At 66.0% G+C, this 56,650-nt stretch carries 48 protein-coding genes and 4 tRNA genes (2 of these 52 cut by a window edge); 39 read left to right on the top strand and 13 right to left on the bottom strand.

Going from position 1 to position 56,650, the window contains the following annotated elements; translation table 11 throughout:
* On the top strand, positions 1-374 hold the 3' portion of the coding sequence (locus AC1IQ6_RS27395) for a hypothetical protein (RefSeq protein ID WP_111826286.1). The gene continues 190 nt to the left of window position 1, outside the view; the window shows 374 of its 564 coding nt (coding positions 191-564); its start codon lies off the left edge, out of view; the stop codon is at positions 372-374.
* A gap of 5 nt (positions 375-379) precedes the next feature.
* On the opposite strand, the gene AC1IQ6_RS27390 is transcribed toward AC1IQ6_RS27395, so the two are convergent.
* Both AC1IQ6_RS27390 and AC1IQ6_RS27385 read right to left on the bottom strand, forming a co-directional pair.
* Positions 380-715, bottom strand: coding sequence for a hypothetical protein (locus AC1IQ6_RS27390; protein WP_111826287.1), 336 nt, complete (start codon positions 713-715; stop codon positions 380-382).
* A gap of 177 nt (positions 716-892) precedes the next feature.
* The gene (locus tag AC1IQ6_RS27385) at positions 893-2,275 is read right to left on the bottom strand and encodes a ClcB-like voltage-gated chloride channel protein (RefSeq protein ID WP_102774985.1); all 1,383 of its coding nucleotides are present in this window, start codon (positions 2,273-2,275) and stop codon (positions 893-895) included.
* 490 nt (positions 2,276-2,765) lie between these two features.
* Here AC1IQ6_RS27385 and AC1IQ6_RS27380 point away from each other — a divergent pair, with 490 nt between their 5' ends.
* The 5 genes from AC1IQ6_RS27380 (at position 2,766) to AC1IQ6_RS27360 (ending at position 8,091) form a co-directional block, all read left to right on the top strand.
* Positions 2,766-3,446, top strand: a complete 681-nt coding sequence (locus AC1IQ6_RS27380) for a response regulator (RefSeq protein WP_485865582.1) — start codon at positions 2,766-2,768, stop codon at positions 3,444-3,446.
* Positions 3,433-4,905: a sensor histidine kinase gene (locus tag AC1IQ6_RS27375; RefSeq protein WP_102774987.1), complete on the top strand. Its 1,473-nt coding sequence runs from the start codon at positions 3,433-3,435 to the stop codon at positions 4,903-4,905. The genes AC1IQ6_RS27380 and AC1IQ6_RS27375 overlap by 14 nt, the downstream gene beginning before the upstream one ends.
* A gap of 115 nt (positions 4,906-5,020) precedes the next feature.
* A complete protein-coding gene (locus AC1IQ6_RS27370) occupies positions 5,021-6,019 on the top strand; it encodes a Bug family tripartite tricarboxylate transporter substrate binding protein (RefSeq protein ID WP_102774988.1) in 999 nt (332 codons plus the stop codon).
* A gap of 111 nt (positions 6,020-6,130) precedes the next feature.
* On the top strand, positions 6,131-6,568 hold the full coding sequence (locus AC1IQ6_RS27365) for a tripartite tricarboxylate transporter TctB family protein (protein WP_102774989.1): 438 nt from the start codon (positions 6,131-6,133) through the stop codon (positions 6,566-6,568).
* Positions 6,565-8,091 (top strand): tripartite tricarboxylate transporter permease, encoded by a 1,527-nt coding sequence (locus AC1IQ6_RS27360; RefSeq protein WP_102774990.1) that lies wholly within the window; start codon positions 6,565-6,567, stop codon positions 8,089-8,091. Before AC1IQ6_RS27365 ends, AC1IQ6_RS27360 begins: the two co-directional genes overlap by 4 nt.
* 132 nt (positions 8,092-8,223) lie before the next feature.
* Here the strand turns inward: AC1IQ6_RS27360 and AC1IQ6_RS27355 are convergent, their stop codons facing one another.
* Positions 8,224-9,390 (bottom strand): pyridoxal phosphate-dependent aminotransferase, encoded by a 1,167-nt coding sequence (locus tag AC1IQ6_RS27355; protein WP_485865581.1) that lies wholly within the window; start codon positions 9,388-9,390, stop codon positions 8,224-8,226.
* 112 nt (positions 9,391-9,502) lie between these two features.
* Between AC1IQ6_RS27355 and AC1IQ6_RS27350 the strand changes: the two genes are divergently transcribed.
* Positions 9,503-10,537 carry an AbrB family transcriptional regulator gene (locus AC1IQ6_RS27350; protein ID WP_485865580.1) on the top strand — a complete coding sequence of 345 codons (1,035 nt, stop codon included), beginning with the start codon at positions 9,503-9,505 and terminating at the stop codon, positions 10,535-10,537.
* 233 nt (positions 10,538-10,770) lie between these two features.
* Positions 10,771-10,977, top strand: coding sequence for a cold-shock protein (locus AC1IQ6_RS27345; RefSeq protein WP_006216596.1), 207 nt, complete (start codon positions 10,771-10,773; stop codon positions 10,975-10,977).
* A gap of 879 nt (positions 10,978-11,856) precedes the next feature.
* Here the strand turns inward: AC1IQ6_RS27345 and AC1IQ6_RS27340 are convergent.
* Entirely contained in the window at positions 11,857-12,036 is a 180-nt protein-coding gene (locus AC1IQ6_RS27340) for a hypothetical protein (protein ID WP_485865579.1), read from the bottom strand.
* Between the two features lie 836 nt (positions 12,037-12,872).
* Here AC1IQ6_RS27340 and mnmG point away from each other — a divergent pair.
* The 6 genes from mnmG (at position 12,873) to AC1IQ6_RS27310 (ending at position 19,124) form a co-directional block, all read left to right on the top strand.
* A complete protein-coding gene (gene mnmG, locus AC1IQ6_RS27335) occupies positions 12,873-14,792 on the top strand; it encodes a tRNA uridine-5-carboxymethylaminomethyl(34) synthesis enzyme MnmG (protein ID WP_485865578.1) in 1,920 nt (639 codons plus the stop codon).
* Between the two features lie 83 nt (positions 14,793-14,875).
* The gene (gene rsmG / locus AC1IQ6_RS27330; protein WP_181391055.1) at positions 14,876-15,532 is read left to right on the top strand and encodes a 16S rRNA (guanine(527)-N(7))-methyltransferase RsmG; all 657 of its coding nucleotides are present in this window, start codon (positions 14,876-14,878) and stop codon (positions 15,530-15,532) included.
* Positions 15,529-16,329: a ParA family protein gene (locus AC1IQ6_RS27325; protein ID WP_102774995.1), complete on the top strand. Its 801-nt coding sequence runs from the start codon at positions 15,529-15,531 to the stop codon at positions 16,327-16,329. The genes rsmG and AC1IQ6_RS27325 overlap by 4 nt, the downstream gene beginning before the upstream one ends.
* Positions 16,330-16,338: 9 nt before the next feature.
* A complete protein-coding gene (locus tag AC1IQ6_RS27320) occupies positions 16,339-17,163 on the top strand; it encodes a GNAT family N-acetyltransferase (RefSeq protein ID WP_485865577.1) in 825 nt (274 codons plus the stop codon).
* 43 nt (positions 17,164-17,206) lie between these two features.
* Positions 17,207-18,127 carry a ParB/RepB/Spo0J family partition protein gene (locus tag AC1IQ6_RS27315; protein WP_102774997.1) on the top strand — a complete coding sequence of 307 codons (921 nt, stop codon included), beginning with the start codon at positions 17,207-17,209 and terminating at the stop codon, positions 18,125-18,127.
* Positions 18,120-19,124 (top strand): asparaginase, encoded by a 1,005-nt coding sequence (locus tag AC1IQ6_RS27310; protein ID WP_485865576.1) that lies wholly within the window; start codon positions 18,120-18,122, stop codon positions 19,122-19,124. Before AC1IQ6_RS27315 ends, AC1IQ6_RS27310 begins: the two co-directional genes overlap by 8 nt.
* Here the strand turns inward: AC1IQ6_RS27310 and AC1IQ6_RS27305 are convergent.
* Positions 19,118-20,005 carry a LysR substrate-binding domain-containing protein gene (locus AC1IQ6_RS27305; RefSeq protein WP_102774999.1) on the bottom strand — a complete coding sequence of 296 codons (888 nt, stop codon included), beginning with the start codon at positions 20,003-20,005 and terminating at the stop codon, positions 19,118-19,120. The genes AC1IQ6_RS27310 and AC1IQ6_RS27305 overlap by 7 nt on opposite strands.
* Positions 20,006-20,119: 114 nt before the next feature.
* Here AC1IQ6_RS27305 and AC1IQ6_RS27300 point away from each other — a divergent pair, with 114 nt between their 5' ends.
* From AC1IQ6_RS27300 to AC1IQ6_RS27285, 4 genes are all read left to right on the top strand, one after another.
* Positions 20,120-20,707 (top strand): cysteine dioxygenase family protein, encoded by a 588-nt coding sequence (locus AC1IQ6_RS27300; RefSeq protein WP_485865575.1) that lies wholly within the window; start codon positions 20,120-20,122, stop codon positions 20,705-20,707.
* A 2-nt stretch (positions 20,708-20,709) separates the two neighbouring features.
* Positions 20,710-21,894 carry a cystathionine beta-lyase gene (gene metC / locus AC1IQ6_RS27295; protein WP_111826295.1) on the top strand — a complete coding sequence of 395 codons (1,185 nt, stop codon included), beginning with the start codon at positions 20,710-20,712 and terminating at the stop codon, positions 21,892-21,894.
* Between the two features lie 5 nt (positions 21,895-21,899).
* On the top strand, positions 21,900-23,498 hold the full coding sequence (locus AC1IQ6_RS27290; protein ID WP_479730703.1) for a rhodanese-like domain-containing protein: 1,599 nt from the start codon (positions 21,900-21,902) through the stop codon (positions 23,496-23,498).
* 140 nt (positions 23,499-23,638) lie between these two features.
* A complete protein-coding gene (locus AC1IQ6_RS27285) occupies positions 23,639-24,634 on the top strand; it encodes a Bug family tripartite tricarboxylate transporter substrate binding protein (RefSeq protein ID WP_102775002.1) in 996 nt (331 codons plus the stop codon).
* A gap of 18 nt (positions 24,635-24,652) precedes the next feature.
* Here AC1IQ6_RS27285 and AC1IQ6_RS27280 read toward each other — a convergent pair whose 3' ends face one another.
* The 4 genes from AC1IQ6_RS27280 to AC1IQ6_RS27265 are packed head-to-tail and all read right to left on the bottom strand — an operon-like array spanning position 24,653 to position 29,204.
* On the bottom strand, positions 24,653-25,414 hold the full coding sequence (locus AC1IQ6_RS27280; protein ID WP_102775003.1) for a DeoR/GlpR family DNA-binding transcription regulator: 762 nt from the start codon (positions 25,412-25,414) through the stop codon (positions 24,653-24,655).
* 26 nt (positions 25,415-25,440) lie between these two features.
* Positions 25,441-27,123 (bottom strand): ABC transporter permease subunit, encoded by a 1,683-nt coding sequence (locus tag AC1IQ6_RS27275; protein WP_111826297.1) that lies wholly within the window; start codon positions 27,121-27,123, stop codon positions 25,441-25,443.
* Between the two features lie 10 nt (positions 27,124-27,133).
* Entirely contained in the window at positions 27,134-28,141 is a 1,008-nt protein-coding gene (locus AC1IQ6_RS27270; RefSeq protein WP_102775005.1) for an ABC transporter ATP-binding protein, read from the bottom strand.
* 49 nt (positions 28,142-28,190) lie between these two features.
* Positions 28,191-29,204 carry an ABC transporter substrate-binding protein gene (locus AC1IQ6_RS27265; RefSeq protein ID WP_479730702.1) on the bottom strand — a complete coding sequence of 338 codons (1,014 nt, stop codon included), beginning with the start codon at positions 29,202-29,204 and terminating at the stop codon, positions 28,191-28,193.
* A gap of 194 nt (positions 29,205-29,398) precedes the next feature.
* Here AC1IQ6_RS27265 and hisN point away from each other — a divergent pair, with 194 nt between their 5' ends.
* The 17 genes from hisN (at position 29,399) to rpoC (ending at position 48,198) form a co-directional block, all read left to right on the top strand.
* The gene (gene hisN, locus AC1IQ6_RS27260) at positions 29,399-30,205 is read left to right on the top strand and encodes a histidinol-phosphatase (RefSeq protein ID WP_102775007.1); all 807 of its coding nucleotides are present in this window, start codon (positions 29,399-29,401) and stop codon (positions 30,203-30,205) included.
* Between the two features lie 61 nt (positions 30,206-30,266).
* The gene (locus tag AC1IQ6_RS27255) at positions 30,267-31,652 is read left to right on the top strand and encodes a glutamine synthetase family protein (RefSeq protein ID WP_111826299.1); all 1,386 of its coding nucleotides are present in this window, start codon (positions 30,267-30,269) and stop codon (positions 31,650-31,652) included.
* 31 nt (positions 31,653-31,683) lie between these two features.
* Positions 31,684-33,072: an aldehyde dehydrogenase family protein gene (locus AC1IQ6_RS27250; protein WP_485865574.1), complete on the top strand. Its 1,389-nt coding sequence runs from the start codon at positions 31,684-31,686 to the stop codon at positions 33,070-33,072.
* A 24-nt stretch (positions 33,073-33,096) separates the two neighbouring features.
* Positions 33,097-34,257 (top strand): iron-containing alcohol dehydrogenase, encoded by a 1,161-nt coding sequence (locus AC1IQ6_RS27245; protein WP_102775010.1) that lies wholly within the window; start codon positions 33,097-33,099, stop codon positions 34,255-34,257.
* A gap of 114 nt (positions 34,258-34,371) precedes the next feature.
* A tRNA-Tyr gene (locus tag AC1IQ6_RS27240) sits at positions 34,372-34,458 on the top strand.
* Positions 34,459-34,622: 164 nt separating this feature from the next.
* Positions 34,623-34,696: transfer RNA gene (locus tag AC1IQ6_RS27235), tRNA-Gly, on the top strand.
* A 9-nt stretch (positions 34,697-34,705) separates the two neighbouring features.
* Positions 34,706-34,780, top strand: a tRNA-Thr gene (locus AC1IQ6_RS27230).
* Between the two features lie 69 nt (positions 34,781-34,849).
* Positions 34,850-36,040, top strand: coding sequence for an elongation factor Tu (tuf, locus tag AC1IQ6_RS27225; protein ID WP_102775022.1), 1,191 nt, complete (start codon positions 34,850-34,852; stop codon positions 36,038-36,040).
* Positions 36,041-36,182: 142 nt separating this feature from the next.
* Positions 36,183-36,258: transfer RNA gene (locus tag AC1IQ6_RS27220), tRNA-Trp, on the top strand.
* 64 nt (positions 36,259-36,322) lie between these two features.
* Positions 36,323-36,703 (top strand): preprotein translocase subunit SecE, encoded by a 381-nt coding sequence (gene secE / locus AC1IQ6_RS27215; RefSeq protein ID WP_102775011.1) that lies wholly within the window; start codon positions 36,323-36,325, stop codon positions 36,701-36,703.
* Positions 36,704-36,712: 9 nt separating this feature from the next.
* Positions 36,713-37,246 carry a transcription termination/antitermination protein NusG gene (gene nusG / locus AC1IQ6_RS27210; protein ID WP_006389586.1) on the top strand — a complete coding sequence of 178 codons (534 nt, stop codon included), beginning with the start codon at positions 36,713-36,715 and terminating at the stop codon, positions 37,244-37,246.
* Positions 37,247-37,311: 65 nt separating this feature from the next.
* A complete protein-coding gene (gene rplK / locus AC1IQ6_RS27205) occupies positions 37,312-37,743 on the top strand; it encodes a 50S ribosomal protein L11 (RefSeq protein ID WP_102775012.1) in 432 nt (143 codons plus the stop codon).
* 2 nt (positions 37,744-37,745) lie between these two features.
* On the top strand, positions 37,746-38,441 hold the full coding sequence (gene rplA, locus AC1IQ6_RS27200; protein WP_102775013.1) for a 50S ribosomal protein L1: 696 nt from the start codon (positions 37,746-37,748) through the stop codon (positions 38,439-38,441).
* 250 nt (positions 38,442-38,691) lie between these two features.
* Positions 38,692-39,216, top strand: coding sequence for a 50S ribosomal protein L10 (gene rplJ / locus AC1IQ6_RS27195; RefSeq protein ID WP_054459366.1), 525 nt, complete (start codon positions 38,692-38,694; stop codon positions 39,214-39,216).
* Positions 39,217-39,297: 81 nt separating this feature from the next.
* A complete protein-coding gene (gene rplL / locus AC1IQ6_RS27190) occupies positions 39,298-39,678 on the top strand; it encodes a 50S ribosomal protein L7/L12 (RefSeq protein ID WP_006389590.1) in 381 nt (126 codons plus the stop codon).
* A 163-nt stretch (positions 39,679-39,841) separates the two neighbouring features.
* Positions 39,842-43,954 (top strand): DNA-directed RNA polymerase subunit beta, encoded by a 4,113-nt coding sequence (gene rpoB / locus AC1IQ6_RS27185; RefSeq protein ID WP_111827320.1) that lies wholly within the window; start codon positions 39,842-39,844, stop codon positions 43,952-43,954.
* Complete coding sequence (gene rpoC, locus AC1IQ6_RS27180; protein ID WP_102775015.1) at positions 43,954-48,198, top strand: DNA-directed RNA polymerase subunit beta'; 4,245 nt, start codon at positions 43,954-43,956, stop codon at positions 48,196-48,198. The genes rpoB and rpoC overlap by 1 nt, the downstream gene beginning before the upstream one ends.
* Positions 48,199-48,286: 88 nt before the next feature.
* Here the strand turns inward: rpoC and AC1IQ6_RS27175 are convergent, their stop codons facing one another.
* Positions 48,287-48,682: a TssQ family T6SS-associated lipoprotein gene (locus AC1IQ6_RS27175; RefSeq protein WP_485865573.1), complete on the bottom strand. Its 396-nt coding sequence runs from the start codon at positions 48,680-48,682 to the stop codon at positions 48,287-48,289.
* A gap of 156 nt (positions 48,683-48,838) precedes the next feature.
* Between AC1IQ6_RS27175 and AC1IQ6_RS27170 the strand changes: the two genes are divergently transcribed.
* The gene (locus AC1IQ6_RS27170; protein ID WP_102775363.1) at positions 48,839-50,098 is read left to right on the top strand and encodes a serine/threonine-protein kinase; all 1,260 of its coding nucleotides are present in this window, start codon (positions 48,839-48,841) and stop codon (positions 50,096-50,098) included.
* A 3-nt stretch (positions 50,099-50,101) separates the two neighbouring features.
* Here AC1IQ6_RS27170 and AC1IQ6_RS27165 read toward each other — a convergent pair whose 3' ends face one another.
* From AC1IQ6_RS27165 to AC1IQ6_RS27155, 3 genes are read right to left on the bottom strand one after another with little or no spacing between them, the layout of a single operon-like run.
* Positions 50,102-52,402 (bottom strand): CHASE2 domain-containing protein, encoded by a 2,301-nt coding sequence (locus AC1IQ6_RS27165; protein WP_485865572.1) that lies wholly within the window; start codon positions 52,400-52,402, stop codon positions 50,102-50,104.
* A 16-nt stretch (positions 52,403-52,418) separates the two neighbouring features.
* Positions 52,419-53,531 carry a FecR family protein gene (locus AC1IQ6_RS27160; protein ID WP_485865571.1) on the bottom strand — a complete coding sequence of 371 codons (1,113 nt, stop codon included), beginning with the start codon at positions 53,529-53,531 and terminating at the stop codon, positions 52,419-52,421.
* A gap of 35 nt (positions 53,532-53,566) precedes the next feature.
* Positions 53,567-54,283 (bottom strand): response regulator transcription factor, encoded by a 717-nt coding sequence (locus AC1IQ6_RS27155; RefSeq protein WP_485865570.1) that lies wholly within the window; start codon positions 54,281-54,283, stop codon positions 53,567-53,569.
* Positions 54,284-54,539: 256 nt separating this feature from the next.
* Between AC1IQ6_RS27155 and AC1IQ6_RS27150 the strand changes: the two genes are divergently transcribed.
* From AC1IQ6_RS27150 to rpsG, 3 genes are all read left to right on the top strand, one after another.
* A complete protein-coding gene (locus tag AC1IQ6_RS27150) occupies positions 54,540-55,241 on the top strand; it encodes a response regulator transcription factor (RefSeq protein WP_102775020.1) in 702 nt (233 codons plus the stop codon).
* Between the two features lie 526 nt (positions 55,242-55,767).
* Positions 55,768-56,145 (top strand): 30S ribosomal protein S12, encoded by a 378-nt coding sequence (rpsL, locus tag AC1IQ6_RS27145; RefSeq protein ID WP_005017264.1) that lies wholly within the window; start codon positions 55,768-55,770, stop codon positions 56,143-56,145.
* Positions 56,146-56,310: 165 nt separating this feature from the next.
* A protein-coding gene (rpsG, locus tag AC1IQ6_RS27140) for a 30S ribosomal protein S7 (protein ID WP_006389600.1) crosses the window boundary here: on the top strand, positions 56,311-56,650 show its 5' portion. Its footprint extends 131 nt past the window's final position; the window shows 340 of its 471 coding nt (coding positions 1-340); the start codon lies at positions 56,311-56,313; the stop codon falls past the right edge of the window.

Raw genomic sequence — 56,650 nt, 5'->3', positions numbered from 1 at the left:
TGATCGGTTCCTGGACCGCCTACTTTTTCTACCATTTTCCGAACGACGTCGTGCAATCGGTGGCCGGTGGCATCATGGAAGCCGCGGCGCCCTATCTGGCCTATCTCTGGGCCCGGAGCGCGCTGCGGCTGCGGCCGGACCTGGGCAATCTGACCACCGGACGCCTGCTGGCCTGCGCGGTCAGCTACGCGCTGGTGAATTCCGCCATCCACCACGCCTGGTTTTTCCTGCATGGCGCACGCGAAACGCTGGCCACCGGGTTCGTGGCGATGTTCATCGGAGACCTGACGGGCGCCCTGTTCGTGCTGTATGCGCTCAAGGCGGCCACGGCCGTGCTGCGCCGGCTTGCGGCCGGCGCACGCACTGACCGATAGCGGTATCAGCCTGCCAGCACCGCCGGGTCCCGTTCGGGCGTTTCGCTGTCCAGGGCCGGCGCGACGGTTTGCTGGTTGCAGCCGGCCAGCGCCCGGTCCAGGCGCGCCGCGAGCTGGCGCATGTCGCGGGCGCGCTTGCCATGCAGCACGCGGCCCAGCGCGCCCAGGTTGAGCGCCATGATTCTCAGTTCCGCGCATTCGTTTTGCGCCAGCGGAATATGCGGGTCCGCGCGCTGCTCGATGCGGTCCAGAACGGCGACGCACGCCTCGTGGAATCTGGCGTACTGCTGCCAGAGATTGGGCGCGTCGCTACCTGCCGTGGCAGACTTGCCGGGTGCCATGGATGCTCCTGTGGGTACTGCTGATCATTCTTCTTGTGACTGCGCGCCCTCATGGGGCGCGCAGCGGTTTAGTTATAAATTCTATAACTAAATTGCCGGCAATGCCGGCGACCGCCTGCAAGGCCGCGGCCGGACTCGTATTTTTCGCCCGGCCAGAATACGAGTATTTACTCGCGATCAAGCGGCAGGCTTGCTTTCGGCCCTTTCTCCAGGGACCGCGAGCCGCGCCCGCCGGTTGTTGGCCAGCGACTTGGCGTACACGGAATCCGGCCTGATCCGGTGCGCGATCACGTAGGCCGTGACGCAGGCCAGCATGAGCGGCAGCATGACTTCGTAGCTCAACGTCATCTCGAAGATCATCAGGATGGACATCAAGGGCGCATAGGTGGTGGCCGCCAGCAGCGCGCCCATGCCGACGATGGCGTAGCTGGACACGGCCGAAAGATCGCCCGCGGGAAACAGGGCTTGCAGGCCGGTGCCGTACAAGGCGCCGAGCGCCGCCCCCACGAACAGGGTCGGGGTGAACACGCCGCCCACCGCGCCCGACCCCACGCTGGCGGCGGTGGCCAGCGTTTTCAGCAGCAGGATGGCGGCGACCGCCTGCCATGCCCATTGCGTGTGCAGCATGCTGTTGACCACGCTGTAGCCATTGCCCCAGACCTCGGGGTTGACCACCGAAAGCGCGCCCACGATCAGCCCGCCCGCGGCCATCCTGGCCCACAAGGGCCAGGGCAGCCGGCCGAAGGCGCGCCGCGCCACGTCCAGGAAGCGCAGGAACTGCGGCGCCGCCAGGCCGGCGATCAGGCCCAGGCCCAGATAATTGATGACTTCCCAGCCCGACACGAAATCGAAGCGCGGCATATGGAACACCGCGTCGTAGTGCAGGATCTGGCGCGTCACGATGTTGGCCACCACCGACGAGACCACCAGCGGCACCAGCGTGGCCGAGGAAATCGCGCCGTAGACGATTTCGGAAATGAACAACGCGCCGGCGATCGGCGCGTTATAGGCGGAGGTGATGCCCGCGGTGGCGCCGCAGGCCACCAACAGCCGCAGATGCCGGGGCGGCAGCACCAGGTAGCGCCCGCTCAGCGAGGACAGCATGGCCGCCAGTTGCACCATGGGGCCTTCGCGGCCGATCGAGGCGCCCGAACTGATGGAAAAGATCGACGACAGACTGCGCGCGATGGTCTGGCGGAAACCGATGACGCCGCGGCCCACCGAGATCGCTTCCATATAGTCGGCCGCGCCGCGCTTGGGCAGGCGGCTCGCGGCCAGCTGCAGGATGACGCCGGCCACCGCGCCGCCGGCGGCGGGCAGCAGAAACCGCTGCCAGGGGTCCAGCCCCCGCGCCAGCGACACCATGCCGTGGGGCGCGTCGCCCCCGCCGAGCAATACCTGCGTCCAGCCCAGCAGTTCCCGGAACACCACGGTGGCCAGCGCCCCCAGCAGGCCCATCAAGGCGGCCGCGCAGACGGTGGCGGGCAGGTTGTCGGCCAACAGACGGCCTCGCAGCCAGGTCGCCCAGCCCGAATGCTTGATTCTGATTTCTTTCGCCATGGCTCGGATTTTACGGCGAAAGCTGCTCACTTTTTGTTCAGTCCCTTGTAATGAAAGCGGGCGTTCCAGGCCCCGAATCCCGGTTTCCGATAGGCGCTTAGCGGGCCTTTAAACGCGTCTGGAAGGCCGAAAAAGCGGGGATGCACAAGCCGGTTTTTCGGGGTAAAAGTGCCCATTTCCCGGTCCGCACCCAGGAACAGGGCTGTGGATAACTCCTAGGGCGGCCGGTTGTGCACATTTTGTGGAGGCAAGTTGAACAAGCAGGGGTTTCGGACCGGGTCCAAAATCTTGTCCAACTTCAGCTTTTTTCCCACACAGAGTTCTTGCACAGCCAAAAAAGGCCGCAAGACTATGAAAAAAAAGAGGTTTTCAGGGTTAAGGTAGTTATCCACAGCCCTTATTAATCATTAGTCTTTATATAAAGAGAAATAAAGGAAAAGCCAAACATGTCTTCCCATTCCGCCCAGCCATCCCCCCGCGGACTCCGTCCATGCGCATCCTGCTGATAGAAGACGAAGCCGAACTTGCCCGCTGGCTTTCACGAAGCCTGGCCCGCCATGCCGGCTTCGTCGTCGAGTGGGCCGATGACGGACTGATTGCCGAACGACGCCTGGCGGTCGAGGAATTCGACGCCGTCATCCTGGACCTGGGACTTCCCGGCATGGATGGCCATACTTTGCTGGCCAAGATCCGCGCGCGGGACGACCGTACGCCGGTGCTGGTCCTGACCGCGCGCGATTCGCTGGCCGAAAAAATCGGGACACTCCACCAGGGAGCGGACGATTTCCTGCCGAAACCCTTTGTCGTGGAAGAATTGGAAGCGCGCCTGATTGCGCTGATCCGGCGCAGCCGCGGGCGCGAACATCCGCGGCTGACTCTGGGAAACCTGGTTTTCGAAACTGCCGCGCAAAAATTCACGGTCCACGGACAGGCCCTGCAGTTATCCCCACGTGAACACGCGGTGCTGCGCGTGCTGATCCAGAAAAGCGGAGAACCCATCAACAAGCAGCAGATCCTGGACCGCATCCTGACCGACGACGCGGACATCAACCTGGAGGCCATCGAGGTCCTGGTGCACCGGCTGCGCAAAAAATTGGCGGATACCGGCGTGCAGATCGTGACCATGCGGGGCATGGGCTATTGCCTGGAGAACGCTGTTGACAACCCGTAGTTCGAAAAAAACCGGGCAGAAACGCAACCGCACCCTGAAGACCCAGTTGCTCTGGTGGCTGATTCCGACCCTGGTCCTGGTGATGGTGGGCGCGCTCTGGATGTCCAACCAGCAGCTGCGCAACCAGGTCGATACGGCCTACGACCGATCGCTTGCCGGAGCGCTGCGCGCCATCGACCACAACATATCCACAGCCAGCGGTGGATTAGCCATGGAGCAGCCATACCTGATGCTGGAATTTTTCGAGCTGACGGCCAATGGCAGCGTGTTCTACCGCGTGGCCACCGAGGACGGGTTGGCCGAAATCGGCTATCCCGACCTACCGATGCCCGCCGAACCGCTGGTTTCGGGCGAGCCGCGCTTTTTCTACGCCACCTACCAGGGCACGCCGGTGCGGGTGGCGGTGCTGGCCCGCCCCATGGACCCGCCGCTGTACGACAACAAAGGGGGACGGGTAGTAGTGCAGGTCGCGGAGGGGCTGGGCACGCGCCAGGCCTTCCTGCACCGGGCCCTGGTGCGCTCCGTGGAGCGGGACCTGGCCGTCATCCTGATCAGCGTCCTGGTGATCATCGTGGGCGTTTTCATGGCCTTGCGGCCCCTGGCCCGGTTGCGGCAGGAGGTCGAAGGGCGTTCTGCGGACGATTTAAGCCCCGTCAGCGCGTCCGACATGCCGGGGGAGGTCCTACCCCTGGTGGCGGCCGTAAACCTCCACATGGCCCGTTTTGCGGCCCAAGCGAGGGTCCAGAGCCAGTTCCTGGACGACGCATCGCACCAGTTGCGCACGCCGCTATCGGTTTTGCGGACCCAGATGGCGTATGCCCTGCGCGAAACAGACCCCCAGGAGGTCCGTACAGCCCTTCTGGCGATGCAGGAGGGGCTGGACAGGGCTGTACGCACCACCAACCAGATGCTGGCCCTGGCGCGCGCAAAAGACGCCTCCCTGGCCGAAGGGGGATTTGTCCCCGAATCGGTGGACCTGGTGGACCTGGCCGACGGCGTCATCCGAGGCCTGCTGCCCACCGCCCGCCTGCGCCAGCTGGACATCGGCCTGGAGGCCGAGCAGCGGCCCGTCATGGTGCGCGGCGCCGACTGGCTGCTGCGCGAAGCGGTCAGCAACCTGGTGGACAACGCCATCCGCTACACCTCGCCGGCCGGGGAGGTCACGGTGCGGATACAGGCCGACGCCGTCCAGGCCCGCCTGCTGGTCGAGGACAGCGGCCCGGGCATGTCCGCCGACGACATCGCGCGGGCCTGCGTGCGCTTTCGCCGCGGCGCGGCCGGCAAGAACAAGCCCGGCGCCGGCCTGGGCCTGGCCATCGTCGGCACCATCGCCGAAATCCTGGGCGCGCGATTGGTGCTGGAGAACCGCGCGCCGCTGCCCGGACTGCGGGCGGCATTGGTGTTTACCCTTGGATCGGCGTCGGATGCTGCGCCGCGGCAAGAAATCGGTCCAGTTTGAAAGGTGTTGGAAAGGTTCGATTTTGTACGGTTGCGTTCACTGGGGCAGCCACCGTGCAGAATCGGCGGCGCGGCTTCCAGACACACCTAGACCTATAAATCTCGGAGACGCAAAAATGCAGACGAGTCTGAAGCTGCGCCTGGCCGCCTTTGCGGCGCTTGGCGCGATCACCCTGTCCCTGGGAGCCGCGCAGGCGGCCGAAGAGCCCCGCCGTCCGGAATGCATCGCCCCGGCCCAGCCCGGCGGCGGCTTCGACCTGACCTGCCGCCTGGCCACCGAAGGCCTGAAGCAGAGCGGCGCGCTCAAGAGCGCCATGCGCATCGTCTACATGCCCGGCGGCATCGGTGCGGTGGCCTACAACAACATCGTGGCCCAGCATCCCAACGAGCCGGGCACCATCGTGGCCTTCTCCGGCGGTTCGCTCCTGAACCTGGCGCAGGGCAAGTTCGGCAAGTACAACGTCAACGACGTGCGCTGGCTGGCCGGCATCGGCACCGACTACGGCGTGGCGGTGGTCCGCAACGATTCGCCGTACACCGATCTCAAGAGCCTGATGGAAGCGTTCAAGCAGGACCCGACCAAGATCGTGCTGGGCGCCGGCGGCACCGTGGGCAGCCAGGACTGGATGAAGGCCGCGCTGACCGCCAAGGCGGCGGGCGTGGACTTCAAGAAGATGCGTTTCGTGGCCTTCGAGGGCGGCGGCGAAGCCGTCACCGCGCTGCGCGGCGGCCATATCCAGGCCTACATGGGCGACGCGGCCGAAGCCTTCACCATGCTGGAAGGCGGCGCTCCGATCCGCGTGCTGGCGGTGTTCAACGACGAACGCCTGCCGGGCAAGCTGGGCACCGTGCCCACCGCCAAGGAACAGGGCTATGACATCGTGTGGCCGATCATCCGCGGCTTCTACGTGGGCCCGAAGGTGTCCGACGCCGACTACCAGTTCTGGGTCGACGCCTTCAACAAGGCGACCAACTCGCCCGAGTTCGCGAAACTGCGCGAGCAGCAGGGCCTGTTCCCGTTCAACAAGACCGGCGCCGAGCTGGACGCCTACGTGAAAGAGCGTGTCCGGCACTACGGCGAGCTGGCCGATTCCTTCGGCCTGATCAAGAAGTAAGCCAGGCCTTACTCCCCCGTTCGCGCCCGTCAGGGCTCCTTTCCGCCGCGGTCCGGCCGCGGCGGCGGGAGGCGCTGCGCCGCGTGATGCGACTACATCGGAAAAGTGATCATGAACGATCGAATACTGGGATTGGCGGCGCTCGGGCTCGCCGTCTTCCTGACCGCCGCGGGCTGGGGCATCGAAGCCCCGTTCGCCTATGAGCCCGTCGGCCCGCGCGCCTTTCCGCTGCTGCTGGCGCTGATCATCGGCCTGTGCGGCCTGTGGCTGGTCTACAAGGGCGGCCACCAGGTGGAGGCGAATCCGCCGGGCGCCAACGGCCGCATCGCGCTGATGGTGGTGTTCGCCACGGCCTATGCGTTCCTGTTCCAGTGGCTGGGCTTCGTGATCGCCACCACCCTCATGACGGTGTTCGTCGGCCGCCTGTTCGGCGGCGGCTGGATCAAGTGCGCCATTGGCGGCGTGGTCATGAGCATTTTCTTTTTCGTGCTGTTCGACAAGGTGCTGGACGTGGTCCTGCCGGCCGGACTGCTGGAGAACCTGATATGAGCGCCATTCTTGATCATCTGTCGATCGGCTTCGGCGTCGCCTTCTCGGCGACCAACCTGCTGGTGGCCGCCATCGGCTCGTTCTTCGGGACGATGGTGGGCGTGCTGCCCGGGCTGGGGCCGATCAACGGCGTGGCGATGCTGATACCGATCGCCTTCGCCATGAACCTGCCGCCCGAGACCGCGCTGATCCTGCTGGCGGCGGTGTACGTGGGCGCGGAGTACGGCGGGCGCATCACGTCCATCCTGCTGAACGTGCCGGGCGAGGCCAGCGCCATCATGACGACGCTGGACGGCTATCCGCTGGCGCGCCAGGGCCTGGCCAGCGTGGCCTTGTCGCTGTCGGCGTGGTCGGCGTTCTTCGGCGCCATCGTGTCGGTGGTCGGCATCATCCTGCTGGCGCCGCTGCTGGCCAAATGGGCGCTGGCCTTCGGCCCGGCCGAGTACTTCGTGCTGATGGTGTTCGCGTTCTGCTGCCTGACCAGCCTGCTGGGCAAGCAGCCGGTCAAGGGCGTGCTGGCCGCGATGATCGGCCTGGCGATTTCGGTGGTGGGCGTGGACGCCAACTCCGGCGTCTACCGCTATACGTTCGAGTCGGTGCACCTGGCCGACGGCATCGACTTCGTGGTGGTCGTGATCGCGCTGTTCGCGGTGGCCGAAATGCTGGAGATGCTGGAGAAAGTCATGGCCGGCCACAGCGTCGAGGTCAAGCCCAGCGGCCGCAAGATCTTCAATCTGAAAGAGCTGGTCTTCACGTGGTGGAGCGTGGTGCGCAGCGCTTTCGTGGGCTTCGGCGTGGGCGTGCTGCCGGGCGCCGGCGCCAGCGTGGCCGCCGCCGTGGCGTACTCGCAGGAAAAACGCATCATCGAAGCCAAGGACCCGAACGCCAAGTTCGGCAAGGGCGACATGCGCGGCCTGGTGGCGCCCGAGGCCGCCGCCACGGCCTCGGCCATCGGCTCCTTCGTGCCCATGCTGACGCTGGGCGTGCCCGGCTCGGGCACCACGGCGGTGATGATGGGCGCGCTGACCCTCTACAACATCACGCCGGGCCCGGTGCTGTTCGATTCCAAGCCGGATCTGGTGTGGGGTTTGATCGCTTCGCTGTTCGTCGCCAACGTGCTGCTCTTCATCATGAACGTGCCGCTGGTGCGCCTGTTCTCCAAGGTGCTGTCGGTGCCGGGCTGGCTGATGGTGCCGGGCATCCTGTGCATCAGCTATATCGGCGTGTACGCGATCAACGCGGGTACCTTCGACCTGCTGCTGGTGGCCGGCATCGGGACGCTGGGCTACTTCCTGCGCAAATTCGGCGTGCCGATGGCGCCGCTGGTGCTGGGCGTGGTGCTGGGAGACATGATGGAGCAGAACCTGCGCCGCGCGCTGTCGATCACCGATGGCGACGTGGGCGTGCTGTTCGCCAGCCCGGTCTCGATCGGCCTGTGGGCAGGCGCTGCCGCCGTCGTGATCGTGCCGCAAATCATGCGCAAGCTGCGCGCAGCAAGAAAGGTTGCCGCCGACCCGGCCTGATGCGAAGCCGGCGCGGATGCGCCGGGGCATCGCCGGAACTGCATGGGGCGCCTCGCGGCGCCCCTTTTTTTATCCATCGAAACCGGCAAAATATGAATATGAGCTTTTACTCATATTCAGTCGAAATTGCCGTCAGACCCGGGCCAGCCGCTGCAGCGCGGAGTCCAGGGTTTCGTCCTTTTTCGCGAAACAGAAACGCACGATGCGATGGTTCGATTCGGGCGCGTCGGGATGGCGGTAGAACGCCGAAACCGGGATCACGGTGACGCCGTGATTGACGGTCAGGTCGCGCGCGAAGTCGGCCTCGTTCTGGCGCGAAATCTCGCTGTAATCGGCCAGCAGGAAGAACGTGCCGGGGCTGGGCAGCGGGCGGAAACGGGTCGTTTCCAGTCCTTGCGCCAGGCGGTCGCGCTTGGCCTGGTAGAAGGCCGGCAGATCCAGGTAGGGCTTGGGGTCGCGCATGTATTCGGCCAGCGCGAACTGCATGGGCGAGGGCACCGTGAACACCATGAACTGGTGCACCTTGCGCAGTTCGGCGCTGAGCTGGCGCGGCGCGCAGCAGTAGCCTATCTTCCAGCCGGTGGTGTGATAGGTCTTGCCGAAGGACGAGATCACGAAGGCGTGCTCGGCCAGCAGCGGGCGGCGCGCCACGCTGGCATGCGGCCTGCCGTCGAACACGATGTGTTCGTAGACCTCGTCGGAAACCAGCAGCACGCCGGTGTCGCGCACGATGGATTCGAGCGCGTCGAGGTCGCTGTCGTCCAGCACGGCGCCGGTGGGGTTGTGCGGGAAGTTCAGCATCAAGAGGCGCGTCTTGGACGTGATGGCGTCGCGCACTCGCTGCCAGTCGATGCGGTAGTAGGGATCGTCTGCGGTCGGCGCGCGCAGCGGCACCGGCACCGCGGTGCCGCCGGCCAGGCGGATCGCCGGCAGATAGGAGTCGTAGCAGGGCTCGATGACCACGACTTCGTCGCCGCTGCCCACGGCGGCGAGCACCGTGGCCATCAAGGCCTCGGTGGCGCCGCTGGTCACCGTGATCTCGGTTTCGGGATCGTACGCGTGGCCATAGCATGCGAGCGTCTTGGCGGCGATGGCTTCGCGCAGCGGCGCGACGCCGGGCATGTAGGGGTATTGGTTGTGGCCCTCGGCCATGGCCTTGGAGACCAGCTCGCACAAGGCGGGATCGGGATCGAAGTCTGGGAAGCCCTGGCCCAGGTTGATGGCCTTGTGTTCGATGGCAAGGCGGCTCATCACGGTGAAGATGGTGGTGCCGACGTCAGGAAGTTTGGATCGGATCATGGTGGACGAGGAAGTGGACGCTACCAGCGTAGAGAGTTTTCGTAAGTATCCCACTAACTCATAATTCGTTTTCTCGAAACGCAGCGATATGGAAGGGGGCGTGGTGCAGAGTATGTCGGGTAGGGTGCTGGGCGGTTTCGTGATCGCGCTGGCCGGAGCGTTGCTGGCCGTATGGGCGCATATTCCGCTGCCCTGGATGCTGGGCGCGCTGCTGTTGACGGCCGCGACGCGGATCGCCGGATTGGGCACGGCCTGCCCCAGGCCCGCGCGCAACGGCGGGCAGTGGGTGATCGGCACCTCGCTGGGCCTGTACTTCACGCCGCAGGTGATCGGGCATATCGGCAACAACGCCGGCCCCATCGTCGTGGGCATGCTGTTCGCGCTGGGGTTGGCGTTTCTGGGCACGGCGATTCTGCGCCGCTACACCGACGTGGATTTCAAGACGGCCTGGTTCTCGGCGGCCATCGGCGGCGCCAGCGAGATGGCTAACCTGGCCGAGCGCCACGGCGCGCGCATCGACCGCGTGGCGACGGCGCACAGCGTGCGCGTGCTGCTGGTAGTGGTGACCGTGCCGTTCATTTTTCAGTGGTGGGGCGTGGCCGGGCTGGACCCCACCGTGCCCGGGCCGCGCGAGGTGCATGGCGCCGGCCTGGCCTTGCTGGTGGCGCTCACCTGCGTCGCCGGCGCCATCTTCATGAAGCTGCGCCTGCCCAATCCCTGGGTGCTGGGGCCGATGCTGGTGGCAATGATCCTGACGGCCTCCAGCATCGAGCTGTCGGCGCTGCCCGACTATGTGCCGAAGATCGGGCAGCTGTTCATAGGCTGGTCGCTGGGAGACCGCTACCGGCCCGATTTCTTCCGCGCCGCGCCGCGCTTCATCGCGGCGATGGCCGGCTTCACCATTCTGGCGCTGGCCCTGGCCTTCGGCCTCGGCGCCCTGTTGTCGCTATGGTCGGCGGCCCCGATCCCGACCCTTATTCTGGGCACCACGCCGGGCGGCATCGCCGAAATGGCCATCACCGCCAAGGTGCTGCAGCTGGGCGTGCCGGTGGTCACCGCGTTTCACGTGACGCGGATGGTGTTCGTGGTGCTGGTGACGGGGCCGCTATACCACCTGCTGGCGCCGCGTCAGGCGCGCTCCGCCTGAGCCGGATTGCTTCAAGTCTGAAAAATACGACATTGGGGAAAACAACTATATGAGTCTGTAATGTCCGGTGAGTATGCTGGTCAGGCAGTTGATTCAAGCAGCGCGCGGACTCGTTCTGCAGCCTGGCGGCAGGCGGGAACGCAGCAGCAACGCAGGTGTCACAACCGGTCGTTCAGTTCTCACGGCGTCCTTGATTCATTGCATTTCGAGTTAATTACAGGACGCTAGAAAAAATGGCTCAGAAGGGCAAAGTTAAGTGGTTCAACGCTGACAAGGGTTACGGTTTCATCACTCCGGACGTCGGCGGCACCGATGTTTTCGCACACTTTTCCGCCATCCAGGGCCGCGGCTATCGCAGCCTGAACGAAGGGCAGGAAGTCGAATTCGAAGTCAAGGATGGTCCGAAAGGACCTCAAGCGGCCGAAATTCGCCCGCTCTAAATCGGGAAATCCCAATTTCCCGTCTGCCAGGCTTGGCCTGGCTACAACGCCCCAAGACCTCAGGTCTGGGGCGTTGTTTCATTTGGGCCGCGTCGTCCAATGCGGGCGCCGCCGATTTTCCGTTTCGGGTTTTCAGCCATTTGTTAGTAGCTACTAACATATTCTCGGGCCGTGGATAAGTTTGTGGATAATTATTTTTGGGCATGAGTATTTTCATGCGCAGTAATGAAGCATTTCATTGCTCCGACGCAAGGATTTGCAGAGTTATCCCAAATTCCGTACCGCATTCCTGGTCTTGCCCAGGCAATGGCGCAAGGACCGCTACGGTGGTCTGACTGCCCTCAATACGCGCATTTTCCCCAGTAAATACGCAGGTTTGGGCGGATTTTCCCGCTCCAACGGGGCACAGGCCTCTATATTCTTCCGGCGCCCCAAGGCCGATTTTTGGCCCGCCGGCGGGCGGTTGTTCACAAAGATATCCCCATCTCGGTTATGCACAGAATTAGGCCTTTGGTAGCCCGATTCGGGTGTTCGCGCCTGTGGATATAAATGGGGATAGCAGGAGCTCGCTAAAACTTTCGGATGGCATGGATGCCCAATGGCAGATGGCCCACGCCAGGCCGCTGGCTGTCGTGCGCGGTTAATTTTTCTGTCTTGAATCGTGCAGGCGAGTTTTCCACAACGCGCAGGGGATAATCCGGCACTCACCCAAAAGGATGATGGCGCGGCGAGCCGGGCAGGAGCAAGATACTTGCTTCATCAAAGATTCCCGATGACGGCGCTCTATGGATGCGATAGATCCGGAATATGGCTGCGGCATGGGATAACACTGGGGATAAGCCAAGGCGATGAACTTGGCAGGCGATTCCAGTTCGGAAATCAAATCTTGTGGGCCGGCGATGTCAGCCCGGCGGTGAGTTTTTCGGCGCGGCCGTTCGGCGGCGTCATCTTATCCACAAAGTTTTCCACGGTTATGCAGGGCGCTATGCGGCTTTTCGGCGCTGCGCTTTTTGCTGCTTTCTTGCTGTCATTTCCAAGGACTGCACGCGCCGCTTTCATAGGGGGCAGCTTGCGTATTTGTGGATTTTCATGGATTTGGCCTGGTGCCTCCGGTGCGCGGCGAATAGGCGTGGGAACGCACCTTGCGGCTGTCTGTATTCCGACTTATCCCCAAAGTTGTTCCACGTGAAACGCGGGCACGCAGTAATTCAACGACAGCTGGATTTGTTGATAACTTTGTTATGAACTCGAAGCCGGTTTTATTGAGTCAATTTTGCTGATCTCGGCCAGCATGGAACTCTGCCGGAATGTTTTTCATAACGTGTAGCGGAGCGATCGTGGACAACAGTTCACGAATGCGTCGTCTGCCTTTGCTTGATTGTGTGGTGAATACTTCGGAAAAAATTGATTTTTCAGGGGTAGGGGTAGGGTAGGGGTGAAAATATCAGTTTTTCTTCGTTTCATCGGAACTTGGTGGTTTCACGTGAAACAACGATGAGGGGCTGACGTTCTCATCTGCCTTATGTTTCACGTGAAACACGGCAAATGCTGTGGAGACGATGTTTCACGTGAAACATCGAGATCGGCGTTCTTATGTGTCGAACCTGAAACTGATCGATTCAGCTCAATGGGCTTCCAAGATAGTGTTTCACGTGAAACATCGAAGCACCGCGGACCTTCCTTTAGACATCTGAATCCCGATGTTCCACGTGGAACACGCATCCGAAACACCGGCAGGTGCCGACATATTGTGCGGGTCTGCATGCCTGTCGTTGTCAATTGCCGACGCCTGAAGGGAGCTGCGACGCTTCGTTGCTGCAGCGAAACATGTTTCACGTGAAACATGGAAGCCCTGCCTCTATAATGAGCACCGAACGCTCTCTTACCTCCCCATCATGGACTATCCCCGCGCATTCGATGTCATCGTTGTCGGTGGCGGCCACGCCGGCACCGAGGCGGCTTTGGCTGCCGCGCGCACCGGCGCACAGACGCTGCTGCTGACGCACAACATCGAAACCCTAGGTCAAATGTCTTGCAATCCCTCCATCGGTGGGATCGGCAAGGGCCACCTTGTCAAAGAAGTCGACGCCCTGGGCGGCGCAATGGCTTTGGCGACCGATGAGTCGGGGATTCAGTTCCGCATCCTGAACAGCTCCAAGGGGCCGGCCGTGCGAGCCACTCGCGCCCAGGCCGACCGCGTGCTGTACCGCAAGGCTATCCGTGGCCGTCTGGAGAACCAGCCCAATCTGTGGCTGTTCCAGCAGGCCGTGGAAGACTTGATGGTGGAGGGCGACCGTGTGGTCGGCGCGGTGACGCAGGTAGGCCTGAAGTTCCGGGCCAAGACCGTGGTGCTGACTGCCGGCACGTTCCTCAACGGCCTGATTCACGTGGGCCTGCAGAACTACTCGGGCGGCCGGGCGGGAGATCCTCCCGCTATTTCGCTGGGGCAGCGCCTGAAGGAGCTCAAGCTTCCGCAGGGCCGGCTCAAGACGGGCACGCCGCCGCGCATCGACGGGCGCTCGATCAACTACGGCATCCTGGAAGAGCAGCCTGGCGACCTGGACCCGATCCCGGTATTCTCGTACCTGGGCAATGTGGCGATGCATCCGCGGCAGCTGCCTTGCTGGATCACGCACACCAATGCTCGCACGCACGACATCATCCGCGGCGGCCTGGACCGTTCGCCCATGTATAGCGGCGTGATCGAAGGCGTGGGCCCGCGCTATTGCCCGTCCATTGAGGACAAAATCCACCGTTTCGCCGACAAGCAGTCGCACCAGGTGTTCCTGGAGCCCGAGGGCCTGGACACGCACGAGGTGTATCCGAACGGAGTGTCGACCAGCCTGCCGTTCGACGTGCAGCTGGAACTGATTCACTCGCTGCCCGGACTGGAGAACGCGCACATCCTGCGCCCCGGCTACGCCATCGAATATGATTACTTCGATCCACGTGGATTGAAGAGCACGCTGGAGACCAAGGCCATCGCCGGCCTGTTCTTCGCCGGGCAGATCAACGGCACCACCGGTTATGAAGAAGCCGCGGCCCAGGGCCTGCTGGCCGGCACCAATGCCGCGCTGCTGTCGCTGGAGCGCGAGCAATGGACGCCGCGCCGCGACGAAGCCTACCTGGGCGTGCTGGTGGACGACCTGGTCACGCGCGGCGTGACCGAGCCCTACCGCATGTTCACGTCGCGGGCGGAATACCGTCTGAGCCTGCGTGAAGACAACGCCGACTTGCGCCTGACGGAAATCGGCCGCCGCCTCGGCATCGTCAACGACGTGCGCTGGGACGCCTTCAACCGCAAGCGCGACGCGGTGGCCGCCGAAGTCGAACGCCTCAAGTCCTCGTGGGTCAATCCGCGCGTGCTGCCGGCCGAGGTCGCCGAGCCGCTGCTGGGCAAGGCGATTGAACGTGAGTACTCACTTGCAGACCTGCTGAAACGCCCCGGCGTTTCCTACGAAGCGCTGATGGCCGCCCGCAATACCGACGGCACGCTGCTCGCCGGTCCCGGGGTGGTCGCCGACGAGGTGCTGGCCGAGCAGGTCGAGATCCAGGTCAAGTACGCCGGCTACATCGCGCGCCAGCAGGACGAGGTCCAGAAGCACATCGCGCACGAGCAGCAGCCCATTCCCGCCGACGTGGACTACGACGCCGTGACCAGCCTGTCGTTCGAAGTCCGCCAGAAGCTCAAGGCGCACCGTCCCGAGACCATCGGCCAGGCCGCGCGGATCTCGGGCGTCACGCCCGCCGCCATCTCGCTGCTCCTCATCCACTTGAAGCGCCTGCATTACGGCTCGCGCAAGCAAGCGGCATGAGCCCCGTGGGGCGCCCCAAGGGCGAGTACCGCAGCGTACATGAAAGCCATTCCGTGACCGGCCGCGCAGACCAGCCCGCTGACATGGCCGGCCGGCTCGCGCGCGCGTGCGAACAGCTGGGGCTGGACGCCGACGCGTCCGCCCGGGCCAGGCTGCTCGACTACCTGGCGCAGATGCAGCGCTGGAACCGGACCTACAACCTCACCGCGATCCGCGATCCGCAGCAGATGCTGGTGCAGCACCTGTTCGACAGCCTGGCCGCCGTGGCGCCCTTCAGCGAGGCGCTGGGCGGTCCGGACGCGCCGGCCAAGGTCTACGACGTCGGCTCGGGCGGAGGCCTGCCTGGCGTCGTCCTGGCCATCATGCGGCCGCACTGGTCCGTGACCTGCGTGGACGCCGTCGAAAAGAAAACCGCATTCGTGCGCCAGATGAGCGGCGCGCTGGCCCTGCCCAACCTGCAGGCGCGCCACGCCCGCATCGAAACGCTGGAGCCGGCCGAGTGCAACATTGTCACGTCGCGCGCCTTCGCATCGCTGGACGATTTTGCGCAGCTCGCAGGTCGGCACGTGCGCAACGATGGTACCCTCGTCGCCATGAAGGGCAAGCACCCCGAGGATGAAATCCAGGCGTTGCATGCGCGCGGGCAATGGCAAGTCGATCACATACAGCCGCTGTCCGTGCCGGAACTGCAAGCGGAACGCTGCCTGGTCTGGATGCGCCGCAGTCAAGGAACCCTATGAAGAACATACCCCCCAGCACGACCGCCCGCGTATTCTGCATTGCCAACCAGAAGGGCGGTGTGGGCAAGACGACCACCGCCATCAACCTGGCGGCCGGCCTTGCCACGCACAAGCAACGCGTGCTGCTGGTGGACCTGGATCCTCAGGGCAACGCCACGATGGGCAGCGGCATCGACAAGAACTCGCTCGAATCGAACCTGTACCAGGTGCTGATCGGCGAAGCCGGCATCGAACAGGCGCGCGTGCGCTCCGAATCGGGCGGCTACGACGTGCTGCCGGCCAACCGCGAACTTTCCGGCGCCGAGATCGACCTGGTGCAGATGGAACAGCGCGAGCGCCAGCTCAAGGCCGCCATCGACACCGTCTCCAGCCAGTACGACTTCGTGCTGATCGACTGCCCGCCCACGCTCTCGCTGCTGACCCTGAACGGCCTGGCCGCCGCCCACGGCGTCATCATTCCGATGCAGTGCGAATACTTCGCGCTCGAAGGCCTGTCCGACTTGGTCAACACCATCAAGCGCGTGCATCGCAACATCAACGACGACCTGCGCGTCATCGGCCTGCTGCGCGTGATGTTCGACCCGCGCATGACGCTGCAACAGCAAGTGTCCGCGCAACTCGAGGCGCATTTCGGCGACAAGGTCTTCAAGACGGTCGTGCCGCGCAACGTGCGCCTGGCCGAAGCACCCAGTTACGGCATGCCCGGCGTGATCTATGACCGCGCGTCACGCGGCGCGCAGGCCTACATTGCATTTGGTGCCGAAATGATCGAGCGCGTAAAACGGGATTTGAAGTAATCCATATCCATGTCGGCCTCTGCGCGCATCGCTCCGCTTCCGTCGATCGCCCGCCGCGCGCCTTGCGCCGGCGAGCGCGACAGCCTGCGCGTGCGTCTCGAAGAGGCCGCGCTGAACGCGACGGCGGTCGGCGCGCAGGTGCTTTATGATGGCTGGCTGGTGCGTTTCGCGCAGTCGCCGGCCAAGCGCATGCGCAGCGTGAATGTGCTGGGGTTATCCACACGTACGCTGGATGAGCGGCTGGCGTATTGTTCATCGTTGTACGCGCGCCATGGCCTGCCCATGGTGCTGCGCCTGACCTCCATCGGCCCCGACTTTTCCCTCGATGCCGACCTGGAGGCCCGCGGTTATGTTTACACCGGCGAGACCCGGGTCATGAGCATGCCGCTCGCGCCCGGGCACGGCGCCACGGGCGGGCTGCGGTTCCAGACGATCGCCGCAGACCGTTTCGCGCAGGCGGTCGGCGCCATGCGCGGCGCCTTGCCCGAGCACGTCGACGAACACCGCAGGCGCCTGCAGGGCCTGGCTGTGGATATCCTGCCGGTGCTTGCCACGGACGCGGCGGGGCGCGGCGTCGCCGCCGGCCTGGCCGTGCGCGACGGCGATCTGCTCGGCCTGTTCGACATCGTCACCGACCCCGCAGAGCGGCGCAAAGGCCATGCCGGCGCCCTGGTGGAACACTTATTGGCTCTGGGCGCTGCCGGCGGCGCCACGACAGCCTATCTGCAGGCCGAGCCGGAAAATTCAGCCGCGCGCGCCTTGTACGGCCGCTACGGTTTCAAAGACTGTTACGCGTATTGGTATCGCGTGCCCGCCGAGCACGCGGACACCTGAGCCTGGCTCGGGATACAAAAACAGAAGGAAAGAGGATTTAACTATGGCCACCAAGAAACCCAAGGGATTGGGCCGCGGACTGGACGCCTTGCTCGGCGCGGACGCGCCCGCCATCGAGAACATCGGCAAGGCCGCGGCCAAGCCCGAGGGTCCGCCGTCCACCTTGCCCGTCTCCAAGATGCGCGCCGGCAAATACCAGCCGCGCACGCGCATGGACGAGGGCGCCCTGGGCGAACTGGCCGAATCGATCCGCACACAAGGCATCATGCAACCCATACTTGTGCGCGCGCTGGGCGAGGCCGCGCCCGGCCAGTACGAAATCATCGCGGGCGAGCGCCGTTTTCGCGCCGCCCAGATCGCCGGCCTGAAGGAAGTGCCGGTGCTGGTGCGCGAAGTGGCCGACGAGAACGCGGCCGTCATGGCGCTGATCGAAAACATCCAGCGCGAAGACCTGAACCCGCTCGAAGAGGCGCAGGGCGTGCGCCGCCTCCTGGACGAATTCGGCCTCACGCACGAACAGGCCGCGCAGGCCATCGGCCGCTCGCGTTCGGCCACCAGCAACCTGCTGCGCCTGCTCAACCTGGCCGCCCCGGTGCAGACCATGCTGCTGGCCGGCGACGTGGACATGGGCCACGCGCGCGCGCTGCTGGCCGTGGACGCGGCCACGCAGATCCAGCTGGCCAATCTCATCATTGCGCGCCGCCTGTCGGTGCGCGAAGCCGAAAAACTGGTCGCCAAGACCGCCAAGGACGCCGACGCGTCGGCCGCGCCGCGCAAGAAAACCAACGGCGCCTCGCGCGACCTGACGCGCCTGGAGGAAGCCCTGTCCGACCACCTGGGCACGCGCGTCGCGCTCAAGGTGGGCGCCAAGGAAAAAGGGCAGATCGTCATCGACTTCCACGGCTGGGAGCACCTGAATTCGCTGCTGGAACGCCAGGGCCTGTCCGGAGTGGTGGATGCCTGAGCGCGCGCTGCCTGTCATCGCCGTACTGGCGACGGGCGGCACCATCGCCGGCGCCCAACCCGACGCCACCACCGCCGGCTACAAGGCGGGCTCGGTCGGCGTGGGCGAGCTGCTGGCCGCCGTGCCGCAGCTGGCCGCCATCGCCGACATCCGCGCCGAACAGGTCGCCAACGTCGGCAGCCAGAACATGACGCACGAGGTCTGGCGCGCGCTGGCGCTGCGCGTGGACGCGCTGTGCCAGGACCCATCGGTGGCCGGCATCGTCATCACGCACGGCACGGACACGCTGGAGGAAACCGCGTATTTCCTGAGCCTGGTGATCCGCCACGACAAGCCCATCGTGCTGGTGGGCGCCATGCGTCCGGCCACCGCGCTGGGCGCCGAGGGCCCGGCCAATCTGTATAACGCTGTGGCGCTGGCGTGCCATCCCGACGCCCGCGGCCGCGGACCGCTGGTGGTCATGAACGAGGACCTGCACTACGCCCGCGAGATCCAGAAGACCGCGGCCGCCGGCCTGTGCGCGTTCGCGTCGCCGAACCGCGGCCGCGCCGGCGTCATGCACGGCGGCGCGCCGCAGTTCTATTCGCGCAACACCACCGCGCACACCACAGAAAGCGAGTTTTCACTCGCATTGCTGGAGCGCGCCGGCTGGCCGCGCGTGGCCATCGTCTACGCCCACGCCGACCTGCAGGACGACCTGATCGATTTCCTGGCCGGCGCGGCCGACGGCATCGTGCTGGCCGGCGTCGGCGACGGCAACGCCACCGACCTGGCCATCGACGGCCTGCTGCGGGCCGCCGCCAGCGGCGTCGCGGTGGTGCGCGCCAGCCGCACCGGCAGCGGCCTGGTGGCGCGCGACGTGGAACTGGACGACGCCGCCCTGGGCTTCGTCGCCGCGCGCGACCTGAACCCGCAGAAGGCGCGCATCCTGCTGATGCTGGGCCTGTGCGTCACTCGCGACCCGCAGGCGCTGCAGCGCTTCTTCGACCGCTACTGAACGCCTGAATCGGCCGCCTGGAGCCCGCGGCCCAGGCCGAGCTGGGTCTTGAGCATGTCGTAGACCTGGCGCGTCAGCGGGTTGATCAGATCGCGTCTTATCCACAGGAAGTAGGTCACGTCCGGCAGCGGCGGCAGCCCTTCCTTCTCGCCCAGCACCCGCATCTCCGGCCCCAGCAGTTCCACGCTGCGCGCCGTCACGCCCAGGCGCGCGCGCAGCGCGGCCTTGATCCCCACCAGGTTCGGCGCCACGTAGTTGGTGTGCCAGCGCACCTGCGCCTGTTCCAGCGCATTGAGCGCCAGCCGGCGGAAGATGCTGGGCTCGTCGGCCAGCACCAGCGGCACCGGGGCGTGCATATCGTGCACATAGTCGGCGCAGGCCAGCCACACCGTGGGCGAACTGCGCAGCGCCACGCCTTCGAACTCCTGGTCGAAGCGGGTCGAGATCGTCAGGTCCAGCTCGCCGGCGCGCAGCGCGTCCATCAGGAACGGGCTGCGATCGGTGCGGATCTCCAGTTTCACGCGCGGCGCCGAGCGCGCGATGTGCATCAGCAGGGTGGGCAATATGGTGTCGGCCACGTCCAGCGGCGCGCCCAGGCGCAGGTCGCCTTCCAGCGGCCCGTCCTGCAGGGCGCGCAGCGCCTCGTCGTTGATGGCCAGTATGTGGCGCGCGTAGGCCACCAGGCGCCGGCCATGCGAGGACAGCACCTTGTTGCGGCCCTGCTTTTCGAACAGCGGCTGGCCGATGACCGATTCCAGCCGCTGCATCTGCTGGGTCACGGCCGACTGGGTCTTGTGCAGCCGGGTGGCGGCCTGCGAGAAGGTCTCGTACTGGGCGATGGCGGTCAGGGTGCGGAGCAAGTCCAGGTCCAGATTGCGCATGGCAGACTAAAAATATTAGGAACGCTAATGGAATATTAAGGCAATTTAAATTGTTTACGCCGGGCGCGGGGGATACATTGGCTTTGATAACGACCGACAACAGGGAAAATCAAAGTGAGCACTCCGCATCCCCATCAGGCCGGCATAGACGGCGCCATCGGAAATATTAAGAAAACTGTAGGAAATAAGGGGCTGAACCGCGACAGCCTCAAGCTGGTGCTGGACGAGCTGATCGGCCTGGCCGGCCACACCGACTGGTGGGCGGCCGACCGCTATCCCGCGCCCGAGGACGGCGAGCGCCAGGCGCGCTACCTGATCGCCGAAGACCCCGACAAAAGCTACGCGCTCTATCTGAACGTGATGCGTCCGGGCAAGCAGATCGTTCCCCACAACCACACGACCTGGGCCTGTATCGCGGCCGTGGAAGGCGTGGAACACAACTACGTGTACGACCGCCTGGACGACGGCGCGACGCCCGGCGTGGGCCGCCTGAAGCAGGCCGGCACCGTGGTGGTGGGGCCGGGCGCCGGCATCGCGCTGATGCCGGATGACATCCACGCCGTGGAAATCCAGGGCGACAGCGTCATCCGCCACCTGCACATGTACGGCCGCGCGCTGGAGACCCTGAACGAACGCCTGGCGTTCGATCTGGAGGCGGGCACCTGCAAAGTCATGCCGATCGGCGTGCAGACGCGGCGCTGAGCATGGACAAGCCGCTGCGGCCCGCGACGCGTCTGCTGCGCGCAGGGCGTCCCCACCGGGGCTGGGTCAATACGCCGGTCACGCGCGCCAGCACCTATGTCTTCGACAGCGTGCAGGCCTGGCGCGATACGCGCGCCCGGCGCGAACAGGAACGCCTGCCGTCCTATGGCGCGCGCGGCACCGACAGCACCCACGCGCTTGAGGATGCGCTGGTCGAGCTGGAGGGCGGCCACCGCGCCCATCTGTATCCGACCGGCCAGGCCGCCATCGCCACCGTGCTGCTCGCCTATCTGCGCGCCGGCGACCACGTGCTGCTCACCGATGCGGTGTACGAGCCGGTGCGCCGCTTCTGCGCCGAGCACCTGTCGCGGCTGGGCGTCGAATACACGTACTACCGGCCGGACGGCGCCGGCATCGCGGCGCTCATCCGCCCCAACACGCGGATGATCTATGCCGAGTCGCCCGGTTCGCTGACCTACGAGATGCCGGACCTGCCCGCGCTCGCCGAACTGGCGCGCCGGCATGACTGCTGGCTGGCTGTGGACAACACCTGGGCCTCCGGCCTGCTGTGCCAGCCGTTGGCGCTGGGCGCCGACATCTCCATTCTCGCGGCCACCAAATACCTGGGCGGACATGCCGACGTGATGATGGGCGCGGTCGTGACCAATGCGCGCGCCTGGCGCGCCCTGGAGCGCGCCACCATCGATTTCGGCCAGACGGTGGGCGCCGACGACGCGTACCTGGTGCTGCGCGGCATGCGTTCGCTGCCCCTGCGCATGGCCCAGCATGCGCGCAGCGCGCTGCGCGTGGCGGACTGGCTGCTGGGCCGCCCCGAAGTGGCGCGCGTGCTCTGTCCGGCGCTGCCCGGCGATCCCTCCCACGCCATCTGGAAGCGCGACTGCAGCGGCGCCAACGGCTTGCTGACGGTGGAGTTTTCGGCCGGATTCGGCGAGGCGGACGTCGAACGCCTGCTCGACGGGCTGCGGCTTTTCGGCATCGGCGCGTCGTGGGGCGGATTCGAAAGCCTGGCGATCCCGGTGCGGCTGGAGAGCTGCCGTTCGCTGCCCGACACCGAAAAGCGCGGCGTCATGGCGCGCCTGCACATCGGCCTGGAAGACCCCGAAGACCTCATCGCCGATCTCGAACATGCGCTGTCCGCGCTTTCCTCCGTTTCCCGTTCCCTCTGAATCCGATGATGCATCCCACCCCTGACCATACTGTCGCCGACGTCGATACGCACACGCTCAAGCAATGGCTGCATGACGGCGGCGAAATCGCGTTGCTGGACGTGCGCGAACACGGCCAGTACGGCGAGTCCCACCTGTTCTACGCCGTGCCGCTGCCCTACAGCCGGCTCGAAGTGGACGTCGTGCGCCTGGCGCCGCGGCGCGACGTGCGGATGGCGATCTACGACGAGGGCGGCGACGACGCCACCGCCTTGCGCGCCGCGCGCGCGCTGGCCGCGCTGGGCTACACCAATGTGCACCGCCTGGCCGGCGGCATCGCGCAGTGGCGCGAAGACGGCTACGCCGCCTTCGCCGGCGTCAACGTGCCCAGCAAGACCTTCGGCGAACTGGCCGAAGAAGTTTTCCACACCCCGCGCATCGGCGCGCGCGAGCTGGCCGAGCGCCAGCGCCGCGGCGACGACCTGATCGTGCTGGACGGCAGGCCCTATTCCGAATACCAGAAGATGAGCATCCCGGGCGGCGTCTGCTGCCCCAACGGCGAGCTGGCGCTGCGCGCCCACACGCTGGCCAAAAGCCCGCAGACCACCATCGTGGTCAATTGCGCCGGCCGCACGCGCAGCATCATCGGCGCCCAGACGCTGATCAATCTGGGCGTGCCCAATCCCGTGTACGCGCTGGAAAACGGCACGCAGGGCTGGTATCTCGAAGACCTGCAGCTGGAACACGGCGCGCTGCGCCGCTACGGCGACGACATCGCGCCGCAGGACCTGCCGGCGCTGGCGCAGCGTTCCGCCGCGCTGGCCGAGCGCCACGGCGTGCCCATGGTGTCCGCCGGCGACGTGCAGGCCTGGCTGGACGACGCGGCGCGCAGCACCTTTCTGTGCGACGTGCGCAGCGCCGAGGAATACGCCCAGGGCTCTTTGCCCGGCGCGCAGCACACGCCCGGCGGCCAGCTGATCCAGGCCACCGACCAGTACGTGGCCGTGCGCGGCGCGCGCATCGTCGTGTTCGACGCCGAAGGCGTGCGCGCGCCGGTCATCGCCAGCTGGCTGCGGCAGATGGGCTGGGACGCCAGCGTGCTGAAAGAGGGCGTGCGCGCCCGTCTGGCGTTGCGTGTGGACAGGACGCCCGCGCCGCAGATCCGCGTGCTGGACGACGCCGCGCTGGCCGAGGCGATGGCGCAGGGCGCGCAGCTGCTGGATATCCGCCCGGGCATGCGCTATCGCGCCCGGCATATCGACGGCGCGCGCTGGGCCATCCGCCCGCGCCTGGACCGCCTGCGCCTGGACGCCTCGCGCCCGGTGGTGCTGCTGGCCGAAGACGCCGCGCTGGCCGCCTGGGCCGCGCAGGACTTGAAGGCGCTGGGCGTCGACGACGTCAGCGCCAATACCGGCACGCCGGCCGGCTGGTCCGCCCAGGGCATCGCGCTGGCGTCCACGCCTGACGAGCCCGCCGACGCGGACTGTATCGACTACCTGTTTTTCGTGCATGACCGTCACGACGGCAACAAGGCCGCGGCGCGCCAGTACCTGGCCTGGGAAACCAATCTGGTCAGGCAGATCGACGATCGAGAACGCGCGGCCTACCGCTTTCCGGCCGGCTGACCTATCGCGCCGCGAGGCGCGGCAAATGCATCCAGACAGTACGCCCCGCGGCTGACGCCGCCGGGGTGCGGGCGGTTCATTGCGAACCGAAATGCAACGGACGGCCGAGCATCCGGCCGCCAATACCAGGGGAAATCCAAATGAAGCAGATCGCATCGTACTTTTGCGCAACCGCGGCCGTGGCCGGCCTGCTGTGCGCCGGCGCCGCCCATGCCCAGGCGCCCGCGCCGCTGGCCGACTATCCCAAGCAGGCCATCACCATCGTCTCGCCGTTCCCGCCGGGCGGCGGCAATGACAACGTGGCGCGCCTGATCGCGCAGGAGCTGGGGGCCATCACGGGCCAGAGCGTGGTGGTGGAAAACCGCTCCGGCGCGGGCGGCAACGTCGGCACCGCGCAGGTCTCGCGCGCCAAGCCCGACGGCTACACCCTGGTGATGTCGCAGACCAGCGTGATGGCGGTCAATCCGCGCGTCTACAAGAACGTGGGCTTCGACCCCATCAAGGACTTCGTGCCCATTTCCCAGATCACCTCGGCGCCGCTGGTGCTGGTGACGCGCACCGAAAGCCCGTACCAGTCCCTGAAAGACTATCTGGAGGCCGCGCGCAAGCAGCCCGGCGTGGTCACCTACGCGACGCCCGGCAACGGCACCATGAGCCACCTGATGGGCGCGCTGGTGTCGAAGAAGGCCGACGTCCAGCTGGTGCACGTGCCATACCGCGGCGCCGCGCCCGCCATCACCGACCTGATGGGCGGCACGGTGGACATGCTGATCACGTCTCCGGCCTCGGCCGAGCCCATGGTGGCCGCGGGCAAGCTGCGCGTGCTGGCGATGAGCCACGAGACCAGCATCGGCCGCTTCAAGGGCGCGCCCACGCTCAAGCAGTCCGGCATGGAGGGCATCACGGCCGATGACTGGTACGGGCTGTTCGCGCCGGCCGGCACCCCGCCCGAGCGCATCGCCTACCTGGCGCAGGCGGTGGGCCAGGCGATGAAGTCGCCCGAGGTGGTCGCGAAGATCAACGGCGGCGGCAGCAATGCGGTGGGCAGCCAGCCCGAGGCCTTCAAGACGCGCCTGGCGCAAGACACGGCCTATTGGGCCGGCATGGTCAAGACCGCCGGCGTGTCGCTGGACTGAAGCCGGCGCGGCGGCGCCCTATACGGCCAGGACGTCGCCGACCGCCGCCTTCAGCGCGGCGTAGGCCGGTTTTTTCTGCGCGCTGGTGTTGGTGACCAGGTGGTCGATGCGGTCCACGCCGCAATAGGACACGCGGCTGCACAGGCCGATCTTGCTGAAATCGGCCAGCAGCACCAGCCGCTTGGCGTTGGCGGTCATGGCGCGCGCCACTTCGGCTTCGCGCAGATCGTAGTTGGTGGCGCCGAACTCCGCGTCCACGCCCACCGGCGACAGCAGCGCCAGGTCGGCGCGGTAGCGGTGGATTTCCGCGATCGTGATGTCGCCGGCGGTGGCGCAGACCGGGCCGCTGACCGAGCCGCCCAGCATGATGAGCTGGTTGGCGCCGCTGCCGGCGGTGCCGACCTTGAGGGCCACGTCGAACGAGTTGGTGATGATGGTCAGGCCCGACAGCTTGGCCAGTTCGTCGGCCAGCACGCTGGTGGTGCTGCCCGCGTCCAGGAACAGGGTCTGGCCGCTGGAGACCAGGCCGGCCGCCGCCCGCGCGATGGCGCGCTTGTACTTGACGCGGGTGTGCACGCGTTCGGCGATGGGCGGCTCGCTGTGCACCGGCACCGCGCCGCCATGCACCCGGCGCAGTTCGCCCATCGATTCCAGCTCCAGCAGGTCGCGCCTGACGGTCTCCCGCGATACCCCCAATTCGCCGACGATGCGGTCGGTCGATACCTGCTGCAATGAAGACAGCAGGGCGCGGATTCTCTGATACCGCTCTTCTTGCCACATATCCGATGTTTCCTAGTTCTCTATCCCTATGCCCGCCGCCGCGCGGCCCACGCAATCAGCGCGCGCAGGGCCAGCAGGGAACCTCCAACGACCAGCATGATAAGCGTTGAATAGGCCGCCGCCTGCGAGACGAATCCGGCTTCGTCCAGGCGCAGCACCGAAACCGGGGCCACGCTGACCGAAGGCGTGACCAGGAAGATCACCGCCGACAGCGTGACCATGGAGCGCATGAACAGGAAAAAGAAGACGCCCAGCACCGTCGGACCGATCAGCGGCAGCACCGCGTCGCGCAGCACCCGCAGGGTGCCGCCGCCCAGGCAGCTGACCGCTTCCTCCAGGGCCTGCGGCACGGCCCGCATGCCGGTCATCATCGTCAGGAACCCCTGCGTATGGTAGTGGTAGAAGTTGCACAGCGCGATCAGCGCCGCGCTGCCGTACAGCGCGTACAGCGGCGTGCCGGGCGCGTTGAACGCGAAGATGTAGGACAGGCCCAGCACCAGGCCCGGCACCCCCACCGGCAGCACCGACAGCATGTACACCGGCTTGGCCCAGGCGCGCGGGATGCGGCAGACGCCGAAGCTCAGGAAGAACAGCAGCAGCACCCCGCCGCCGGCGGCGGCCAGCGACAGGTACAGCGAGGTCCACAGCGGCGCGTAGCCGCCGCTGACCGTGATGTCATAGTGCTTCAGCGTCCATTCCATGCGGTAGGGCCACAGCCGCATGAAACTGGCGAACACCACCGTGGCCACCGTGACGATGATGGCGCCGGCGGCCAGCAGCACGGCGGCGCCGAAGGCGGCGTCGCGCGCCCGCGCCGGCTGCGGCGCGACCCTCAGGCCGCCGGGCGAGGCCGAGCCGAACTGGCGCTGCGAGGCCACGCGCTCTATCTGCACCGATATCAGCGAAGGCAGCAGCAGCAGGATGCCCACCACCGATCCCAGGCCGAAGTTCATCTGGCCGGACACCTGGCTGTAGATCTCGGTGGCCAGCACGCGGTAGTTGCCGCCGATCACCGCGGCGTTGCCGAAATCGGTGATGGTGATGACGAACACCACGAAGGCCGCGCTCAGCAGGCCGAACTTGCAGTTGGGCAGGGTGATGTCGAAGAACTGGCGCGCGCTGGAGGCGCCCATGACTTCGGCCGCGTCGTAGTAGCGCGCATCCATGTTGCGCAGCGCCGCCTGCAGGATCAGCACGGCCTGGGGCAGGGCATAGAACACGTTGGAGATCAGCAGCCCCCAGAAGCCGTAGATGTCGATGTCCCAGCCGGTCCAGCGGTGCACCAGGCCGTTGCGCCCCAGCAGGAAGATCAGGCCCAGGCCCTGCACCAGCGACGGAGCCAGCAGCGGCAGCACCAGCGCCACCCGCACGATGGCCTTGCCGCGCATGCAGCTGCGGTCCAGCCCATAGGCGATGGCGAAGCCCAGCACGATGCTGACCGCCGTGGTGGCGAAGCTCATGACCAGGCTGTTGAGCGTGGCGGTCAGGATGCCGCGCGTGGCGAAGACTTCGGCGTAGTTGCCCAGGCCGATGGAGCCGTCTTTCTCGACCAGGCTGTTCCAGGCCACGGTCGCCAGCGGATAGAGGAAGAACAGCGCCAGGCCCGCCATCGGTATGCCGACGCAGGTCCAGAGCAGCAGGCGGTCGGCCGTCCAGGGCGCGCGGCCGGCGGGGGCGGCCAGCGCGGCGCCGGCGTGGGCGGCGCTCATCGGAGCGCCCTCATACGCTGACCCAGGCGCACTGGCCAGGCTCCGCGTCCAGGCGCACGGGCGCGCCGCGCGCCAGCCCGGCCGCGCCATGCTGCTCCACCACCAGTTCGCGTCCGCGCCACGCGATGCGCAGGCGGGTCAGGTTGCCCATGAACGTCATGTCCTGCACGCGGCCGGCGCCGCGCTCGTCGGCCGCCACCCGCAGGTTCTCGGGCCGCAGGCAGGCTTCATAGCGCTCGCTGGCGCCTTCGGGGCGGCTCGCCAGCAGCTCGGGCATGGCTTCGCGCACCCAGTCGGTGGGCAGCAGGTTGCTCAGGCCGACGAAGTTGGCCACGAAACGCGTGCGCGGGCGCAGATAGAGGTCGGCCGGCGAGCCGACCTGCTCGATGCGCCCGTCGTTCATGCAGACGATCTTGTCGGCCAGCGTCAAGGCTTCTTCCTGGTCGTGGGTGACCATGATGGTCGGGATTTTCAGGCGCCGCTGCACGTCGTGGATCTCGGCGCGCATATCGGTGCGCACGCGCGCGTCCAGCGCCGACAGCGGTTCGTCCAACAGGATCAGCGCCGGGTCCACGGCCAGCGCGCGCGCCAGCGCCACGCGCTGCTGCTGGCCGCCGGAGAGCTGGTGCGGGTAGCGTTCGGCGTGCTCGGGCAGCTTGATCAGCGCCAGCAGTTCGCGCACCCGCGACGCGATGCGCTCGCGGCTTTCGCCGCGGATGCGCAGGCCGTAGCCCACGTTCTCGGCCACGGTCATGTTGGGAAACAGCGAGTACGACTGGAACACGATGCCGAAGCCGCGCTTGCGCGCCGGCAGCGCGCTCAGGTCGTGCCCGCCCAGCGTGATGGCGCCGCGGTCGAACGGCAGCAGCCCGGCCACGATGCGCAGCAGCGTGGTCTTGCCGCAGCCGCTGGGCCCGAGCAGGCAGACGAATTCATGCTCGCCCACCGACAGGTCGATGTCCTGCAGCGCGACCGAGCCGTCGAAAGTCTTGCGTATCCCGCGCAATTCCAGGTACATGGGCGTCTCCAGGACGGGACGCGGCCGGCGGCGGCCGGCCGCGCCGCCGTCAACGCTTGATGGTTTCCTGCCAGGTCTTGATGATGGCGTCCCGCTCGGCCGCCGACTTCTGGAAGTCCACGGGGTACAGCACCGTGCCCAGGTCCTTGGGCAGGCCCGCGGCCTCGGCGGCCTTGTTGGGGGCGGCGCCGGGGATGGTGACGAGTTCCTTGTACTTGCTGTAGAGGCCGCCGGCCTGCTGCGACAGGGTCCAGTCCAGGAAGCGCTTGGCGTCCGCGGGATTCTTGGCCGTTTTCATCAGGCCCGAAGCCTCCAGCTCGTAGCCCACCCATTTGGACGGGATCACCATCTTGATGGGATAGCCCTCTTCGATGGACTGCATGGCCGGAAAGGCGAAGGACACGCCGATCGCGTACTCGCCGGCGCGCGCCATCTTGCAGGGACGCGAACCGGAAGGCGTGTACTGCGCCACGTTCTTGTCCAGGTCCTTGAGCAGGGCCCAGCCCTTTTCCTTGCCCAGGCCCTGCAGCAGGGCGGCGATCTGCAGATAGCCGGTGCCGGAGGCGGCCGGGCTGGGGATCACGATCTCGCCCTTGTAGGCGGGCTTGGTCAGGTCTTCCCATGACGTGGGCATGGGCAGGTTCTTGGACTTCAGCCTGTCGGTGTTGACACAGAACGCCGCCACGTAGCCGGTGGCGGCGAACCACTTGTTGTCGGCGCCCTTGTAGCGGGCGGGCAGGGCGTCCATGCCCTTGGCCGCATAGGGTTCCAGCAGGTTCTGCAGGCGCGGGTCGAGCATATTGCTGACCGCGAAGCCCCAGATCACGTCCTGCTGCGGGTTGGAGGCCTCGGCGATCAGGCGCGCGCCCAGGTCGCCGGTGGACAGGCGCAGTACGTTGACCTTCAGGTCGGGCATGGCGGCGTTGGCCGCCTTGAGGTAGGCCGCGATCTCGTCTTCCTCGAGCGCGGTGTAGACGGTGATGGCGCCGGCATGGGCCTGCGAGCCGATGGCACCTAGGGAAATTACTGCAACCACAAGGCTGAGCTTCTTCATACATTGCATGATGGGACTCCGGTTGGAATACACGGCAACGGTGCGAGCTACATATGCGGACTGCGGGGCTGCAAGACAGGTGCGAGTTGCAGTTTTAAGTATATTTGCAAATTTGTGGCAACGTGTCTAGACTGGAAAAACCTCGTATGCACGGTTTTTTTTGGCCTGGGCCCGATCCCGCGGCCGGTCTGGAGGCATCACCGATGCAAACCTCATTGCCGCTATCCGCGCCGCAGCTGGCCGCCTATCGCGCGTTCGCCCAGACGCTGGCCGACCGCGTGCGGCCGCTGTCGCGCAAGTGGTTCCGCCATCCGCTGGCGGTCGACACCAAGGCCGACGCCAGCCCCGTCACCCAGGCCGACCGCGAAGTCGAGACGGCCCTGCGCGCGGCCATCGCGGAGCAATACCCGGAGCACGGCATCCTGGGCGAGGAGTTCGGCGTATCGCACATGGAGGCCGAGCTGGTCTGGTCGCTCGATCCCATAGACGGCACCCGCGCCTTTATTTCCGGCAACCCGCTGTGGGGCACGCTGCTGGCGCTGCTGCACCGCGGCAGGCCGGTGCTGGGCCTGATCGACATTCCCGCGCTGGACGAACGCTGGATCGGCGCGGCCGGCCAGCCCGCCAGCCTGAACGGCCACGCCTGTCGCGTCAGCGGCTGCACCGAACTGGGCGAGGCCATCCTCTACGCGACCTCGCCGGACATCTTCGCCGGCGCCGAGCTGGCCGCCTTCGACGCGCTGGCGCAGGCCGCGCGCATGCGCCGCTACGGCGGCGACTGCTACAGCTACGGGCTGCTGGCCAGCGGCCACGTCGACCTGGTGGTCGAGTCCGGCCTGCAGCCATACGACTATCTGGCGCTGATGCCCGTGATCGAAGGGGCAGGCGGCGTCATTACCGACTGGTCCGGGCAGCCGCTCGGCCTCCAGTCGCAGGGCCGCGTGATCGCGGCCGCCACGCCGCAGCTGCATCGCCAGGCGATGCGGCTGCTGGGGGCGGCCGCGACCTGAACGCCGCGCCGCCCGCCCGACAGGTCAACGCAACGCTACAGTCACAGCAAGGTGGACAAGCATGCATGCACTAGGGGTAGCAACGGTGGAAGACGCGGAGCGGCTGGTGCAGGCCAGCGCGCTCTCGCACATCAAGGTCGGCCTGTCCGACGTCGACGGCGTCATGCTGGGCAAGTACCTGCGCCGCGATAAATTCCTGGGGGCGCTGCGCTCCGGGCTCGCATTTTGCGACGTGGTGTTCGGCTGGGATCTCGACGACCAGCTCTACGACAACACCAAGTACACCGGCTGGCATACGGCCTATCCCGACGCCAAGCTGCGGATCGTCCCGCAAAGCGCCCGCAGGCTGCCGCTGGAGCAGGGGCCGGGCGGCGAGGACATGCTGTTGTTCCTGGCGGAATTCGAAGGCGAGGCCGGCGCCATCTGCCCGCGGCGCCTGCTGCACCGGGTCATCGACCGGGCCGCCGACATGGGCTTCGACGCCTACGCCGCGCTGGAATACGAGTTCTTCATGTTCCGCGAGACCCCGCACTCGGTGCGCGCGAAGCACTACCGCAACCTCGAGAACTGGACGCCCGGGAATTTCGGCTACTCGGTGCTGCGCAGCACGGTGGAGGGCGATTTCTACCGCAAGCTGCTGGACATGTGCGAACGCATGGACATGCCCATCGAAGGCCTGCATACCGAGACCGGGCCGGGCGTGCTGGAAGCCGCGCTCGCGGTCGACCAGGCCGCGGCCGCCGGCGACAAGGCATTCCTGTTCAAGACCTTCACCAAGGCGCTGGCGCAGCAGAATGGCCTGATGGCGACCTTCATGGCGAAGTGGTCGCACGAGCATCCCGGCCAGAGCGGCCACATCCACCTGTCGCTGCGCGACCGCAAGACCGGGCGCTCGGCGTTCCACGACGAGTCGCGGCCGCACTGCATGAGCGCGACGCAGGCTTCCTTCATGGCCGGCGTGCAGCGCTACCTGCCGGAATTCATGGCCCTGTACGCGCAGACCGTCAACAGCTACTCGCGCCTGGTGCCCGGCTACTGGGCGCCGCTGGACGCCACCTGGGGCATGGAGAACCGCACCACCGCGCTGCGGCTGATTCCCGGCAGCGACAAGTCGCAGCGCGTCGAAGTGCGCATCGGCTCGGCCGACGCCAATCCCTACCTGGCGCTGTCGGCCGCGCTGGCCTCGGGCCTGTACGGCATCGAACAGGGGCTCGAACCCGAGCCCATGGTGCAGGGCAACGCCTATACCCAGCAGTTTCCCGCGCATCTGCGCCTGCCGAGCACGCTGTGGGACGCGGCCCAGCGGCTGGGCGAATCCGAGGCCGCGCGCCGGCTGTTCGGCGACGCCTTCGTCGAGCACTACGTGGCCACGCGCGAATGGGAAGAAAGGCAGTTCCGGCGCCACGTGACCGACTGGGAACTGGCGCGCTACTTCGAAATCATCTGACCATCGACCACACCGTTTGCACAGGGCAGCCATGACGCAGGAACTCATCACCATCAGTCCGATCGACGGGCGCGAGGTCGTCCGCCGTCCCTATGCCAGCGAGGCGCAGATCGCGCGTGCGCTGGCCGACGCCCAGGGCGCGCAGCCGGGCTGGGCGGCGCTGGGCGTGCAGGAGCGGGGGCGCATCGTGTCGGCCGCCGTGGACCGCTTCGTCGCGGCCAGGGACGAAATCGCGCGCGCCATCACCGTGCAAATGGGCCGGCCCCTGCGCTACACGCCAGGCGAGGTGGCCGGCTTCGAGTCGCGCGCGCGTCACATGATCGCCATCGCCGCCGAGGCGCTGGCCCCGATCCGAGTTCCCGAGCAGCCCGGGTTCACGCGCTTCATCAGCCGCGAGCCCATCGGCGTGGCGCTGACGATCGCGCCGTGGAATTATCCGCTGCTGACCGCCGTCAACAGCATCGTGCCGGCGCTGATGGCCGGCAACGCCGTCATCCTCAAGCACTCGGATCAGACGCCGCTGTGCGCCGAATTCATCGAGCGCGCGTTCCGCGAGGCCGGCGCGCCCGCGGGCGTGTTCCAGTACCTGCACGCCAGCCACGAGATCGCGCAGCGCCTGATCCGCGCGCCGGAAATCGGCTATGTGTCCTTCACCGGCTCCGTGCGCGGCGGACACAACGTGGAAGAGGGCGCGGCGGGGCGCTTCATCGGCGTCGGCCTGGAGCTGGGCGGCAACGACCCGGCCTATGTGCGCAACGACGCCGACATCGGCCACGCGGTCGAGACGCTGGTCGACGGCGCGTACTTCAATTCCGGCCAGTCCTGCTGCGGCATCCAGCGCATCTACGTGGCGCGGCCGCGCTACGATGAGTTCGTCGAGCGCGCCGTGGCGCTGACCGAGCAATACGTGCTGGGCGATCCGCTGCAGGACGGGACCACGCTCGGGCCGGTGGTGCGCAAGCGCGCCGCCGACGAGATCCGCGAGATCGTCGACGCCGCGGTCGCGGCCGGCGCCAGAAACCTGATAGATCCATCGCGTTTTAAAAACGCGAATAAAAACTCGCCTTACGTCGCGCCGGCGCTGCTGACGCAGGTGGACCACGGCATGCGCGTCATGAACGACGAATGCTTCGGCCCCGTCGTCGGCATCATGCCGGTAGACAGCGACGAGCAGGCCATCGCGCTCATGAACGACAGCCCCTACGGCCTGACGGCCGCGGCGTTCACGCAGGACCAGGAGGCCGCGCTGCGCATCGGCCGCCAGGTCCGCACGGGCACGTTCTTCATGAACCGCTGCGACTACCTGGACCCCGCGCTGGCCTGGACCGGCGTGAAGAACTCGGGCCGCGGCGTATCGCTGTCCGTGGTCGGATACGAACAGCTCACGCAGGCCAAATCCTTCCATCTGCGCAGCCTCTAACCAGATATCCACAGGAAGCCGACCATGAGCGTGCCTAGCGTCAACTGGAATTACCCCACCGCCATCAAGGCCGGTCCCGGCCGCATCAGCGAACTGCCGCAGGCATGCCGCGAACTGGGCATGGCGCGCCCGCTGCTGGTGACCGACCCCGGCCTGGCGGCGCTGCCGATGGTGGCCGCGGCGCAGGCCGCGTGCCGCGAAGCCGGCCTGCAATGCGGCCTGTTCCACGATATCAAGGGCAACCCCACGGGCCGCAACGTCGACGACGGCGTGGCGGCGTACCGGCAGGGCGGCCATGACGGCGTGATCGCGATGGGCGGCGGGTCGGCGCTGGACGCGGCCAAGGCCATCGCGCTGATGGCGGGCCAGCAGCGGCCCCTGTGGGACTTCGAGGACGTGGGCGACAACTACCTGCGGGTGAACGTGGCCGGCATGGCGCCGGTGGTGGCGGTGCCCACCACCGCGGGCACCGGCTCGGAAGTGGGACGCGCCTCGGTCATCACCGACGAGGCGGCCGAGGTCAAGCGCATCATCTTCCATGCGCGCATGCTGCCGGCCATCGTCATCCTGGACCCTGAACTCACCGTCGGCCTGCCGCCGAAGATCACGGCCGCCACCGGCATGGACGCGCTGTCGCACAACCTGGAGGCCTATTGTTCGCCGGTGTTCCATCCGATGGCCACGGGCATCGCGCTCGAAGGCATGCGCATGGTCAAGGAATACCTGCCGCAGGCGGTGGCCGACGGCGCCGACCTGCAGGCGCGCCAGCAGATGCTGGTGGCCTCCAGCATGGGCGCCACCGCGTTCCAGCGCGGGCTGGGCGCCATGCACGCGCTGGCGCATCCGCTGGGCGCGCTCTACGACGCGCACCACGGCCTGCTCAACGCCATCCTCATGCCCTACGTGCTGAAAGCCAACCAGCACGCCGTGGCCCCGCGCCTGGAAGCGCTGGCGCGCTACCTGGACCTGCCGGCCCGGCCGGGCGCGGTGCTGGACTGGGTGCTGGCGCTGCGCGAGGCCATCGGCATTGCGCACACGCTGGCCGAGATCGGCATCGATGACGCCCAGGCCGAGCGCGTCGGGCGCATGGCGGCCGCCGACCCTTCGGCCGGCACCAATCCGGTGGACTACTCGGCCGCGCAATACACCGAACTTTTCCGTGCAGCGGTTCACGGAAATCTGTAAGATTGCCCCCCTCTGCGTGCAAACGCGGGGTGACTGAACCGGAGTTCTGAATATTTTTCGTCCGAATCGTTTGACAGCGATTTAGAAAGTGTTCATAATCTCGAATTCTCCTCTGGAGGAGTGCCCGAGTGGTTAAAGGGGGCAGACTGTAAATCTGTTGGCCTTGCGCCTACGTTGGTTCGAATCCAACCTCCTCCACCAGAGACCCGTACCTCGTGTAGTAGTACACAGGAATCCAGGCGCAGTTGGCCTGGATTTACAATGTGAGGTTCTGGATGCTTGGCCGCCTTTGCAAGAAAGGCGGCACGGTTTTCCAGGCTTTGTATTGAAAGAGGTTCGGGAAGAGAGAAGGTGAAAGGATAGCCGCGGGTGTAGCTCAATGGTAGAGCAGAAGCCTTCCAAGCTTACGACGAGGGTTCGATTCCCTTCACCCGCTCCAGCTTTATATGCCCATGTGGCTCAGTGGTAGAGCACTCCCTTGGTAAGGGAGAGGTCGCGCGTTCGATCCGCGCCATGGGCACCACTAATTCCCTAAGTTCTTTTCTTCAGTCGCAGCTTTAGTCAAAAGCGCAATCCAGGTCAGGAGTCAGCCATGGCAAAAGGCAAGTTTGAACGTACCAAGCCGCACGTGAACGTGGGTACGATTGGTCACGTTGACCACGGCAAAACGACGTTGACGGCGGCCATCACGACCGTTCTGTCGACCAAGTTCGGCGGCGAAGCCCGCGGCTACGACCAGATCGACGCGGCTCCTGAAGAAAAGGCTCGCGGCATCACCATCAACACCGCCCACGTCGAGTACGAAACGGAAACGCGCCACTACGCGCACGTTGACTGCCCGGGCCACGCCGACTACGTGAAGAACATGATCACGGGCGCGGCGCAAATGGACGGCGCGATCCTGGTGGTGTCGGCCGCTGACGGCCCGATGCCGCAGACCCGCGAACACATCCTGCTGTCGCGCCAGGTGGGCGTGCCCTACATCATCGTCTTCCTGAACAAGGCTGACATGGTCGACGACGCCGAGCTGCTCGAGCTGGTCGAAATGGAAGTGCGCGAACTGCTGTCGAAGTACGACTTCCCGGGCGACGACACCCCGATCATCAAGGGTTCGGCCAAGCTGGCGCTGGAAGGCGACAAGGGCGAACTGGGCGAACAGGCCATCCTGTCGCTGGCCCAGGCGCTGGATTCGTACATCCCGACGCCGGAGCGCGCGGTTGACGGTTCGTTCCTGATGCCGGTCGAAGACGTGTTCTCGATCTCGGGTCGCGGCACCGTGGTGACCGGCCGTATCGAACGCGGCGTGATCAAGGTCGGCGAAGAAATCGAAATCGTGGGCATCACCCCGACGGTCAAGACGACCTGCACGGGCGTGGAAATGTTCCGCAAGCTGCTGGACCAGGGCCAGGCTGGCGACAACGTCGGCATCCTGCTGCGCGGCACCAAGCGTGAAGACGTCCAGCGCGGCCAGGTTCTGGCCAAGCCGGGCTCGATCACCCCGCACACGGAATTCACCTCCGAGGTGTACATCCTGTCCAAGGAAGAAGGCGGCCGCCACACCCCGTTCTTCAACGGCTACCGTCCCCAGTTCTACTTCCGTACGACGGACGTGACGGGCACGATCGACCTGCCGGCCGACAAGGAAATGGTTCTGCCGGGCGACAACGTGACGATGACCGTCAAGCTGCTGGCCCCGATCGCCATGGAAGAAGGCCTGCGTTTCGCCATCCGTGAAGGCGGCCGTACCGTCGGCGCCGGCGTGGTCGCCAAGATCATCGCCTAAGCAGTCTCCAGAGTGGATAGAGCGGATTTTTCAATCCCTCTATCCATTCTTGCAGTAAAAGTAGTATGATGTATGGTTCCGCGAGCTGATATGGCGCGGAAAGCAGCGGTGAAGAGCGGCTGCGAACTAATGCAAGTGTTTTAGGGGCATAGCTCAATTGGCAGAGCGTCGGTCTCCAAAACCGAAGGTTGTAGGTTCGATTCCTACTGCCCCTGCCACCGCCAGGATAAACCCGCGGGAGATCATCGCGAGTTACGCATTCACGGCGGCTCGCGTCGCAAAATGTCTAATACCAGCGTAGAAACCGTAACCAGTACCGCCGACCGGGTCAAGCTCGGGCTGGCGGTTCTTGTCGTTATTGCTGGCATCGTCGGGTTCTCCGTGCTCAGCGCGCAGCCGATGCCTGCTCGTATCGGCGTGTTCGTCGCCGGCCTCGTGATCGCCGCCGTGATCGCGTGGTTCAGCGAGCCGGGCCGCCGCACCCTGAGCTTCGCGAGCGAATCCTACAACGAAGTCAAGCGTGTCTCGTGGCCCACGCGCAAGGAAACGACCCAGATGACGGGCATCGTTTTCGCGTTCGTGGCGATCATGGGCATTTTCATGTGGGTGCTCGACAAGGGCATCGAATGGATTCTCTACGGCCTGTTGTTGGGCTGGAAATAAGGACGGCGAATGAGTAAGCGTTGGTATGTCGTCCATGTGTACTCCGGCATGGAAAAAAGCGTACACAAGGCCCTGAACGAGCGCATCGAGCGCGCAGGCCTGCAAACGTCGTTTGGCCGCATTCTTGTGCCCTCCGAGGAAGTCGTCGAGGTCAAGGGCGGTCAGAAGTCGATCACCGAGCGCCGCATTTTCCCCGGTTATGTCCTGGTTGAAATGGACCTGACCGACGAAACGTGGCACCTGGTCAAGAACACCAACCGCGTCACCGGCTTTCTGGGTGGCTCGGGCAATCGTCCGACCCCGATTTCCGAAAAGGAAGTCGAAAAGATCCTCTCCCAGATGGAAGAGGGCGTCGAGAAACCCCGCCCCAAGATCCTGTTCGAAGTGGGCGAGATGGTTCGGGTCAAGGAAGGTCCGTTTGCGGACTTCAACGGCAACGTCGAAGAAGTCAACTACGAAAAGAGCAAGGTGCGTGTGTCGGTCACCATTTTTGGTCGCGCCACCCCCGTCGAGCTCGATTTCAGCCAGGTCGAAAAGACCTGATTTCAACCCCCGGGGAGCTTCGGGCCTGAACGGCGCGAAGCGATATAACCCGCAAGGAGCAAAGCATGGCGAAGAAGATCGTCGGCTTTATCAAGCTGCAAGTGCCGGCTGGTAAGGCTAACCCCTCCCCCCCGATCGGTCCGGCGCTGGGTCAGCGCGGCCTGAACATCATGGAATTCTGCAAGGCGTTCAACGCCAAGACGCAGGGCATGGAGCCCGGTCTGCCGATTCCGGTGGTGATCACCGCCTTCGCGGACAAGAGCTTCACCTTCATCATGAAGACCCCGCCCGCGACGGTCCTCATCAAGAAGGCCGCTGGCGTGCAAAAGGGTTCGGCCAAGCCGCATACCGACAAGGTCGGCACGCTGACCCGCGCTCAAGCCGAAGAAATCGCCAAGACCAAGAGTCCGGACCTGACGGCTGCCGACATGGAAGCCGCCGTCCGCACCATCGCTGGCAGCGCCCGCAGCATGGGCATCACGGTTGAGGGGATCTAATCATGGCAAAACTGTCCAAGCGCGCCGCCGCCATTGCGCAGAAGATCGACCGCACCAAGCTGTACCCGGTCGCTGAAGCCCTGACCCTGGTCAAGGAAACCGCCGTCGCCAAGTTCGACGAATCCATCGACGTGGCCGTGCAACTCGGCATCGACCCGAAGAAGTCGGACCAGCTGGTCCGCGGTTCGGTCGTGCTGCCCGCCGGCACCGGCAAGTCGGTCCGCGTGGCCGTGTTCGCCCAGGGCGACAAGGCTGAAGCCGCCAAGGCCGCCGGCGCCGACATCGTCGGCCTGGACGACCTGGCCGAGCAGATCAAGGCCGGTCAGATGGACTTCGACGTGGTCATCGCCTCGCCCGACACGATGCGTGTCGTGGGCGCCCTGGGTCAGATCCTGGGCCCCCGTGGCCTGATGCCGAACCCGAAGGTCGGCACCGTGACCCCCGACGTCGCCACCGCCGTCAAGAACGCCAAGGCCGGTCAGGTTCAGTACCGCACCGACAAGGCCGGCATCATCCACGCCACGATCGGCCGCGCGTCGTTCGGCGTGGAACAGCTGCAAACCAACCTGGCCGCTCTGGTCGACGCCCTGCAAAAGGCTCGTCCCGCTGCTGCCAAGGGCATTTACCTGCGCAAGCTGGCCGTCTCGTCCACGATGGGCGGCGGTGCGCGCGTGGAAATCGCCTCGCTGTCGGCCTGAGTCCGACAGTAGTAAACGTACTTTGGGCCGCATCCGGAGTTCTCCGGATGCTGCTGTCAAAGACCGCTGGAGCAGGGTGGTTCAAGCCGTACCGGGCCACCCCGCTTAATCCCGAAGCTCACATAGTTCGGATCCAGCGTAGACGGCGTCCCCAGGAAGATTTCTTTACCCGAAGAACTCGACCAGGCGCCGCATTCGGTTGACGCGCAAGGCATTCGCCCCAGGCGTCTTTTGATGGAGTGTTCAAACCGTGAGTCTCAATCGTCAAGAGAAAGCGGTGGTGATCGAGGAAGTCTCGGCTGAAGTTGCCAAGGCTCAATCGATCGTTATCGCCGAGTACCGTGGTCTGGACGTCGCCTCTGTCACCGTACTGCGCAAAACTGCGCGTGAATCGGGCGTGTATCTGCGTGTTCTGAAGAACTCGCTGGCCCGTCGTGCCGTTGCCGGCACGGCTTTCGAGCCGTTGGCCGAGCAACTGACCGGTCCGCTGATCTACGGTATCAGCGCCGATCCGGTCGCGGCGGCCAAGGTCCTCGCAGGTTTCGCGAAAAGCAATGACAAGCTGGTCATCAAGGCGGGCTCGCTGCCCAACAGCCTGTTGAACCAAGAAGGCGTGAAGGCCCTGGCCACCATGCCCTCGCGCGAAGAGTTGCTGTCGAAACTGCTGGGCACCATGCAAGCCCCCATCGCGCAATTCGTGCGTACGCTCAACGAAGTTCCGACCAAGTTCGCCCGTGGCCTCGCCGCCGTGCGCGACCAGAAGGCTGCGGCTTAATCCCCGCCCTTCCCGGAATTCGCTGAACGACCGAGCGACACCCAAACCCTGGCATTACCAAAATATTTGGAGTTCTTAAAAATGGCACTTAACAAAGCTGAAATCCTTGACGCCATCGCTGGCATGACCGTGCTCGAACTGTCCGAGCTGATCAAGGAAATGGAAGAGAAGTTCGGCGTGTCGGCTGCTGCCGCCGCTGTCGCTGTCGCTGCTCCCGCCGCTGGTGGCGCCGCCGCCGCTGCTGAAGAGCAGACCGAGTTCACCGTTGTCCTGGCTGAAGCCGGCGCCAACAAGGTTTCCGTCATCAAGGCCGTGCGCGAGCTGACCGGTCTGGGCCTGAAGGAAGCCAAGGACCTGGTCGACGGCGCTCCGAAGCCCGTCAAGGAAGGCGTTGCCAAGGCTGACGCCGAAGCCGCCAAGAAGAAGCTGGAAGAAGCTGGCGCCAAGGTCGAAGTCAAGTAAGACCTGCGTCAACTTGCCCGGGGACAGCGCAGTTTGCAGTCCCCGGGCTTTTGCGTTTCCAGGAAACCCCTACTGGGGGAATGCCCTTTGCAGGGGGGTTTCCTGGAGTCGTATCACCTGGGGCCGTGGTTGACGGCCCATGCAACCTCGAGTCGGAGTGCTCATGCCTTACTCGTACACCGAAAAAAAGCGCATCCGCAAAAGCTTCGCCAAGCGTGAAGACGTTCAAAACGTTCCCTTCCTGCTGGCGACTCAGCTTCAATCCTACCTAACTTTCCTGCAGGCGGATACCGCCCCGTCCGAACGCGTAGCCGACGGTTTGCAGGCGGCGTTCTCGTCGATTTTCCCGATCGTTAGTCACAACGGTATGGCGCGCTTGGAGTTCGTGAGCTATGTGCTCGGCGAACCGGTGTTCGATGTCAAGGAATGTCAGCAACGTGGCCTGACCTATGCCTCGCCCCTGCGAGCCAAGGTCCGCCTGGTGCTGCTTGACCGCGAAGTCAGCAAGCCCACCGTCAAGGAAGTGAAGGAACAGGAAGTCTACATGGGCGAGATTCCGCTCATGACCAGCACCGGTTCCTTCGTCATCAACGGCACCGAGCGCGTCATCGTGTCGCAGCTGCACCGCTCGCCCGGCGTGTTCTTCGAGCACGACCGCGGCAAGACCCACAGCTCCGGCAAGCTGCTGTTCTCGGCCCGCGTGATTCCCTACCGCGGCTCGTGGCTGGACTTCGAGTTCGACCCCAAGGACATCCTGTTCTTCCGCGTCGACCGCCGCCGCAAGATGCCCGTCACGATCCTGTGCAAGGCCATCGGCATGACGCCGGAATCGATCCTGGCCAACTTCTTCGACTTCGACAACTTCGAACTGAAGAGCGAAGGCGCGATGATGGAATTCGTGCCCGAGCGCTGGAAGGGCGAAATGGCCCGCTTCGACATCTCGGACCGCTCCGGCAAGGTCATCGTCGAGAAGGACAAGCGCATCAACGCCAAGCACCTGCGCGACCTGGCTGCCGGCGGCATCCAGCGCATCTCCGTGCCGGAAGACTTCCTGTACGGCCGCGTGCTGGCCAAGAACATCGTTGATCCGGACACCGGCGAAGTCATCGCCAACGCCAACGACGAGATCACCGAAAGCGTGCTGGGCGCGCTGCGCGCCGCCAACGTCCACGACATCCAGACGCTCTACACGAACGACCTGGACCGCGGTCCCTATATCTCGCAGACCCTGCGCACCGACGAGACCGCCGACCAGATGGCCGCGCGCGTCGCCATCTACCGCATGATGCGTCCCGGCGAGCCGCCCACCGAAGAAGCGGTGGAGGCCCTGTTCCAGCGCCTGTTCTACAGCGAAGAAACCTACGACCTGTCGCGCGTGGGCCGCATGAAGGTCAACAGCCGTCTGGGCCGTGGCGAAGACACCAGCGGTCCGATGACGCTGACCAACGAGGACATCCTCGAAACCATCAAGGTGCTGGTCGAGCTGCGTAACGGCCGTGGCCAGATCGACGACATCGATCACCTGGGCAACCGCCGCGTGCGCTGTGTGGGCGAACTGGCCGAGAACCAGTTCCGCGCCGGCCTGGTGCGCGTCGAGCGCGCCGTCAAGGAACGTCTGGGCCAGGCCGAGACGGAAAACCTGATGCCGCACGACCTGATCAACTCCAAGCCGATCTCGGCCGCCATCAAGGAGTTCTTCGGTTCGAGCCAGCTGTCGCAGTTCATGGACCAGACCAACCCGCTGTCGGAAATCACGCACAAGCGCCGTGTTTCCGCACTGGGCCCGGGCGGTCTGACCCGCGAGCGCGCCGGCTTCGAAGTCCGCGACGTGCACCCGACCCACTACGGCCGCGTCTGCCCGATCGAAACGCCGGAAGGCCCGAACATCGGCCTGATCAACTCCATGGCGCTGTACGCCCGCCTGAACGAGTACGGCTTCCTGGAAACGCCTTACCGCAAGATCATCGACGGCAAGGTCAGCGACCAGATCGATTACCTGTCGGCCATCGAGGAAAGCCACTACGTCATCGCGCAGGCCAACGCCGCGCTCGACGACGAAGGCCGCTTCGTGGACGACCTGGTCGCCTGCCGTGAAGCCGGCGAAACCATGCTGACCGCGCCGGCCAACGTGCACTACATGGACGTGGCTCCGTCGCAGATCGTGTCGGTCGCCGCCTCGCTGATTCCGTTCCTGGAGCACGACGACGCGAACCGCGCGCTGATGGGCGCCAACATGCAGCGTCAGGCCGTGCCTTGCCTGCGTCCGGAAAAGCCGGTCGTGGGTACGGGCATCGAGCGCACCGTGGCCGTCGACTCGGGCACCACCGTGCAGGCGCTGCGCGGCGGCCTGGTCGACCACGTCGACGCCGAGCGTGTCGTGATCCGCGTGAACGATGAAGAAAACGTCGCCGGCGAAGTCGGCGTCGACATCTACAACCTGATCAAGTACACCCGTTCCAACCAGAACACCAACATCAACCAGCGTCCCATCGTCAAGCGCGGCGACCGGGTCGCCAAGGGTGACGTGCTGGCCGACGGCGCATCGACCGACCTGGGCGAACTCGCCCTGGGTCAGAACATGCTGATCGCGTTCATGCCCTGGAACGGCTACAACTTCGAAGACTCGATCCTGATCTCGGAAAAGGTCGTGGCCGATGACCGCTACACCTCGGTGCACATCGAGGAACTGACGGTCGTGGCCCGCGACACCAAGCTCGGACCCGAGGAAATCACGCGCGACATCAGCAACCTGGCGGAAACCCAGCTGAACCGCCTGGACGATTCCGGCATCTGCTACATCGGCGCCGAAGTCAGCGCCGACGACGTGCTGGTCGGCAAGGTCACGCCCAAGGGCGAGACCCAGCTGACGCCGGAAGAAAAGCTGCTGCGCGCCATCTTCGGCGAGAAGGCCTCCGACGTTAAGGACACCTCGCTGCGCGTGCCCTCGGGCATGACCGGCACCGTGATCGACGTGCAGGTGTTCACCCGCGAAGGCATCGTGCGCGACAAGCGCGCCCAGTCCATCATCGACGATGAACTGCGCCGCTATCGCCAGGACCTGAACGACCAGCTGCGCATCGTCGAGAACGACCAGTTCGACCGTATCGAGAAGATGCTGGTCGGCAAGACCGTCAACGGCGGCCCGCGCAAGCTGGCCAAGGGCGCCACGATCACCAAGGCCTACCTGGCCGACCTGGACCGCTGGCAGTGGTTCGACATTCGCCTGGCCGACGAGCCCCACGCCGTGGTGCTGGAGCAGGCCAAGGAATCGCTCGAGCAGAAGCGCCACCAGTTCGACCTGGCCTTCGAAGAGAAGCGCAAGAAGCTGACGCAGGGCGACGAGCTGCCCCCGGGCGTGCTGAAGATGATCAAGGTCTACCTGGCCGTCAAGCGTCGTCTGCAGCCCGGCGACAAGATGGCCGGCCGCCACGGCAACAAGGGCGTGGTCTCGCGCATCACCCCGGTGGAAGACATGCCGCACATGGCTGACGGCACGCCGGCCGACATCGTTCTGAACCCGCTGGGCGTGCCCTCGCGGATGAACGTCGGCCAGGTGCTGGAAGTCCATCTGGGCTGGGCCGCCAAGGGCGTGGGCCATCGCATCGCCGACATGCTGCGCGACGAGCGCACCGCGCAGGTCAAGAACGTCCGCGCCTACCTGGACAAGGTCTACAACACGACCGGCACCGGCGCGCGCATCGACGAGCTGACCGACGACGAAGTCATGGAAATGGCCCAGAACCTCAAGAACGGCGTGCCGTTCGCGACGCCCGTCTTCGACGGCGCGACCGAAGAGGAAATCACCAAGATGCTGGAACTGGCCTATCCGGACGACGTCGCCAAGCGCATGGCGCTGACGCCGTCGCGCACGCAGGCGTGGCTGTTCGACGGCCGCACCGGCGAGCAGTTCGAGCGTCCCGTGACCGTCGGCTACATGCACTACCTGAAGCTGCACCACCTGGTCGACGACAAGATGCACGCGCGTTCGACCGGCCCGTACTCCTTGGTTACCCAGCAGCCGCTGGGCGGCAAGGCGCAGTTCGGCGGCCAGCGTTTCGGGGAAATGGAAGTGTGGGCGCTGGAAGCATACGGCGCCGCCTACACCCTGCAGGAAATGCTGACGGTGAAGTCCGACGACATCACCGGCCGCACCAAGGTATACGAAAACATCGTCAAGGGCGATCACGTCATCGACGCCGGCATGCCGGAATCGTTCAACGTGCTGGTCAAGGAAATCCGCTCGTTGGCCCTGGACATGGATTTGGAGCGTAACTAATGAAAGCGCTACTCGACCTCTTTAAGCAAGTCTCGCAAGACGAGCAGTTCGATGCCATCAAGATCGGCATCGCCTCGCCCGAGAAGATCCGTTCGTGGTCTTACGGCGAAGTTCGCAAGCCCGAGACCATCAACTACCGTACGTTCAAGCCCGAGCGCGACGGCCTGTTCTGCTCCAAGATCTTCGGCCCGATCAAGGACTACGAGTGCCTGTGCGGCAAGTACAAGCGCCTGAAGCACCGCGGCGTGATCTGCGAGAAGTGCGGCGTGGAAGTCACCGTCGCCAAGGTCCGCCGTGAACGCATGGGCCACATCGAGCTGGCCAGCCCGGTCGCGCACATCTGGTTCCTGAAGAGCCTGCCCTCGCGTCTGGGCATGGTGCTCGACATGACCCTGCGCGACATCGAACGCGTGCTGTACTTCGAAGCCTGGTGCGTGATCGAACCCGGCATGACGCCGCTCAAGCGCGGCCAGATCATGTCGGACGACGATTTCCTCGCCAAGACCGAAGAGTACGGCGACGACTTCCGTGCCCTGATGGGCGCGGAGGCCGTGCGCGAACTGCTGCGCACCATCGACATCGACCGCGAAGTGGAAACGCTGCGCGGCGAACTGAAGGCCACCAGCTCGGAAGCCAAGATCAAGAAGATCTCCAAGCGCCTGAAGGTGCTGGAAGGCTTCCAGAAGTCCGGCATCAAGGCCGAGTGGATGGTCATGGAAGTGCTGCCCGTGCTGCCGCCGGACCTGCGTCCGCTGGTGCCGCTGGACGGCGGCCGCTTCGCGACCTCCGACCTGAACGACCTGTACCGCCGCGTCATCAACCGCAACAACCGTCTGAAGCGCCTGCTGGAGCTGAAGGCGCCGGAAATCATCCTGCGCAACGAAAAGCGCATGCTGCAGGAAGCCGTCGACTCGCTGCTGGACAACGGCCGCCGCGGCAAGGCCATGACCGGCGCCAACAAGCGCCAGCTCAAGTCGCTGGCCGACATGATCAAGGGCAAGAGCGGCCGCTTCCGTCAGAACCTGCTGGGCAAGCGCGTCGACTACTCGGGCCGTTCGGTCATCGTGGTGGGTCCGCAGCTCAAGCTGCACCAGTGCGGCCTGCCCAAGCTGATGGCCCTGGAACTGTTCAAGCCGTTCATCTTCAACCGCCTGGAGATGATGGGCCTGGCCACGACCATCAAGGCCGCCAAGAAGCTGGTGGAAAGCCAGGAACCGGTGGTCTGGGACATCCTGGAAGAAGTCATCCGCGAACACCCGGTCATGCTCAACCGTGCGCCCACGCTGCACCGTCTGGGCATCCAGGCGTTCGAGCCGGTGCTGATCGAAGGCAAGGCCATCCAGCTGCACCCGCTGGTCTGCGCGGCGTTCAACGCCGACTTCGACGGCGACCAGATGGCCGTCCACGTGCCGCTGTCGCTGGAAGCCCAGCTCGAAGCCCGCACCCTGATGCTGGCCTCGAACAACGTGCTGTTCCCGGCCAACGGCGAACCGTCGATCGTGCCGTCGCAGGACATCGTGCTGGGTCTGTACTACACGACCCGCGAGCGCATCAACGGCAAGGGCGAAGGCATCTTCTTCATGGACGTCGCTGAAGTCCAGCGCGCCTATGACAACGGCGAAGTCGAGCTGCAGTCGCGCATCACCGTGCGCCTGAAGGAGCACGAGCGCGACGAGAACGGTGAATGGCAGCCGGTGATCCGCCGCCACGAAACCACGGTCGGCCGCGCGCTGCTGTCGGAAATCCTGCCCAAGGGCCTGCCCTTCACCGTCCTGAACAAGGCGCTGAAGAAGAAGGAAATCTCGCGCCTGATCAACCAGTCGTTCCGCCGCTGCGGCCTGCGCGACACGGTGATCTTCGCCGACAAGCTGATGCAGTCGGGCTTCCGCCTGGCCACGCGCGGCGGTATCTCCATCGCCATGGGCGACATGCTGATCCCGACCGCCAAGGAAGGCATCCTGGCCGAAGCCAGCCGCGAAGTGAAGGAAATCGACAAGCAGTACTCGTCGGGTCTGGTCACGTCCCAGGAACGCTACAACAACGTGGTGGACATCTGGGGCAAGGCCGGCGACAAGGTCGGCAAGGCGATGATGGAACAACTGGCCACCGAGCCCGTGATCAACCGTCACGGCGAAGAAGTGCGCCAGGAATCGTTCAACTCCATCTACATGATGGCTGACTCGGGCGCCCGCGGTTCGGCCGCCCAGATCCGCCAGCTCGCCGGCATGCGCGGCCTGATGGCCAAGCCGGACGGCTCGATTATCGAAACGCCGATTACCGCGAACTTCCGTGAAGGCCTGAACGTGCTTCAGTACTTCATCTCGACTCACGGTGCGCGTAAGGGTCTGGCCGACACGGCGCTGAAGACCGCGAACTCGGGTTACCTGACCCGCCGTCTGGTCGACGTGACGCAGGACCTGGTGATCACCGAGGACGATTGCGGCACGTCGCAGGGCTACAACATGAAGGCCCTGGTCGAAGGCGGCGAAGTCATCGAACCGCTGCGCGACCGTATCCTGGGCCGCGTCGCGGCCGTGGACATCGTCAACCCGGACACGCAGGAAACGGCCATCGTCGCCGGCACCCTGCTGGACGAAGACATGGTCGACACCATCGACCGCATCGGCGTGGACGAAGTCAAGGTCCGCACCCCGCTGACCTGCGAAACGCGCCACGGCCTGTGCGCGCACTGCTACGGCCGCGACCTCGGCCGCGGCACCTCGGTCAACCAGGGCGAAGCGGTCGGCGTCATCGCCGCCCAGTCCATCGGCGAACCGGGCACGCAGCTCACGATGCGTACGTTCCACATCGGTGGCGCGGCTTCGCGTTCGGCCCTGGCCAGCGCGGTCGAAACCAAGTCCAGCGGCACCGTCGGCTTTGCCAGCACGATGCGCTACGTCACCAACGCCAAGGGTGAACGCGTGGCCATCTCGCGTTCCGGCGAACTGGCGATCTTCGACGACAACGGCCGCGAACGCGAACGCCACAAGATCCCGTACGGCGCGACCGTGCTGGTGGGCGATGGCGAGGCCGTCAAGGCCGGCGCCCGCCTGGCGACGTGGGACCCGCTGACCCGTCCGATCGTGTCGGAATACGGCGGCGCCGTGCGCTTCGAGAACATCGAAGAAGGCGTGACCGTGGCCAAGCAGGTCGACGAAGTCACCGGCCTGTCCACGCTGGTCGTGATCACGCCCAAGACCCGTGGCGGCAAGATCGTCATGCGTCCGCAGATCAAGCTGGTCAACGAGAACGGCGAAGACGTCAAGATCGCCGGCACCGATCACTCGGTGAACATCTCGTTCCCGGTGGGCGCGCTGATCACGGTGCGCGACGGCCAGCAGGTTGCCGTGGGTGAAGTCCTGGCGCGTATTCCGCAGGAATCGCAAAAGACCCGCGACATTACCGGCGGTCTGCCGCGCGTGGCCGAGCTGTTCGAAGCCCGTTCGCCCAAGGACGCCGGCATGCTGGCCGACGTCACCGGCACGGTCTCGTTCGGCAAGGACACCAAGGGCAAGCAGCGCCTGGTCATCACCGACCTGGAAGGCGTCAGCCACGAGTTCCTGATTCCGAAGGAAAAGCAGGTGCTGGTGCACGACGGCCAGGTGGTGAACAAGGGCGAAATGATCGTGGACGGCCCGGCCGATCCCCACGACATCCTGCGCCTGCAAGGCATCGAGAAGCTGGCGACCTACATCGTCGACGAAGTGCAGGACGTCTACCGTCTGCAGGGCGTGAAGATCAACGACAAGCACATCGAAGTGATCGTGCGCCAGATGCTGCGCCGCGTGAACATCGTGGACGCCGGCGATACCGAGTTCATCCCGGGCGAGCAGGTCGAGCGCTCCGAGCTGCTCAACGAGAATGATCGCGTCACGGCCCAGGACCTGCGTCCTGCCACGTACGAGAACGTGCTGCTGGGTATCACCAAGGCGTCGCTGTCGACCGACTCGTTCATCTCGGCCGCCTCGTTCCAGGAAACCACCCGCGTCCTGACCGAAGCCGCCATCATGGGCAAGCGCGACGACCTGCGCGGCTTGAAGGAAAACGTCATCGTCGGCCGCCTGATCCCGGCCGGCACCGGCCTGGCCTACCACCATGCCCGCAAGGACAAGGAAGCGCTGGAGGCCGCGGAACGCGAAGCCGCCCGCCAGCTGGCCAACCCGTTCGAAGACTCGCCGGTCACGGTGGGCTCGGATACGGAAACGCCGGCTTCCGACCTGGGCACGGACGACGCCGAGCAGTAAACCGGTACTGGCGGGACCTCCCGCCAGCAAAAAGGCCGCTGATTGTTATCAGCGGCCTTTTTTTTGCCTTGAAGAAGCGGAGCCAGGCCTACTTCGCGGCCTGCGCCTGGGCGCGCTGGAATGCCGGGCCCCAGACCGGGTGGCCGGCCTCGTTGGGCGCCAGCACGAAAGCGGGGTCGAGCGCGAGAATGCGCGAGAAGCTGTCCTGGCAGAGCTGCGGATAGCGGCTGACGCAATAGCTGAACGCCTGCAGCTTGTACGCTTCGATGCGCACGGCCTTGGTGGAAGTCGCCAGGGTGTCCGAGGTGGCCACGGTGCGGATCACGTCGCCGTAGCGGCCCGCGCTGTATTTCTCGCGCACTTGTTGCAATTGATCCAGCGCTTCGGTGGTCGGCGGACCTTCCGGCTGCATGGAAGTAAGACCGGCACAGCCCGTCAGGAGGGCGGATAAGCCAAGCAGACTACTCAAAACGCGAATTTTCATGGGCTTCCAAAGAGGTAGGGAGTTGATGCCATACGCTATCGTGCCACAGCCTGATGCGCTCGGACATTTTCCGCAATGTCCTTGTGTGGCGGATTGGATAATATTCGCCCTATCCACTTTTGATACCGTATTCGCGCCGTGGCGCAGCTCTCGATCATGTCTCCTACCGCCGGCCTGCCGATGCCGCGTGGCCCGTTTTCCGGCGCCGCGCCGCTCGCGCTGCGCCCCTTGAGCGCCATCGCCGCCAGCACCGCGGGCGGCGTGCCCCAGGCGCGCATCAAACGGCTCCTGTCCGACCTCCTGCCGTCCCTGATCGCCCTGCACGGGCAGGGCGAAATCTGCGGCGACATCTCGCTGGAAACGGTGGGGATGGACGAAAACGCGCGGGCCCACCTGGTGCCCGAACTCATCGTGGCCCGTTCGCGCCGCGTCACCCGCAGTCCGTCGGCCGGCTTCGCGCCGTTCGAGCTCTATACCGATTCAATGGAATGGCCGCGCGGCCCCTGGAGCGACATCTACGCGCTGTGCGCCGTCATGCACGCGCTGGTCACCGGCCGCCGGCCGCCGCCGGCGCCCGAGCGCCGGGCGGAAGACACCTACCAGCCGCTGGTCTCCCTCGATCTGCCCAAGTACAGCCAGGATTTCCTGTCGGTGATCGACGCCGGCCTGTCGATGGCCCCGGCCGACCGCCCGCAGACGCTGGACGAACTGGCCGAGATGCTGGGCGTGGCCGCGCAGCCCGAGGCCGCGCCCGCGCCGGCCGAAGCGAACGAGGCGGCCGCGGCCCAGGCGCTGCCCGCTGCGGCCGCCGCCACCTCGCAGCGTCCCGCACGCGGTCGCCGCGTGCTGTTGTGGCTGCTGCTCATCGCGGCCCTGATCGGCGCCGGCGTCTACGCGTGGCAGCAGTACGGCCCCGGCGCGCAGAACGCGCTGATCACCCGTTCCGAACTGGTGCAGCCGAATCCGCCCGCGGTCCATCCCTTGCCGCAGGCCGCGCCGGAGCCGGCGCCCGCGCCGGTCGTCCCGCCGGGCCCTGCGCCCGCGCCCCAGCCGTCCGAACCGCCCGCGCCGGCCGGCGCCAATGCCGCGGCCGCGGAAAATCCGGCGCCGGCCGACACGCCCGCGCCGCCGGCGGCGGCGCCCGAGGCCGCGCAGCCCGAAGCGCCGGCGGCGGCCGCCGCCGAAGAGGCTCCCAAGCCCAAGCCCGTGCCCGTGCTGGTGCGGCTCGACATACGTCCGTGGGGCGAGGTGTGGATCAATGGGGTGGCGCGCGGCGTCAGCCCGCCGGTCAAGGAGCTGCGGCTGATTCCGGGCAAGTACCAGGTGGTGCTGCGCAATGCCGGCCTGCCGCCGTACCGCATGACCCTGGAGGTCAAGGCCGGCCGCCCGGCGCTGATCTCCCACACCTTCCAGTAGGCGCTACGCCATCGGCAGGCGCAGCGTGAAGACCGAGCCGGCGCCCGGCTCGCTGCTGACTTCCACCGAGCCGCCGTGGCGTTCGGCCACGGTGCGCACGAACGCCAGCCCCAGGCCCGCGCCGCCCACGTCGCCGCGGGTGTCGACGCCGACGCGCGAGAACGGCTCGAACAGCCGGGCCAGGTCCTCGGCCGCGATGCCCTGGCCCTGGTCGCGGATGGCGGCGCGCCAGAAGCCCGGCTCTTCGTCTATGCCGCACTCGATGCGGGTCCGCGCGGGGCTGTACTTGATCGCGTTGTCGATCAGGTTGCACAGCGCGCGCATCAGCAGGGTCTGGTCGCCGCGCACATAGGCCGCGGGCAAGGGCAGGCGCAACTCCAGCGCGATGCCGCGCTTTTGCGCCGAGGCCCAGAATTCGTCCGCGGCGTCCTGCAGCAGGCTGGCCAGGTCCAGTTCCACGGCGCTGATGACCATGGACTCGGCGCGCGTCAGGTGCACGAAGTCGTCGACCAGGTGCAGCGTGCGCCGCGCCAGCATGGCGATGCGGTCCAGCGTGGCGCCGTGGTCGCCCTGCGCTGCGCCTTCCTGCTTCATTTCCACCAGCGCCAGGATGGAGCTCTGCGGCGCGCGCATGTCGTGCGAGATGAAGCGCAGCGTCTCTTCGCGCTGGCGTTCGGCCTGGCGGATGCGGGAGATGTCGGTCAGCGTGGCGACGGTGCCGGCGAAGTTGCCCTCGGCGGTATGGATGGGCGCGCATTTCAGGATCAGATCGCGTCCCGCATGGTCGCGCAGTTCCAGGTCCGCGCTCCACGGCGAGCCGGCGGCGGCCGGCCCCTGGCCGCTCAGCGCTTCGGCCACGCGCTGGCGCGTGGCGGGATCGGAGATGGTCTTTTCCAGCAGGTGGATGGCCGGGCGGCCCACGCGCGGCGGCCGCATGCCCAGGCGCTGGAAGTACATGACGGCGGCCCGGTTGCGGAATTGCATGCGCCCGTCCTGGTCGAACACCAGCGTGGCGTCGGGCATGCCGTCCAGGCCGTCGGCCAGGAAGCGCCGCAGGTTGCGCACGCGCGCCAGCGCGCGGCGCAGTTCGCCGACGCGGCTTTCGAGCGAAGCGCTGGGCCCCGCGGCCTGGGCGCGCGCCTCGTTCATCACCGGCGGGTACTCGCGCTGCAGGCGGCGCAATTCATTGTCCATGTAGCGCAGCGCCGCTTCCTGGCTGCGCCAGCTCCACAAGGGATAGCACAGCGCCACCCCCAGCAGCGCCGCCGAGGGCGCGAACCAGAAGCGGCCATAGGCCAGAAACAGCAGCGCCGCCAGCAGGATGCCGGCCAGCAGCCCGACACAGACCAGCAGCGCGCGCTTGGGCGACAGCCGCCACAAGGCCAGGCAGGCCAGCATCACCGGCAGCGCCGAGAACAGCGCGCTCCACCAGGCCGGCGGCTGCACGTACGCGATGTCCTCGCGCGCCGCGTGCAGCAGGTTGGCGATGATCTCCACTCCCGACATGCCGCTGACGTCATGCGAGACGGGCGTCGGATAGGCGTCGCCCAGGCCGGTGGCCCAGGCGCCCACCAGCACGTACTTGCCGCGCAGTTCATCGGGCGGGATATCGCCGCGCAGCACCGACAGGTACGACACCGTGCGCACATGCGCGGTGGGGCCGGCGTAGGGAATCAGGATGCTGCCGTCCGGCGCGGCGCGCCGCAGCAGCCGCTGCGCCTGTTGCGCCTGGCCGCCGACCTCCAGCATCGACAGGGCCAGGTGCTGCCAGCGTCGGCCGTTCACCTGCGCGGCCAGCGTGGCCGCGCGCACCACGCCGTCGGAATCGATGCGCGCATTGATGAAGCCCAGGCCGGCGGCGGCCTGCGCCAGCGGCGCGATGGGAGCGTTGACGGCGGAGGGATGGTCCAGCCGGTTCAGCACGACAGGCAGCACCGTGCGGCCGTTGCGCCGGATGCTGTCGGCCAGGAAGCGGTCGTCGTCCGAATAGACCCCGTCCGCTTCGCCGAAGATCAGGTCCAGCCCCACGGCGCGGGCGCCATGCAGCCGGTCCAGCAGCGCCGCGTGGACCGCGCGCCGCCAGGGCCAGCGGCCCAGCGCGTCGATGCTGGCGTCGTCGATCGCCACGATCAGGATGTCGGGATCGGCGCCGCGGCCCGTCACCGAGACGGCGCGGTCGTAGAGGATCTGGTCGACCCGGCCGAGTCCGTTGAACCAGCCCAGGACCGCGGCCAGCAGCGCCAGCGCCAACGTCAGCCATAGCCCTGAGCGCGAGGTCCGGTCCTGCGGATCGGCGGCGGCCATGAGGTTCCTTGCGGCGCTAGTACTCGGTGAGCGTGATGAAGCCGCCCGTGCCGCTGGCCACGCCCAGCCCGTAGGCGGTCATGAGCTGGTTGGCGCCTTCGAAGGTCGCGACCGCGTCCTTGCCGCTCAGGCCCAGGTTGTCCACGGCCCGCACCGATACGTAATACGTGCCCGGCCCGGGCGCGGAGAAGCGGATGTCCTGGTTGTCGGGAAAGTCGGCCGACGATACCGGCAGGGCGCCTTCGGCGTCGCGCGAGACCCGCACCAGATAGCTGCGGGCGCCGGCCACGGGCGAGACCGGGGCGGTCCATACGCCGCCGCCGGCGCGCGCGGGTTCGCCCAGCTGCGGCGCGGGGAGGAGGGCCCGCATGCCGGCGACCGTGCCGTCGGCGCCGACCGCCGCGCCATAACCCTTGGCCACGGCCACCGGCCTGGCCGGGCGCGCGCCCGGGGCGTGGGGCTGTAGGCGGACGCTGCCGTCCAGCACCTCGCTGTGCACGCCCTGCGCGCTGCTCTGCACGCGGAAACGCGTGCCGCGCACCCCGGTCACCGCCACCGGCGTGCGGACCTCGAAGCGGCCCACGCCTTCGCCGGCGGGCGCCACCGAAGACTCGACGCCGCCACGGCGCACCTCGACGATGGAATCGGTCAGCGCCGTGCCTTCGAACTGGCGCAGGCGGGTCAGTTCGACCGCGCCGCCGGCCGGCAGGGTGAGCTTGGAGCCATCGGCCAGTTCCAGCGTGACGAAGCCGTTGGCGGCGGTGGACACGGTGCTGCCTTCGGCCACCGCGTCGCCGGCGCGCAGCGATTTGCCGTCGAGCTCGGCCTGGCCGCTGACGTGCACCACGCGCGCGCTGGCCGGGCGCACGGGAATCATGGAAAGCGGAATGTGCAGTTCCAGGCCGATGGGCAGCAATTCCGGCGTCACCACGCGGTTCAGGCTCTGCAGCGGGCCCCAGTTGGCCTGGTTGCGCGTGTAGCGGGTGGCCAGGTCGATGAGGGTGTCGCCCTGGCGCACGCGATAGATGAAATCGTCGCCGAGCGCGCCCGCCGGCTGGCTGTGCGCCGGCGCCAGGATGCTCAGGCAGGAAATCAGGGCAAGCAAAGAAAGCGCGCGGCAGCGGCTCATGACTAGCGGTTCTCCAGGGGTGCGCGCGGGGGCGCTTACAGTGGATGGGCGGGCGTGTCTTCGGCCGGGCTGGTCAGTTCCAGCCGGTAGCCCAGCGCGTAGGAGGAAGACAGGCGCACGCCGTGCTCGGGGCGCAGCTGGAGCTTTTGCCGGATGTTCGACAAATGGGTGTCCAGCGTGCGCGAGGTGGCCGGGATCTCCCGGTTCCAGACGCACTCGGCCAGCACGTCGCGCGACATGAGGCGGCCGATATTGCGGAAAAACAGCAGCGCCAGATCGAATTCCTTGGGAGCCAGCGCGACCGGCGCGCCGTCCAGGGAAATCGTGCGCGCGCCCGGCTCGATGCGGTAGCGGGCGACCTCGAAGCCCTCGCGGACGGGCTCGGAGATCTGGCTGCGGCGCAGCAGCGCGGCCACGCGCGCCAGCAGTTCCTGGGGGCGCAGCGGCTTGACGATGTAATCGTCGGCGCCCGCGCGCAGGCCCTCGACCAGGTCGTCCTCGCTGGAGCGGTTGGTCAGGAAGATAACGGGAATGCGCGCGCCGATATTGGCGCGCAGCCAGCGCACTACGTCGTCGCCGTCGATATCGGGCAGGTGCCAGTCCAGCAATACCAGGTCGAAATGCTCCGTGCGCAGTGCGGCCAGGAGATCCCGGCTTTGCTGGTAGCTGGCGCAGGAGTATCCGGCGGTGGTCAAGACTTGCTGGATGCGGCGGGCTTGGTCCAGGTCATCTTCCAGCGACGCGATTTTCATCAGACGTGTTCTCGCGAAGGTTTGCTACGCAAGCGCGCGCTATGGCGCCCTACTGCAAGAGGGTAAGGGAATTCGTGTAAACGAATGATAACTCGGGCTGTGTCCCCGCTGGCTACGTTATGCCAAGAACTGTCAAACATTGCAAAGTTGACGAATCTTGACTGGAGTTGTTGCGCAACACCGCGCCACACTGTCTCAAACATCCCACTACCAGAGGCACTGGAGGGAATCGACCGTATTGCTGAGTGGAACAAACATGAATCAATTGTGCGTACTTATGATGTCGCCGGACGAAGCGGCCCGCGGGGCGGCCGTGTCCGCGCTGCTGCAGGCCGGCATATCGGCGCGCGGCTGTTCGACGTCCCTGGAGCTGTTCGGATTGCTCAACGGCGGCGCCTATGACGTCGTGATCCTGGACGTGGGCGCGCTGGGCGAGATCGGCTACGCCCTGGTGGCGCGGCTGCATGGCTCCTCGTCCCTGGGCATCGTGGTGACGGGCGCCGACCTGTCGGTGGACGGCCGCCTGCGCTGCCTGCAAAGCGGCGCCGACGCCTGCCTGCCCGAGCCGCAGGACCCGCGCGAGCTGGCCTGCATCCTGCTGGCGCTGGCGCGCCGCCTGCCGCCCGGCCGCGCGGGAGCCGGGGCGGAAGCGCCCGGCAACGGCCAGTGGGAGCTGCGCGACCAGGGCTGGACCCTGGCCTCGCCCAGCGGCACCACCATTTCGCTGTCGGCCAACGAGCGCCTGGTCGTGCGTTCGCTGCTGGAAGTGGCGGGCAGGGCGGTCGGGCGCACCGAGCTGGGCGAAGGCCTGCAGGTCGAAGGCGGCAGCGCGCGCGCCAGCGGTTCGCGCAGCATCGACGTGATCGTCAGCCGCCTGCGGCGCAAGGCCGAGCTGGCCGGCGTGATCCTGCCGATCCGCACCGTCTACGGCAGCGGCTACCTGTTCGCCGACCAGTAAAAAACCGGCGCAAACCCACGCGCGGGGCTACACTGATCGCTGCCGCCGCATACGTGGAAACCCGGACCGGGCGGCGCGGCCCGCGACCCGGATCTGCGGTTTATGCGGCCCCAATTTTCATGACCGGCGCTTAACTGGCCGTCTTCTGCCGGCAACATGCCGTCTGGCAGGGTTTACAAATTTCTTTGACAGTGCGCCCGAATCTCAGTTATGCTAAAGGGCTAACTGCTTTATCTCGCGCGCAAAATCTGTACGCGGTGGGGTTTGGAAGTTCGGGTCATGGGCGAAGGTGCGTCACGAGCCATTCAAGCATGATCCGCCAGGCGGGGGGCTGGTACTCCCGCGGCGACTTCCCTGCCGCATCCGGTTTTGTGCGTTTTGTCACAGTTTGTTGGCAAGCCCGCTCTTTTACGTATTCGAACGTTTGAGGCGGTTTTGCGCGAACTGCCTGCTCCGGAGGCTCTCCGCCTCGGGACACTAGTACGAAAGTACTTACCAGTGGTACGTAAAAGGGATTTCAAAGGTCATGCCTACCATTAGCCAACTCGTGCGCAAGCCGCGCGAAGTCAGCATCATCAAAAGCAAGAGCCCCGCGCTCGAAAACTGCCCGCAACGCCGCGGCGTGTGCACTCGCGTGTACACCACCACCCCCAAGAAGCCGAACTCCGCTCTGCGTAAGGTTGCCAAAGTGCGTCTGACCAACGGTTACGAAGTCATTTCGTACATCGGCGGCGAAGGCCACAACCTGCAAGAGCACTCGGTGGTTCTGGTGCGTGGCGGTCGTGTGAAGGACTTGCCCGGTGTGCGTTATCACATCGTGCGCGGTTCCCTCGACCTGCAAGGCGTCAAGGATCGTAAGCAAGCCCGCTCGAAGTACGGCGCCAAGCGCCCGAAGAAGGCCTGATAACGAATCGGTAGTACCCCGAAGTGGCGGAAGTCCGTCACCAGGGAAGTGCAACCGCGCCATCCGCATACAGGAAGGTGCGCGGCACGTAAGGGGTCGTCCCATTGGGCGGCCATGGCCGTGTAATGAAGCACGGTTCAACTGAACAGACACAAGGAAGCAACAATGCCCCGTCGTCGCGAAGTACCCAAGCGCGAGATTCTGCCCGATCCCAAGTTCGGCAGCGTCGAGCTCGCCAAGTTCATGAACGTCGTCATGCTGGACGGCAAGAAGGCCGTCGCCGAGCGCATCGTCTATGGCGCCCTCGAGCAAGTCGCCACCAAGACCGGCAAGGAGCCGATCGAGGTGTTCAGCCTGGCGATCAACAACATCAAGCCGATCGTCGAAGTCAAGAGCCGCCGCGTGGGCGGTGCCAACTACCAAGTGCCGGTTGAAGTGCGCCCCGTGCGCCGCCTGGCCCTGGCTATGCGTTGGCTCCGTGAAGCCGCCAAGAAGCGTGGCGAAA

The organism is Achromobacter sp. MUI-25009338 (genome assembly GCF_057359325.1).
Note: the sequence above shows the minus strand (reverse complement) of the source record. Positions and strands in the feature narration are given on the sequence as shown.

Excerpts from the sequence above, each read along its gene's own strand:
- AC1IQ6_RS27385 (WP_102774985.1), bottom strand. The coding sequence starts at position 2,275 with ATGGCGAAAGAAATCAGAATCAAGCATTCGGGCTGGGCGACCTGGCTG.
- rplK (WP_102775012.1), top strand. The coding sequence starts at position 37,312 with ATGGCGAAGAAGATCGTCGGCTTTATCAAGCTGCAAGTGCCGGCTGGT.
- AC1IQ6_RS27345 (WP_006216596.1), top strand. The coding sequence starts at position 10,771 with ATGGCTCAGAAGGGCAAAGTTAAGTGGTTCAACGCTGACAAGGGTTAC.
- rpsL (WP_005017264.1), top strand. The coding sequence starts at position 55,768 with ATGCCTACCATTAGCCAACTCGTGCGCAAGCCGCGCGAAGTCAGCATC.
- AC1IQ6_RS27370 (WP_102774988.1), top strand. The coding sequence starts at position 5,021 with ATGCAGACGAGTCTGAAGCTGCGCCTGGCCGCCTTTGCGGCGCTTGGC.
- AC1IQ6_RS27245 (WP_102775010.1), top strand. The coding sequence starts at position 33,097 with ATGAGCGTGCCTAGCGTCAACTGGAATTACCCCACCGCCATCAAGGCC.
- AC1IQ6_RS27290 (WP_479730703.1), top strand. The coding sequence starts at position 21,900 with ATGATGCATCCCACCCCTGACCATACTGTCGCCGACGTCGATACGCAC.
- AC1IQ6_RS27255 (WP_111826299.1), top strand. The coding sequence starts at position 30,267 with ATGCATGCACTAGGGGTAGCAACGGTGGAAGACGCGGAGCGGCTGGTG.
- hisN (WP_102775007.1), top strand. The coding sequence starts at position 29,399 with ATGCAAACCTCATTGCCGCTATCCGCGCCGCAGCTGGCCGCCTATCGC.
- AC1IQ6_RS27315 (WP_102774997.1), top strand. The coding sequence starts at position 17,207 with ATGGCCACCAAGAAACCCAAGGGATTGGGCCGCGGACTGGACGCCTTG.
- AC1IQ6_RS27160 (WP_485865571.1), bottom strand. The coding sequence starts at position 53,531 with ATGAGCCGCTGCCGCGCGCTTTCTTTGCTTGCCCTGATTTCCTGCCTG.
- AC1IQ6_RS27250 (WP_485865574.1), top strand. The coding sequence starts at position 31,684 with ATGACGCAGGAACTCATCACCATCAGTCCGATCGACGGGCGCGAGGTC.
- rplL (WP_006389590.1), top strand. The coding sequence starts at position 39,298 with ATGGCACTTAACAAAGCTGAAATCCTTGACGCCATCGCTGGCATGACC.
- AC1IQ6_RS27365 (WP_102774989.1), top strand. The coding sequence starts at position 6,131 with ATGAACGATCGAATACTGGGATTGGCGGCGCTCGGGCTCGCCGTCTTC.
- AC1IQ6_RS27170 (WP_102775363.1), top strand. The coding sequence starts at position 48,839 with ATGTCTCCTACCGCCGGCCTGCCGATGCCGCGTGGCCCGTTTTCCGGC.
- AC1IQ6_RS27270 (WP_102775005.1), bottom strand. The coding sequence starts at position 28,141 with ATGTACCTGGAATTGCGCGGGATACGCAAGACTTTCGACGGCTCGGTC.
- AC1IQ6_RS27265 (WP_479730702.1), bottom strand. The coding sequence starts at position 29,204 with ATGCAATGTATGAAGAAGCTCAGCCTTGTGGTTGCAGTAATTTCCCTA.
- AC1IQ6_RS27325 (WP_102774995.1), top strand. The coding sequence starts at position 15,529 with ATGAAGAACATACCCCCCAGCACGACCGCCCGCGTATTCTGCATTGCC.
- AC1IQ6_RS27310 (WP_485865576.1), top strand. The coding sequence starts at position 18,120 with ATGCCTGAGCGCGCGCTGCCTGTCATCGCCGTACTGGCGACGGGCGGC.
- rpoC (WP_102775015.1), top strand. The coding sequence starts at position 43,954 with ATGAAAGCGCTACTCGACCTCTTTAAGCAAGTCTCGCAAGACGAGCAG.
- rsmG (WP_181391055.1), top strand. The coding sequence starts at position 14,876 with ATGGCCGGCCGGCTCGCGCGCGCGTGCGAACAGCTGGGGCTGGACGCC.
- AC1IQ6_RS27380 (WP_485865582.1), top strand. The coding sequence starts at position 2,766 with ATGCGCATCCTGCTGATAGAAGACGAAGCCGAACTTGCCCGCTGGCTT.
- metC (WP_111826295.1), top strand. The coding sequence starts at position 20,710 with ATGGACAAGCCGCTGCGGCCCGCGACGCGTCTGCTGCGCGCAGGGCGT.
- mnmG (WP_485865578.1), top strand. The coding sequence starts at position 12,873 with ATGGACTATCCCCGCGCATTCGATGTCATCGTTGTCGGTGGCGGCCAC.
- AC1IQ6_RS27355 (WP_485865581.1), bottom strand. The coding sequence starts at position 9,390 with ATGATCCGATCCAAACTTCCTGACGTCGGCACCACCATCTTCACCGTG.
- AC1IQ6_RS27285 (WP_102775002.1), top strand. The coding sequence starts at position 23,639 with ATGAAGCAGATCGCATCGTACTTTTGCGCAACCGCGGCCGTGGCCGGC.
- secE (WP_102775011.1), top strand. The coding sequence starts at position 36,323 with ATGTCTAATACCAGCGTAGAAACCGTAACCAGTACCGCCGACCGGGTC.
- AC1IQ6_RS27275 (WP_111826297.1), bottom strand. The coding sequence starts at position 27,123 with ATGAGCGCCGCCCACGCCGGCGCCGCGCTGGCCGCCCCCGCCGGCCGC.
- AC1IQ6_RS27350 (WP_485865580.1), top strand. The coding sequence starts at position 9,503 with ATGTCGGGTAGGGTGCTGGGCGGTTTCGTGATCGCGCTGGCCGGAGCG.
- AC1IQ6_RS27280 (WP_102775003.1), bottom strand. The coding sequence starts at position 25,414 with ATGTGGCAAGAAGAGCGGTATCAGAGAATCCGCGCCCTGCTGTCTTCA.
- nusG (WP_006389586.1), top strand. The coding sequence starts at position 36,713 with ATGAGTAAGCGTTGGTATGTCGTCCATGTGTACTCCGGCATGGAAAAA.
- AC1IQ6_RS27360 (WP_102774990.1), top strand. The coding sequence starts at position 6,565 with ATGAGCGCCATTCTTGATCATCTGTCGATCGGCTTCGGCGTCGCCTTC.
- AC1IQ6_RS27305 (WP_102774999.1), bottom strand. The coding sequence starts at position 20,005 with ATGCGCAATCTGGACCTGGACTTGCTCCGCACCCTGACCGCCATCGCC.
- AC1IQ6_RS27155 (WP_485865570.1), bottom strand. The coding sequence starts at position 54,283 with ATGAAAATCGCGTCGCTGGAAGATGACCTGGACCAAGCCCGCCGCATC.
- tuf (WP_102775022.1), top strand. The coding sequence starts at position 34,850 with ATGGCAAAAGGCAAGTTTGAACGTACCAAGCCGCACGTGAACGTGGGT.
- AC1IQ6_RS27165 (WP_485865572.1), bottom strand. The coding sequence starts at position 52,402 with ATGGCCGCCGCCGATCCGCAGGACCGGACCTCGCGCTCAGGGCTATGG.
- AC1IQ6_RS27340 (WP_485865579.1), bottom strand. The coding sequence starts at position 12,036 with ATGAAAGCGGCGCGTGCAGTCCTTGGAAATGACAGCAAGAAAGCAGCA.
- AC1IQ6_RS27150 (WP_102775020.1), top strand. The coding sequence starts at position 54,540 with ATGAATCAATTGTGCGTACTTATGATGTCGCCGGACGAAGCGGCCCGC.
- AC1IQ6_RS27320 (WP_485865577.1), top strand. The coding sequence starts at position 16,339 with ATGTCGGCCTCTGCGCGCATCGCTCCGCTTCCGTCGATCGCCCGCCGC.
- rplA (WP_102775013.1), top strand. The coding sequence starts at position 37,746 with ATGGCAAAACTGTCCAAGCGCGCCGCCGCCATTGCGCAGAAGATCGAC.
- rpoB (WP_111827320.1), top strand. The coding sequence starts at position 39,842 with ATGCCTTACTCGTACACCGAAAAAAAGCGCATCCGCAAAAGCTTCGCC.
- AC1IQ6_RS27390 (WP_111826287.1), bottom strand. The coding sequence starts at position 715 with ATGGCACCCGGCAAGTCTGCCACGGCAGGTAGCGACGCGCCCAATCTC.
- AC1IQ6_RS27175 (WP_485865573.1), bottom strand. The coding sequence starts at position 48,682 with ATGAAAATTCGCGTTTTGAGTAGTCTGCTTGGCTTATCCGCCCTCCTG.